The organism is Cupriavidus taiwanensis LMG 19424 (genome assembly GCF_000069785.1).
Lineage (GTDB): Bacteria > Pseudomonadota > Gammaproteobacteria > Burkholderiales > Burkholderiaceae > Cupriavidus > Cupriavidus taiwanensis.
In genome coordinates this window covers 1,465,838-1,523,034 of the sequence record NC_010528.1, presented here as the reverse complement: position 1 = coordinate 1,523,034, position 57,197 = coordinate 1,465,838, and the positions used below count along the sequence as shown (strand labels likewise).

The 57,197-nt window shown below is 67.5% G+C and carries 48 protein-coding genes and 1 tRNA gene (2 of these 49 running past the window's edge); 25 read left to right on the top strand and 24 right to left on the bottom strand.

Going from position 1 to position 57,197, the window contains the following annotated elements:
• A protein-coding gene (locus tag RALTA_RS07020; RefSeq protein ID WP_232348017.1) for an amino acid permease crosses the window boundary here: on the top strand, positions 1–88 show its end. It extends 1,337 nt beyond the left edge of the window; the window shows 88 of its 1,425 coding nt (coding positions 1,338–1,425); its start codon lies off the left edge, out of view; it ends in the stop codon at positions 86–88.
• 115 nt (positions 89–203) lie between these two features.
• On the opposite strand, the gene RALTA_RS07015 is transcribed toward RALTA_RS07020, so the two are convergent.
• The 6 genes from RALTA_RS07015 to RALTA_RS06990 form a co-directional block, all read right to left on the bottom strand.
• Complete coding sequence (locus RALTA_RS07015) at positions 204–917, bottom strand: ABC transporter ATP-binding protein (RefSeq protein ID WP_012352737.1); 714 nt, start codon at positions 915–917, stop codon at positions 204–206.
• Positions 917–1,693, bottom strand: coding sequence for an ABC transporter ATP-binding protein (locus RALTA_RS07010; RefSeq protein WP_012352736.1), 777 nt, complete (start codon positions 1,691–1,693; stop codon positions 917–919). Before RALTA_RS07010 ends, RALTA_RS07015 begins: the two co-directional genes overlap by 1 nt.
• Positions 1,690–3,003: a branched-chain amino acid ABC transporter permease gene (locus RALTA_RS07005; RefSeq protein WP_012352735.1), complete on the bottom strand. Its 1,314-nt coding sequence runs from the start codon at positions 3,001–3,003 to the stop codon at positions 1,690–1,692. Before RALTA_RS07005 ends, RALTA_RS07010 begins: the two co-directional genes overlap by 4 nt.
• 4 nt (positions 3,004–3,007) lie before the next feature.
• Complete coding sequence (locus RALTA_RS07000) at positions 3,008–3,955, bottom strand: branched-chain amino acid ABC transporter permease (protein WP_012352734.1); 948 nt, start codon at positions 3,953–3,955, stop codon at positions 3,008–3,010.
• Between the two features lie 208 nt (positions 3,956–4,163).
• Positions 4,164–5,414: a branched-chain amino acid ABC transporter substrate-binding protein gene (locus tag RALTA_RS06995; protein ID WP_012352733.1), complete on the bottom strand. Its 1,251-nt coding sequence runs from the start codon at positions 5,412–5,414 to the stop codon at positions 4,164–4,166.
• A 148-nt stretch (positions 5,415–5,562) separates the two neighbouring features.
• Positions 5,563–7,188, bottom strand: a complete 1,626-nt coding sequence (locus RALTA_RS06990) for a 3-(methylthio)propionyl-CoA ligase (protein ID WP_012352732.1) — start codon at positions 7,186–7,188, stop codon at positions 5,563–5,565.
• A 426-nt stretch (positions 7,189–7,614) separates the two neighbouring features.
• On the opposite strand from RALTA_RS06990, the gene RALTA_RS06985 reads away from it, so the two are divergent.
• Genes RALTA_RS06985 through RALTA_RS06960 form a run of 6 tightly spaced genes read left to right on the top strand, consistent with a single transcriptional unit; the run spans position 7,615 to position 11,813 of the window.
• On the top strand, positions 7,615–9,204 hold the full coding sequence (locus RALTA_RS06985; protein WP_012352731.1) for a protein adenylyltransferase SelO: 1,590 nt from the start codon (positions 7,615–7,617) through the stop codon (positions 9,202–9,204).
• 51 nt (positions 9,205–9,255) lie between these two features.
• Positions 9,256–9,711, top strand: a complete 456-nt coding sequence (msrB, locus tag RALTA_RS06980; protein ID WP_012352730.1) for a peptide-methionine (R)-S-oxide reductase MsrB — start codon at positions 9,256–9,258, stop codon at positions 9,709–9,711.
• A gap of 45 nt (positions 9,712–9,756) precedes the next feature.
• Complete coding sequence (locus RALTA_RS06975; RefSeq protein WP_012352729.1) at positions 9,757–10,296, top strand: septation protein A; 540 nt, start codon at positions 9,757–9,759, stop codon at positions 10,294–10,296.
• A gap of 49 nt (positions 10,297–10,345) precedes the next feature.
• Positions 10,346–10,672: a BolA family protein gene (locus RALTA_RS06970; RefSeq protein ID WP_012352728.1), complete on the top strand. Its 327-nt coding sequence runs from the start codon at positions 10,346–10,348 to the stop codon at positions 10,670–10,672.
• Positions 10,673–10,676: 4 nt separating this feature from the next.
• Entirely contained in the window at positions 10,677–11,471 is a 795-nt protein-coding gene (locus RALTA_RS06965) for a peptidylprolyl isomerase (RefSeq protein WP_012352727.1), read from the top strand.
• A 42-nt stretch (positions 11,472–11,513) separates the two neighbouring features.
• A complete protein-coding gene (locus RALTA_RS06960) occupies positions 11,514–11,813 on the top strand; it encodes a hypothetical protein (protein ID WP_012352726.1) in 300 nt (99 codons plus the stop codon).
• Between the two features lie 150 nt (positions 11,814–11,963).
• Here the strand turns inward: RALTA_RS06960 and purL are convergent, their stop codons facing one another.
• Entirely contained in the window at positions 11,964–16,010 is a 4,047-nt protein-coding gene (gene purL, locus RALTA_RS06955) for a phosphoribosylformylglycinamidine synthase (RefSeq protein WP_012352725.1), read from the bottom strand.
• A gap of 208 nt (positions 16,011–16,218) precedes the next feature.
• Entirely contained in the window at positions 16,219–16,809 is a 591-nt protein-coding gene (locus RALTA_RS06950; RefSeq protein ID WP_012352724.1) for a winged helix DNA-binding protein, read from the bottom strand.
• Positions 16,810–17,304: 495 nt separating this feature from the next.
• Here RALTA_RS06950 and RALTA_RS06945 point away from each other — a divergent pair, with 495 nt between their 5' ends.
• From RALTA_RS06945 to pgi, 10 genes are all read left to right on the top strand, one after another.
• Positions 17,305–17,586: a hypothetical protein gene (locus RALTA_RS06945; protein WP_012352722.1), complete on the top strand. Its 282-nt coding sequence runs from the start codon at positions 17,305–17,307 to the stop codon at positions 17,584–17,586.
• A 180-nt stretch (positions 17,587–17,766) separates the two neighbouring features.
• Complete coding sequence (locus RALTA_RS06940; RefSeq protein WP_012352721.1) at positions 17,767–17,982, top strand: DUF2188 domain-containing protein; 216 nt, start codon at positions 17,767–17,769, stop codon at positions 17,980–17,982.
• A gap of 185 nt (positions 17,983–18,167) precedes the next feature.
• Positions 18,168–19,283 (top strand): sensor histidine kinase, encoded by a 1,116-nt coding sequence (locus tag RALTA_RS06935; protein WP_012352720.1) that lies wholly within the window; start codon positions 18,168–18,170, stop codon positions 19,281–19,283.
• A 135-nt stretch (positions 19,284–19,418) separates the two neighbouring features.
• Entirely contained in the window at positions 19,419–20,795 is a 1,377-nt protein-coding gene (locus RALTA_RS06930; RefSeq protein WP_012352719.1) for an amidase, read from the top strand.
• 123 nt (positions 20,796–20,918) lie between these two features.
• On the top strand, positions 20,919–21,884 hold the full coding sequence (locus RALTA_RS06925) for a TRAP transporter substrate-binding protein (protein ID WP_012352718.1): 966 nt from the start codon (positions 20,919–20,921) through the stop codon (positions 21,882–21,884).
• A 95-nt stretch (positions 21,885–21,979) separates the two neighbouring features.
• Positions 21,980–22,531: a TRAP transporter small permease subunit gene (locus RALTA_RS06920; protein ID WP_012352717.1), complete on the top strand. Its 552-nt coding sequence runs from the start codon at positions 21,980–21,982 to the stop codon at positions 22,529–22,531.
• Positions 22,531–23,841 carry a TRAP transporter large permease gene (locus RALTA_RS06915; RefSeq protein ID WP_012352716.1) on the top strand — a complete coding sequence of 437 codons (1,311 nt, stop codon included), beginning with the start codon at positions 22,531–22,533 and terminating at the stop codon, positions 23,839–23,841. Before RALTA_RS06920 ends, RALTA_RS06915 begins: the two co-directional genes overlap by 1 nt.
• Positions 23,842–23,877: 36 nt before the next feature.
• Entirely contained in the window at positions 23,878–25,179 is a 1,302-nt protein-coding gene (locus RALTA_RS06910) for a D-amino acid dehydrogenase (RefSeq protein ID WP_012352715.1), read from the top strand.
• Between the two features lie 7 nt (positions 25,180–25,186).
• Positions 25,187–26,776, top strand: coding sequence for a bifunctional ADP-dependent NAD(P)H-hydrate dehydratase/NAD(P)H-hydrate epimerase (locus RALTA_RS06905; RefSeq protein ID WP_012352714.1), 1,590 nt, complete (start codon positions 25,187–25,189; stop codon positions 26,774–26,776).
• Between the two features lie 228 nt (positions 26,777–27,004).
• Positions 27,005–28,648: a glucose-6-phosphate isomerase gene (pgi, locus tag RALTA_RS06900; protein WP_012352713.1), complete on the top strand. Its 1,644-nt coding sequence runs from the start codon at positions 27,005–27,007 to the stop codon at positions 28,646–28,648.
• A gap of 8 nt (positions 28,649–28,656) precedes the next feature.
• Here the strand turns inward: pgi and RALTA_RS06895 are convergent, their stop codons facing one another.
• The gene (locus RALTA_RS06895; protein WP_012352712.1) at positions 28,657–29,355 is read right to left on the bottom strand and encodes an ABC transporter ATP-binding protein; all 699 of its coding nucleotides are present in this window, start codon (positions 29,353–29,355) and stop codon (positions 28,657–28,659) included.
• Between RALTA_RS06895 and RALTA_RS06890 the strand changes: the two genes are divergently transcribed.
• Positions 29,354–30,028 carry an arylesterase gene (locus RALTA_RS06890; protein WP_012352711.1) on the top strand — a complete coding sequence of 225 codons (675 nt, stop codon included), beginning with the start codon at positions 29,354–29,356 and terminating at the stop codon, positions 30,026–30,028. The two genes, RALTA_RS06895 and RALTA_RS06890, sit on opposite strands and share 2 nt — an antisense overlap.
• Before the next feature lie 649 nt (positions 30,029–30,677).
• On the opposite strand, the gene RALTA_RS06885 is transcribed toward RALTA_RS06890, so the two are convergent.
• Positions 30,678–32,612: a SurA N-terminal domain-containing protein gene (locus RALTA_RS06885; protein ID WP_012352710.1), complete on the bottom strand. Its 1,935-nt coding sequence runs from the start codon at positions 32,610–32,612 to the stop codon at positions 30,678–30,680.
• A 139-nt stretch (positions 32,613–32,751) separates the two neighbouring features.
• Positions 32,752–32,828: transfer RNA gene (locus RALTA_RS06880), tRNA-Asp, on the bottom strand.
• A gap of 390 nt (positions 32,829–33,218) precedes the next feature.
• Here RALTA_RS06880 and RALTA_RS06875 point away from each other — a divergent pair.
• The 6 genes from RALTA_RS06875 (at position 33,219) to RALTA_RS06850 (ending at position 39,164) form a co-directional block, all read left to right on the top strand.
• Positions 33,219–34,304 (top strand): LacI family DNA-binding transcriptional regulator, encoded by a 1,086-nt coding sequence (locus RALTA_RS06875; protein WP_012352709.1) that lies wholly within the window; start codon positions 33,219–33,221, stop codon positions 34,302–34,304.
• Between the two features lie 83 nt (positions 34,305–34,387).
• Entirely contained in the window at positions 34,388–35,410 is a 1,023-nt protein-coding gene (locus tag RALTA_RS06870) for an ABC transporter substrate-binding protein (RefSeq protein WP_012352708.1), read from the top strand.
• Between the two features lie 56 nt (positions 35,411–35,466).
• Positions 35,467–36,300 carry an ABC transporter permease gene (locus RALTA_RS06865; RefSeq protein WP_012352707.1) on the top strand — a complete coding sequence of 278 codons (834 nt, stop codon included), beginning with the start codon at positions 35,467–35,469 and terminating at the stop codon, positions 36,298–36,300.
• Positions 36,301–36,308: 8 nt separating this feature from the next.
• A complete protein-coding gene (locus RALTA_RS06860; RefSeq protein WP_012352706.1) occupies positions 36,309–37,229 on the top strand; it encodes an ABC transporter permease in 921 nt (306 codons plus the stop codon).
• Positions 37,222–38,298 carry an ABC transporter ATP-binding protein gene (locus RALTA_RS06855; RefSeq protein ID WP_012352705.1) on the top strand — a complete coding sequence of 359 codons (1,077 nt, stop codon included), beginning with the start codon at positions 37,222–37,224 and terminating at the stop codon, positions 38,296–38,298. The genes RALTA_RS06860 and RALTA_RS06855 overlap by 8 nt, the downstream gene beginning before the upstream one ends.
• Positions 38,295–39,164: a phosphodiesterase gene (locus RALTA_RS06850; RefSeq protein WP_012352704.1), complete on the top strand. Its 870-nt coding sequence runs from the start codon at positions 38,295–38,297 to the stop codon at positions 39,162–39,164. Before RALTA_RS06855 ends, RALTA_RS06850 begins: the two co-directional genes overlap by 4 nt.
• A gap of 68 nt (positions 39,165–39,232) precedes the next feature.
• Here RALTA_RS06850 and RALTA_RS06845 read toward each other — a convergent pair whose 3' ends face one another.
• The 13 genes from RALTA_RS06845 to RALTA_RS06785 form a co-directional block, all read right to left on the bottom strand.
• On the bottom strand, positions 39,233–40,732 hold the full coding sequence (locus RALTA_RS06845; RefSeq protein ID WP_012352703.1) for an aldehyde dehydrogenase: 1,500 nt from the start codon (positions 40,730–40,732) through the stop codon (positions 39,233–39,235).
• Positions 40,729–41,631 (bottom strand): DMT family transporter, encoded by a 903-nt coding sequence (locus RALTA_RS06840; protein ID WP_012352702.1) that lies wholly within the window; start codon positions 41,629–41,631, stop codon positions 40,729–40,731. Before RALTA_RS06840 ends, RALTA_RS06845 begins: the two co-directional genes overlap by 4 nt.
• The gene (locus RALTA_RS06835; RefSeq protein ID WP_041232125.1) at positions 41,628–42,875 is read right to left on the bottom strand and encodes a Zn-dependent hydrolase; all 1,248 of its coding nucleotides are present in this window, start codon (positions 42,873–42,875) and stop codon (positions 41,628–41,630) included. The genes RALTA_RS06840 and RALTA_RS06835 overlap by 4 nt, the downstream gene beginning before the upstream one ends.
• Positions 42,876–42,913: 38 nt before the next feature.
• A complete protein-coding gene (locus RALTA_RS06830; RefSeq protein WP_012352700.1) occupies positions 42,914–43,987 on the bottom strand; it encodes a histone deacetylase family protein in 1,074 nt (357 codons plus the stop codon).
• Positions 43,988–44,019: 32 nt separating this feature from the next.
• Positions 44,020–45,732: a thiamine pyrophosphate-binding protein gene (locus tag RALTA_RS06825; protein WP_012352699.1), complete on the bottom strand. Its 1,713-nt coding sequence runs from the start codon at positions 45,730–45,732 to the stop codon at positions 44,020–44,022.
• Complete coding sequence (locus tag RALTA_RS06820; protein ID WP_012352698.1) at positions 45,729–46,061, bottom strand: cupin domain-containing protein; 333 nt, start codon at positions 46,059–46,061, stop codon at positions 45,729–45,731. The genes RALTA_RS06825 and RALTA_RS06820 overlap by 4 nt, the downstream gene beginning before the upstream one ends.
• Positions 46,058–47,515 carry an NADP-dependent succinate-semialdehyde dehydrogenase gene (gene gabD / locus RALTA_RS06815; RefSeq protein ID WP_012352697.1) on the bottom strand — a complete coding sequence of 486 codons (1,458 nt, stop codon included), beginning with the start codon at positions 47,513–47,515 and terminating at the stop codon, positions 46,058–46,060. Before gabD ends, RALTA_RS06820 begins: the two co-directional genes overlap by 4 nt.
• 35 nt (positions 47,516–47,550) lie before the next feature.
• Entirely contained in the window at positions 47,551–48,813 is a 1,263-nt protein-coding gene (gabT, locus tag RALTA_RS06810) for a 4-aminobutyrate--2-oxoglutarate transaminase (protein WP_012352696.1), read from the bottom strand.
• A gap of 51 nt (positions 48,814–48,864) precedes the next feature.
• On the bottom strand, positions 48,865–50,502 hold the full coding sequence (locus RALTA_RS06805; RefSeq protein ID WP_041232124.1) for an ABC transporter ATP-binding protein: 1,638 nt from the start codon (positions 50,500–50,502) through the stop codon (positions 48,865–48,867).
• 31 nt (positions 50,503–50,533) lie between these two features.
• Entirely contained in the window at positions 50,534–51,373 is an 840-nt protein-coding gene (locus tag RALTA_RS06800; protein ID WP_012352694.1) for an ABC transporter permease, read from the bottom strand.
• Positions 51,370–52,374, bottom strand: coding sequence for an ABC transporter permease (locus RALTA_RS06795; RefSeq protein WP_025585970.1), 1,005 nt, complete (start codon positions 52,372–52,374; stop codon positions 51,370–51,372). The genes RALTA_RS06800 and RALTA_RS06795 overlap by 4 nt, the downstream gene beginning before the upstream one ends.
• A gap of 158 nt (positions 52,375–52,532) precedes the next feature.
• Positions 52,533–54,137, bottom strand: coding sequence for an ABC transporter substrate-binding protein (locus RALTA_RS06790; RefSeq protein ID WP_012352692.1), 1,605 nt, complete (start codon positions 54,135–54,137; stop codon positions 52,533–52,535).
• Positions 54,138–54,209: 72 nt separating this feature from the next.
• Entirely contained in the window at positions 54,210–55,565 is a 1,356-nt protein-coding gene (locus RALTA_RS06785; RefSeq protein ID WP_012352691.1) for an ArgE/DapE family deacylase, read from the bottom strand.
• A gap of 172 nt (positions 55,566–55,737) precedes the next feature.
• Here RALTA_RS06785 and pdxR point away from each other — a divergent pair, with 172 nt between their 5' ends.
• On the top strand, positions 55,738–57,197 hold the 5' portion of the coding sequence (pdxR, locus tag RALTA_RS06780) for a MocR-like pyridoxine biosynthesis transcription factor PdxR (RefSeq protein ID WP_193352063.1). Its footprint extends 136 nt past the window's final position; the window shows 1,460 of its 1,596 coding nt (coding positions 1–1,460); it begins with the start codon at positions 55,738–55,740; the stop codon falls past the right edge of the window.

Here is a 57,197-nt window from a genome sequence, read left to right as displayed (position 1 = left end):
GGTGACCGGGGCACGGCTGATTGCGTATGAGGATATGCCGTTCGAGTTTGCGGAGCGGAAGGCGGAGGACGAGCGAGAGGCCGCGTAAGAAGTTGGGGCCGGGTACAGCGAAGCATGGCACTTCGTTGAGGCTCCGGCCCCCTCCCGCCCCTCTCCCGCGAGCGGGAGAGGGAAGAAAACAGGCGGGAATCGCAGGGCTGGAGCTATACCTCCAGCCACTCCTTCCTGATCTGCCCGTTCGCCTTCAGTTCGCCCGGCGTGCCTTCGAACACGATATGCCCGTGGCCCATGACATAGACCCGCTGCGAGATATCCAGCGCAATCGCCAGCTTCTGCTCGATCAGCAGCACCGAGACGCCGCGTTCCTTCAACGTCTTCAGGTAATCCCCCACCAGCGCCACGATCATCGGCGCCAGCCCTTCGGTGGGCTCGTCGATCAGCACCAGGTCAGGATCCCCCATCAGCGTCCGGCACAGCGTCAGCATCTGCTGTTCGCCGCCGGACAGCACGCCCGCTGAGGTGTTCTCGCGCTCCTTCAGGCGCGGGAACATGTTGAACATGTCCTCCACGCTCCAGCGCGGCCTGGCCTGTCGCGGATTGCGCTTCTCACCAAGCAGCAGGTTCTGGCGCACTGTCAGCGTAGGGAAAATATCCCGATTCTCCGGCACGTAGCCAATGCCGAGATGCGCAATCTCGAAGGTCCGCCGCCCGAGGATCTCTTCGCCCCGGAACTTCACCGATCCTTCCGCCTTGACCATGCCGAGGATGGCCTTGGCCATGGTCGAGCGCCCCACCCCGTTGCGCCCCAGCAGCGCCACGATCTCGCCCTCGTCGATATGCGCATCGACGCCGTGCAGGATATGGCTTTTGCCGTAATAGGCGTGCAGGCCCGTGACGTCCAGCATGCGCTTGCCCATCAGTGCGCTCCTTCGGTGGTGGCTTCGTCGAGCGTGGTGCCCAGGTAGGCTTCCTTGACCTTGCGGTTGTTGCGGATCGCCTGCGGCGTATCGGTGGCGATGACTTCGCCGTAGACCAGCACCGAAATGCGGTCGGCCAGCCCGAATACCACGCTCATGTCGTGCTCGACCATCACCAGCGTCTTGCCCACCGTGACCTTGCGGATCAGTTCGACGGCGTGGTCCGATTCGGAGCGGCTCATGCCCGCGGTGGGCTCGTCCAGCAGGATGACCTCGGCGCCGCCGGCGATCGTGATGCCGATTTCCAGGGCACGCTGCTCGGCATAGGTCAGCAGGCCCGCCTGGGTATCGCGGCGGTGCTGCATGCCGATCAGCTCCAGCACGTCATCGGCGCGCTCGCGCACATCGCGCAGGCCGGTGAGCCGGTGCCAGAACGAATACTTGTAGCCGAGCGACCACAGCACCGCGCAGCGCAGGTTCTCGAACACCGACAGCCGGTGGAAGATGTTGGTGATCTGGAAGCTGCGCGACAGCCCCATGCGGTTGATGACGAACGGCTGCAGCCCGCCTATCTCTGCGCCGTTCAGGCGCACCGTGCCGCTGCTCGGCGCGAAGCGGCCCGAGATCAGGTTGAAGGTGGTCGACTTGCCGGCCCCGTTGGGGCCGATCAGCGCGTGGCGCTCGCCCTTGGGGATGCTCAGGTTCACGCCGCGGATGATCTCCGTCTGGCCGAACTTCTTGCGTACATCGGTCAGTTCCAGTGCCGCCGCGCTCATGCCCTGCCTCCTGCGATTTCTGCCTGCACCTTGTCCCATTGCGCGCGCGACGCGCGTACCGCCAGCCGCCACGCTGCCAGCCCCACCGCCCACAGCGCCGCGGCCGCCAGCCATGGCATCCAGGTCGCGGCATCGACGCCGATGCCGAACAGCTTCATGGCCGTGCCATTGGCGCTGTCGACCTGCACCTTGTAGACCAGCTCGATCGTGACGATCATGGCCAGCAGCAGCACCACGCCGGCGCCGCCTGCGCGCGCGTAGTACGGCAGCATGCGGCCGAGCTTGCGCTTGCCCAGCAGCGGCAATTGCATCAGCAGCAGGCTGGCCAGGCCGCCCGGCACGAACATCACCATCAGCACGAAGAACAGGCCCAGGTAGAGCAGCCAGGCCTTGGTCAGGTCCGACAGCGCCACCGCGAACAGCACGAACACCACCGCGCCGATGATCGGTCCGAAGAACACGCCGGCGCCGCCGATAAACACCGCCAGCAGCACGCCGCCCGAACGCACCGCGCTGACGTTTTCGGCCGAGACGATCTCGAAGTTGATCGCCGCCAGCGCACCGGAAATGCCGGCGAAGAATGCCGACAGGATCAGCACCAGGTAGCGCACGCGCTGGGTGTTGTAGCCGATGAACTCGACCCGCTCCGGGTTGTCGCGCACCGCGTTGGCAATGCGGCCCAGCGGCGTCTGCGTCCAGGCGTACATGGCCACCATCGACAGCAGGCACCACGCCGCGATCAGGTAGTAGACCTGGCGCCCGGGCCCGAAGGTGATGCCCAGGAACGGGTCGCCGACCACGCGGTTGGTGGAGATGCCGCCCTCGCCGCCGAAGAACTCCGGGAACATCAGCGAACTGGCGAAGACCATCTCGCCGATGCCCATGGTGATCATGGCAAAGGTGGTGCCGGCCTTCTTGGTGGTGACGTAGCCGAAGATCACGCCGAAGAACGCGCCGGCCAGCCCGCCCACCAGCGGCAGCATCGACACCGGCAGCCACACCTTGCCGGCACCGACCATGTTCAGCACGTGCACGGCGATAAACGCACCCAGCCCGGAATACACCGCATGGCCGAACGACAGCATGCCGGTCTGCCCCAGCAGCATGTTGTACGACAGCGCGAAGATGATCATGATGCCCATCTGCGACATCAGCGTGATGGCGAAGCCCCCGGTAAAGATCAGTGGCAGCACCAGCATGACCAGCACGGTCAGGCTCCAGATGATCCAGCGCGCCAGGTTCAGCGGGCGGTAGCGCAGGGTGCGGCCGGTTGCCACCGGCTCGCGGGGTTGTTGCATCGCTTGCTCCATGGTGTCAGCTCTCCCGGGTTCCCATCAGTCCACGCGGGCGGAAGATCAGCATCACCACCAGCAGCAGGTACGGCAGCACCGGCGCCACCTGGGCCACCGTCAGCTTCCACAGCGAATAGAACGGCGTGGTCTGGCTGACCGCCAGCCCCAGGCTGGTCATCAGCCCCGCCAGCGAGGCGTCGATGGTGACCGCGAAGGTCTGCAGCACGCCGATCAGGATCGACGCGATGAACGCGCCCACCAAAGACCCCATGCCGCCCACCACCGCCACCACGAACACGATCGACCCCACCGCCGCGGCCATCGACGGCTCGGTGACGAAGGCATTGCCGCCGATCACCCCGGCCAGCCCCGCCAGCGCGGCGCCGCCGCCGAACACCATCATGAATACGCGCGGCACGTTGTGCCCCAGCGCCTCGACCATTTCCGGATGCGTCAGCGCGGCCTGGATCACCAGACCGATGCGGGTGCGCGTCAGCACCAGGTAGATCGCCACCAGCATGCCCAGCGACACCAGCATCATGAAGGCGCGGTACTTGGGGAACGACGAGGTGAACACCGTGAACAGCGGCCCGTCGAGTTCGGCCGGAATCCGGTACGGCACCGCCGCCAGGCCCCACACCAGCTTGACGCCCTCCTCGATCAGGTAGGCCAGCCCGAAGGTGAACAGCAGCTCGGCCACATGGCCGTACTTGTGCACCGTGCGCAGGCCGAAGCGCTCCACCAGCGCGCCCGCGCCCGCTACCAGCAGCGGCGCGAAGATCAGCGCCGGCCAGAAGCCGATCTTGCTGGCGATGGTGTAGGCAAAGTAGGCGCCCAGCATGTAGAAGCTGGCATGGGCAAAGTTGAGCACGCCCATCATGCTGAAGATCAGCGTGAGGCCCGACGACAGCATGAACAGCAGCAGCCCGTAGCTGATGCCGTTCAGCAGTGAGATGACGAAGAATTCCACAGCGTGTCCTTCAAGCTGGTGCCGCCATGCGGGGGCATGCCGGCAACCGTCCGGGTCGATCGAGGGTGAGCGCCTCCGCCGGGGGCGGACATCGCCCCCGGACACTCCCCGTTATGGTCTGGAAACAGACCGGAATGTCGGCCGGAAAGACCGGAAGTATGCAGGCCGCGCGGCCACTTTGTCAGCGTGGCCGCGCACCGTCGCCAGGTCAGCCCGGCCGCTTCATCTGGCACGAGGTCGGCTGGGCCGACACGTACTGGTCCATCAGCGCGTTCGTCTTCCAGCCGTAGCCCGTGTTTTCCTGGTCGTACTTGACTTCCTTGCCGTCGACCTTGGTCCAGGTGGCGACCACCAGCGGCTGCTGCGCCTGGTGGTCGGTGTTGCGCATCTCGACCGTGCCGTTCATGCTGTCGACCTTGATGCCTTCCAGCGCCTTGGCCACCTTGACCGGGTCGGTCGAGTTGGCGTCCTTCATCGCCTTGCTGAGCATGGCGATGCCGGTGTACGAGGCCATCACGTAGAAGTCGTCGTTGTACTTCTTCTTGTAGCCCTCGATGATGTCGGCGCCGCGGAAGCCCTTGTTGTTGGGGTTGTAGTAGCCCACGTACTTGACGTGCTCGGCGCCGGCCGCGCCCATGGCGGTCGGCACGCCGGTGGTGCCGGCGTAGTAGGTGTAGTAGTTGGTAGTGAGCCCGGCGTCCTTGCCCGCCTTGATCAGCAGCGCCAGGTCGCTGCCCCAGTTGCCGGTAATCACCGTGTCGGCGCCGGAGGCCTTGATCTTGGCGGCGTACGGCGCAAAGTCCTTCACCTGCGCCAGCGGGTGCAGGTCTTCGCCGACGATCTGGATGTCCGGGCGCTTGCGCTTCAGGTAGTCCTTGGCCGCGCGCGCCACCTGGTGGCCGAACGAGTAGTTCTGGTTGATCAGGTAAACCTTCTTGACGTTCGGATCCTTGGCCAGGAAGGTGGTCAGTGCCTCCATCTTCATGTCCGAGTTCGCGTCCAGGCGGAAATGCCAGTAGTTGCACTTGGCATTGGTCATGTCCGGATCCACCGCGGCGTAGTTCAGGTAGACGATCTCCTTGCCCGGGTTGCGCTCATTGTGCTTGGCCACCGCATCCTGCAGCGCCAGGCCGACCGACGAGCCGTTGCCCTGCACGATGTAGCGGATGCCCTGGTCGGCCACCTGCTTCAGGATGGTCAGGCTTTCCTGCGGCGACAGCTTGTTGTCGAAGCCCACCACCTCGAACTTGTGCGGGCCGGCCCAGCCCTTCTGGTTGGCGACATCGGCCACGTACTGCCAGCTCTTGAGCTGGTTCTGGCCAACCGGGGCCATCAGCCCGGAGAGCGGATCGATAAAGGCAATCTTCACCGTATCCGCGAGTGCGGACCCCGAAACCAGCGCAGAACCCAGTGCGGCAAACATGGCCACACCGGCCACCAGCGGACGCATTTTGGTCATACCTGTCTCCTTCACTCTTGTCGTGGCTTGTCGTTCGATGTCGTCGATGCGGCCGGCCGCGTGGCGCCCTCCATTCGCGCCGCGCGGCCGGCCCCGGCAGCGCCGTGCCGCAAGCGGGGCCGGCGTACCGGATGCCGGCGTGCCGGCCTCAGGCGGTCGGCAGCTTGTAGTCCTTGAACTGCTCGCGCAGCCGCAGCTTCTGCATCTTGCCCGTGGCCGTCAGCGGAATCTCGGTAACAAAGGCCACGTCGTCCGGAATCCACCACTTGGCGACCTTGCCTTCGAAGAACTGCAGCAGTTCCTCGCGGCTGACTTCGGCGCCAGGCTTTTTCACCACCACCAGCAGCGGGCGCTCGTCCCACTTGGGGTGGTAGGCGGAGATGCAGGCCGCCATGTGCACCGCGGGATGCGCGGCGGCGACGTTCTCGATATCGATCGACGAAATCCATTCGCCGCCCGACTTGATCACGTCCTTGCTGCGGTCGGTGATCTGCATGAAGCCGTCGGCATCGATGGTGGCGACATCGCCCGTCGGGAACCAGCCGTCGACCAGCGGGCTGGCATCATTGCGGAAATAGCGGTCGATGATCCACGGCCCGCGCACCAGCAAGTCGCCGAAGGCCTTGCCATCCCACGGCAGTTCCTTGCCCTCGCCGTCGACGATCTTCATGTCGACGCCGTAGATCACGCGGCCCTGCTTTTCCTGGATCTTGTGGCGCTCGGCATCGGGCAGGTCGTGGTGCTTGGCCAGCAGCTTGCTCGCCGTGCCCAGCGGCGACATCTCGGTCATGCCCCAGGCGTGGATCACCTCCACGTCCAGCGCCTCGAGCGCGCGGATCATCGCCGGCGGCGCTGCCGAACCGCCGATCACGGTGCGGCGGAAGGTGGAGAACTTCAGCTGGTTCGCCTGCATGTGCTGCAGCAGGCCAAGCCACACCGTCGGCACGCCGGCGGAGAACGTCACCTTCTCCTGCTCGAACAGTTCATAGAGCGAGGCGCCGTCCAGCTTGGGCCCGGGCAGCACCAGCTTCGCGCCGACCAGCGGCACCGAATACGGCAGGCCCCAGGCATTGACGTGGAACATCGGCACCACCGGCAGGATCACGTCGCTGGCAGAGCAGCCCAGCGCATCCGGCATCGCCGAGGCGTAGGAGTGCAGCACCGTGGAGCGGTGCGAATACAGCGCGCCCTTCGGATTGCCGGTGGTACCCGAGGTGTAGCAGAGGCTCGACGCAAGGTTTTCGTCGAACTGCGGCCATTCGTAATTGCCGTCCTGCGCGTCAAGCAGTTCTTCGTAGCACAGCAGCGGCACCTTGGACTCGGCCGGCATGTGCGCCCGGTCGGTCATCGCCACCCAGCCGCGCACGTTGGGGCAATGCGGGGCCACGCCCTCGACCAGCGGCAGGAAGGTCAGGTCGAAGAAGACATAGCCGTCTTCCGCGTGGTTGACGATATAGGCAATCTGTTCGGGAAACAGGCGCGGGTTGACGGTATGGCAGACGGCGCCCATGCCGGACACGCCGTAGTAGATCTCGAGGTGGCGGTAGCCGTTCCAGGCCAGCGTGCCGACACGCTCGCCCTGTTTCACGCCCAGCGCGCCGAGCGCCTGCGCCAGCTTGCGGGCACGCAGTTCGCAATCGCGGTACGTATAGCGATGCAGGTCGCCCTCCGTGCGCCGCGAGACGATCTCGGTGCTGCCGTAATAACGCGCGGCGTGTTTGATGATGGAGGAAATGAGCAGCGGTGCGCTCATCATTTGACCCATCAATGCCATGAACCTGCCTCCTGAATGCTGTTCTGTTCCACCGAAAAACGAACAACCGTACTATTTTTGGACGGTCGTTCGCATGTATGGCATCGGCAAGGAGCCGATCCGGTCGTGCACTGCCGTACTGTCGTCGCGTTGCTGTCGTCGGGGCCGCAATTCTGCGGAAGTCCATGCACCGGATTCATGGGCTCAGTGAAGGCGGGAAATAACCTTGCGGTGCATGGCGGCATGTCCGGCTGGGCGCGGTCTCGTGCCGTTGAGGACGTACAATACTGCGTGGCATGTTGCACCTCAACATGTCGTTTTCCCTAGCCACCATCGCATTTTCGTGCCTTCTGCATGCCGCGCCGCACCGCCTGACACGCGTGCCGCGGCACCGCGCCGAGCGCACCGAAAGCGCACAGCCACCTGGCGCCCGAGCGCCCCTACGCGATGCCAGATACGCCCCCGCTGCACGCCACCCAACCCGGCCCTCGCGCCGCCGCTCCCGCCACGGCCATGCCGGCGACGCTGCCCGCGCCCTTCCCTACGGCGCCCGGCTTTGCCGACCTGGGCCCGCAGTTCTTCACGCGCCTGCTTCCCACCCCGCTGCCGTCGCCTTACCTGGTGAGCGTGGCGCCCGCTGCCGCGGCGCTGCTCGGCTGGGACGCGAGCATCGGCGGCCGGCAAGATTTCGTCGAGACCTTCATCGGCAACCAGGTGCCGGACTGGGCCGACCCGCTGGCGACGGTCTATTCCGGACACCAGTTCGGGGTCTGGGCCGGCCAGCTCGGCGACGGCCGCGCTATCCGCCTGGCGCAGGCGCAGACAGATACCGGCCCGTGGGAAATCCAGCTCAAGGGCGCCGGCCTGACGCCCTATTCGCGCATGGCGGACGGGCGCGCGGTGCTGCGCTCGTCGATCCGCGAGTATCTTTGCTCGGAGGCGATGGCGGCGCTGGGTGTGCCCACCACGCGCGCGCTGTCGATCATGGGTTCCGACGCGCCGGTGCGGCGCGAGACCATCGAGACCGCCGCGGTCGTGACCCGGCTGTCGCCCACGTTCATACGCTTCGGGCACTTCGAGCATTTCGCCGCGCACGACGACGTAGCCGCGCTGCGCAAGCTGGCCGACTTCGTCATCGACAACTTCATGCCCGCCTGCCGCGACGACAGCCAGCCTTACCAGGCGCTGCTGCGCGAGGTGTCGCTGCGCACCGCCGACCTGATCGCGCACTGGCAGGCGGTGGGCTTCTGCCACGGCGTGATGAACACCGACAATATGTCGATCCTGGGCCTGACCATCGATTACGGCCCGTTCGGTTTCCTCGACGCGTTCGACGCCAACCACATCTGCAACCACTCCGACACGCAGGGCCGCTACGCCTACAGCCAGCAGCCGCAGGTGGCGTTCTGGAACCTGCATTGCCTGGCGCAGGCGCTGCTGCCGCTGTGGCTGCCGCCCGCGCAGGCCGACCAGGAAAGCGCGCGCGATGCCGCGGTCGAAGCCGCGCGCGCCGCGCTGGACCCGTTCCGCGACCGCTACGCCGCGGCGTTTTTCCGCCACTACCGCGCCAAGCTGGGCCTGCGCCCGCCCGTCGGCGGCGACGACAAGGCCGACGAGCCGCTGCTGACCAGCCTGTTCCAGCTGCTGCATAGCCAGCGCGTCGACTACACCCTGTTCTGGCGCAGGCTGTGCCGCATTTCGTCGACCGACGCCTCGCGCGATGGTCCCGTGCGCGACCTGTTCCTCGACCGGGCCGCCTTCGATGCCTGGGTGGCCGACTACCGCGTGCGCCTGCGCACCGAGCAATCGCACGATGCCGCCCGCGAACTGGAAATGCTGGCGGTCAACCCCAAATACGTGCTGCGCAATCACCTGGCCGAGACCGCCATCCGCCAGGCCCGCGGCAAGGACTTCAGCGAGGTCGAGCGGCTGCTGGCGGTGCTGTCGCGCCCGTTCGACGAACAGCCCGAGGCCGAGCACTACGCCGCGCTGCCGCCGGACTGGGCCGCGGGGCTGGAGGTCAGCTGCTCGTCTTGACGACTGTGCCTGACCGGCCATCTACTCCAAGGGAACACCGCGAGGACAACCATGACCACCACCAAGACCGACGCCGAGTGGCGTGCACAACTCTCTGACATCGAATACCGCGTGACCCGCGAAGCCGCCACCGAGCGCCCGTTCACCGGCCGCTACTGGGACCACTGGGACCAGGGCATCTACCACTGCGTGGGCTGCGGCACGCCGCTGTTCGAATCGGCCACCAAGTTCGACGCCGGCTGCGGCTGGCCCAGCTACTTCCGCCCGATCAACGGCGAGGTCATTGCCGAGCATGTCGACCATAGCCACGGCATGACGCGCATCGAAGTCCGCTGCAAGGAATGCGGCAGCCACCTGGGCCACGTGTTCGAGGATGGCCCGGCGCCGACGGGGCTGCGCTATTGCATCAACTCGGCTGCGCTAAAATTCGACGATCGCGACCCGGATCAGCGTGCGGCGGATGATGCCCACGCTGGCGGCGCACCCAAACGCGACCCGCAGCCCTGATGCCTGAATGGTCCGGCCCGGACGCCGGACACAACCTGGACCCGCATGAAATTCCTGTTCGACCTGTTCCCGGTCATCCTTTTCTTTGCCGCCTTCAAGCTGGCCGACATCTACACCGCCACCGCCGTGGCCATTGGCGCCACGGTGCTGCAGATCGGCTGGGTCTGGTTCCGCCACCGCAAGGTCGAGCCGATGCAGTGGGTCAGCCTGCTGATCATCGCGGTCTTCGGCGGCGCCACGCTGGTGCTGCACAACGAGACCTTCATCAAGTGGAAGCCGACCGTGCTGTACTGGCTGTTCGCGGCCGCGCTGCTGGGTTCGGTGCTGGTGTGGCGCAAGAACCTGATCCGCGCCATGATGGAAAAGCAGGTGTCCCTGCCGGATCCGGTGTGGGCGCGCCTGAATCTGGCCTGGGCCGGCTTCTTCGCCGCCATGGGCGTGCTCAACCTGTACGTGGCCTACCAGTTCTCGACCGAGGCCTGGGTCAACTTCAAGCTGTTCGGCAGCATGGGGCTGATGCTGGTCTTCATCGTCGCGCAAAGCGTCTGGCTGTCGCGCCACATGCCCGAAAACACCCAGGACTGACGGCGGCGCCCCGCCCCGTTCCGCCCCCACGAACCGAAGGAAACCATTGATGGCAGCCGATCCCGCCACGATCGAGGCAATGCTGCGCACAGCGCTCGCCCCCAGCCACCTGGCCGTGCGCGACGACAGCGCGCTGCACGCCGGACACGCCGGCGCCGCGTCCGGCGGCGGACATTACGACGTGACAATCGTCAGCGAGCGCTTTGCGGGTCACAACCGGGTTGCCCGACACCGCATGGTGTATGATGCGCTGCGCGGTCTGTTCCCCACGCAGATCCACGCCCTCGCCGTGACTGCGTTCACCGACCAAGAGTACCAATCCCGCGCACAATCCCTCGCATCCTCACGCGATTCTTCCAGCAACTCTCAGACCTGATTCCATGAAGACCACCGTCCTCTCGTTCAGCCTGGCGGCTGTGCTTGCTGCCGGCAGCCTGCCGGCCATCGCCCAGAATGCCGCCGTCGTGAATGGCAAGGCCATTCCGTCGGCAAAGCTGGACAAGTTGATCGCCGGCACCGGCCAGCCCGACAGCCCGGAGCTGCGCACGCGCGCGCGCAACATGCTGATCGACCGCGAACTGCTCGTGCAGGAAGCCAACAAGCGCGGCCTGACCCAGCGCGACGACGTGCAGGAGCAACTGGAACAGGCGCGCCTGAACGTGCTGGCCGGTGCGGTGTTCGAAGACTACGTCAAGACCCACGGCGCCAGCGACGCCGAGCTGCGCAAGCAGTACGACAAGATCAAGTCGCAGTTCGGCAACGGCAAGGAATACCATGCCCGCCATATCCTGGTGGAAAAGGAAGCCGACGCCAAGGCCATCATCGCCAAGATCAAGGGCGGCGCCAAGTTCGAGGACCAGGCCAAGGCCGCGTCGAAGGACCCGGGCTCGGCCGCCAACGGCGGCGACCTGGACTGGGCCAACAGCAGCAGCTACGTGCCCGAGTTCTCCGCGGCCATGACCGGCCTGAAGAAGGGCCAGATGACCGACACCCCGGTCAAGACCCAGTTTGGCTGGCACATTATCGAGCTGGTCGACGTGCGCGACGCCAAGATCCCGTCGTTCGAAGAAGTGAAGCCGCAGCTGACGCAGATGCTGATGGGCGACCAGAACTGGCAACGCGAGCAGTTCCAGGCCATGATGAAGTCCCTGAAGGACAAGGCCAGGATCCAGTAAGCCGCGGGCCGGTCGCCCCCGCCGGCCCTGCAGCCATTCAGGATGCAGCGCGTGCACACGACCGGCCGCTACTGGCAGCTCTGGCATCTCTCGTCCCGGGGCCTGTGCTATTGCGCACTGGCCTGGGCGACCCTGGACGGCGCCGCCCCCGGCTGGCGCCGGCTCCATCCCCACCTCCCCTTGCGGGATCGGTATTCCCCGGAAAAGACCTTGCATGCCGTCGTGGCCTATCAACTGGCCAGCGGCGCGCTGGCGCCCGCGCGCCATGATGAGGGCGCGCGGATGCTGACGTATGCGTATGTGGCGTGGAGTTCGAGGCCGCGGGGAGTGGCTGCGGCCTGACGCCGGCCTTGGGGCGCAGGCGGGTGCGTATCGGGATGGTGGGTTCGGGGGCGGCGCCGGGCTTCGTTGATGCGCCGGCCCTCACCCCCGCCCCTCCCCGCAATCAGGAGAGGCTAAACCGCCAGAAGTCGGTTCCCCTGGCGCGGAGCCTTACCCCACCCACTTCCTCGCATTGCGGAACATCCGCATCCACGGGCTGCCGCCGTCGGCGACCTGCTTCCATGCGTCCGGCGCCCAGCTCATGGTCGCGGCGCGGAAGACGCGCTCGGGGTGCGGCATCAGCACAGTGAAGCGGCCGTCGACGGTGGTCACCGAGGTGATGCCGTCCGGCGAGCCGTTCGGGTTGAGCGGATAGGTCTGCGTGACCGCGCCGTAGTTGTCGACAAAGCGCAGCGCCACATGGGCCTGGTCGATATTGCCCTGCTGCGAGAAGTCGGCAAACCCTTCGCCGTGCGCGACCACGATGGGGATGCGGCTGCCTTCCATGCCGGCGAAAAAGATCGACGGCGACGACTGCACTTCCACGGTCACGTAGCGCGCTTCGTACTGCTCTGACTGGTTGCGCGTGAACTTCGGCCACGCGCCGGCGCCCGGGATGATCGGGGCCAGGTTGCTCATCATCTGGCAGCCGTTGCACACGCCCAGCGCGAAGGTGTCCTGGCGATTGAAGAAGGCCGCGAACTGTTCGGCCATCTGCGCATTGAACAGGATGGTCTTGGCCCAGCCCTCGCCCGCGCCCAGCACGTCGCCGTAGCTGAAGCCGCCGCAGGCGACGAAGCCCTTGAAGTCAGCCAGGTTGGCGCGCCCGGCGATCAGGTCGCTCATGTGCACGTCGTGCGTGTCGAAGCCGGCGCGGTCCATGCTGTACGCCATCTCGATCTGCGAGTTGACGCCCTGCTCGCGCAGGATCGCCACGCGCGGACGCGCGCCAGTGGCGATGAACGGTGCAGCGATGTCTTCGGCCGGATCGAAGGTCAGCACCGGGCTGATGCCGGGGTCGGCGGCGTCGAGCAGGCGGTCGTATTCGCTGTCGGCGCAGGCGGGGTTGTCGCGCAGGCGCGCGATGCGCCAGCTGACTTCGCTCCAGTTGCGCTGCAGGTCGGTACGCGAGGCGCCGAACACCTTCTTGGCGTCGCGATAGATTTCGACCTGGTCGGTGGTGTTGGGCTTGCCCACCACATGGCTGCATGCGGACAGCCCCGCTTCGCGCAGCACCGCGAACACGGCGTCGCGGTCCTCCATGCGCACCTGCACCACCGCGCCCAGCTCTTCCGCGAACAGCGCGCGCAGGGTCTGGTCGTTGCGGCGCTCGGCGATCTGCTGGGCCCAGTTCTTGGCGTCGCCGTAGTCCTGCTCCTGCTGCGGATCGAGCGCCAGCATGTCGACGTTCAGCGACACGCCGCAGTGGCCGGCAAACGCCATTTCGGCCAGCGTCGCCATGAAGCCGCCGTCGGAACGGTCGTGGTAGGCCAGCAGCTTGCCCTCGCGGTTCAGGCGCTGGATCACGTTGAAGAAGTTCTTCAGGTCTTCTGCATTGTCGACGTCCGGCGCGCTGTCGCCCACCTGCTGCGTCACCTGCGCCAGGATGCTGCCGGCCATGCGGTTCTTGCCGCGGCCCAGGTCGACGGCGATCAGCACGCTGTCGCCGGCGTCGGTGCGCAGTTGCGGCGTCAGCGTGCGGTTGACGTCGTCCACCGCGGCAAAGGCCGAGATGATCAGCGATACCGGCGCGACCACTTCCTTGTCGACACCGTTGTCCTGCCACTTGGTGCGCATCGACAGCGAATCCTTGCCCACCGGGATGCTGATGCCCAGCGCCGGGCACAGCTCCATGCCGACGGCATGCACGGTGTCGTACAGCTTCGCATCTTCACCTTCGACGCCGCAAGCAGCCATCCAGTTGGCAGACAGCTTGACCTTGCCCAGGTCCTTGACCGGCGCGGCCGCCAGGTTGGTCAGCGCCTCGCCGATTGCCATGCGGCCGGAGGCCGGGGCATCGATCACGGCCAGCGGCGTGCGCTCGCCCATGGTCATCGCCTCGCCCGCGGTGCCCTTGTAGTCCAGCGTGGTCACGGCCACGTCGGCCACCGGCACCTGCCATGGGCCAACCATCTGGTCGCGCGCGTTCATGCCGCCCACGGTGCGGTCGCCGATGCTGATCAGGAACGATTTGTTGGCCACGGTCGGGTGGCGCAGCACGTCGCGCACGGCCTGCTCCAGGCTGATGCCGGTCACGTCGACGGCCGGCAGCGGCTGCTCGACGCGCTTGACGTCGCGGTGCATGCGCGGCGGCTTGCCCAGCAGCACGTCCATCGGCATGTTGACCGCGTAGTGTTCCTTGAGCGCGGCGTCGACGCTGGCGTCGACCAGCTGCAGCTGCTTCTCTTCGGTGGCGATGCCGACCACGGCGAACGGCGAACGCTCGCGCTCGCACATGGCCTGGAACTGCGGGAAGCTGTCCGGCGCGATCGCCAGCACATAGCGCTCCTGCGACTCGTTGCACCAGATTTCCGCCGGCGACAGGCCCGACTCTTCCAGGTGCACCTGGCGCAGGTCGAAGCGCGCGCCGCGGCCGGCGCCGTCGACCAGTTCCGGGAAGGCGTTGGAGATGCCGCCCGCGCCGACGTCGTGGATCGACAGGATCGGGTTGGCATCGCCGAGCTGCCAGCAGGCGTTGATCACTTCCTGCGCGCGGCGCTCCATCTCGGGGTTGCCGCGCTGGACCGAATCGAAGTCCAGGTCGGCGGTGTTGGTGCCGGTCGCCATCGAGCTCGCGGCGCCGCCGCCCATGCCGATGCGCATGCCCGGGCCGCCCAGCTGGATCAGCAGCGTGCCGGCCGGCAGCGGGTTCTTGTGCGTGTGCGAGGCATCGATATTGCCGATGCCGCCGGCGATCATGATCGGCTTGTGGTAGCCGCGCACGGTACCGCCGACGTTCTGCTCGTAGACGCGGAAGTAGCCGCCCAGGTTGGCGCGGCCGAATTCGTTGTTGAACGCGGCGCCGCCCAGCGGGCCGTCGATCATGATCTGCAGCGGCGAAGCGATGCGATCCGGCTTGCCGGTCACGCCGGGCTTGTCGTCGGGGTTGCGGTGCGCCACCGGCTGGGCCGCGTCGCGGTCGTTTTCCCAGGACTCCACCGCATCGGGCAGCATCAGGTTGGACACCGTGAAGCCCGTCAGGCCGGCCTTGGGCTTGGCGCCGCGGCCGGTCGCGCCTTCGTCGCGGATTTCACCGCCGGCGCCGGTGGAGGCGCCCGGGAACGGCGAGATCGCGGTCGGGTGGTTGTGCGTCTCCACCTTCATCAGCGTGTGCGTCAGCGCCTCGTGGCGGCCGTACTTGTGGTCGGTGCCGCGCGGGAACCAGCGCTCGGCCACGTCGCCTTCCATCACCGCCGAGTTGTCCGAGTAGGCCACGATCGAGCCCTGCGGATTGAGCTGGTGCGTGTTGCGGATCATCGCGAACAGCGACTTGTCCTGCTGCACGCCGTCGATGGTCCAGGTGGCGTTGAAGATCTTGTGGCGGCAGTGCTCGCTGTTGGCCTGCGCGAACATCATCAGCTCGACGTCGGTCGGGTTGCGCTCCAGCTTTGCATAGGCGTCGACCAGGTAGTCGATCTCGTCCTCGGACAGCGCCAGGCCCATCTCGACGTTGGCGGCGGCCAGCGCGCTGCGCCCGGCCGAGATGTCGATAAAGCGCAGCGGCTTGGCCGGCAGCTCCTGGAACAGGCCGGCGGCATCGTCACGCGACGCGACCACGGTCTCGGTCATGCGGTCGAACAGGTGCGCGGCGACGGCGGCGCGGGTGTCCGCGTCCAGCGACTTGCGGCCGCGCAGCAGGCCCTTCTTGCAGATCACGGTGATCTCGATGCCGCGCTCGATGCGGTGGATATGCGTCAGGCCGCAGTTATGGGCGATGTCGGTGGCCTTGCTGGCCCACGGCGAAATCGTGCCGAAACGCGGGATCACCACGAAGCGGTCGCCCTCGGGCTGCTCGGCGAACGGTGCGCCATAGGTCAGCAGCGCCGCCACGCGCGACTGGTCGTCGGCCGACAGCGGCGTCTGCGCGTCAACAAAATGCAGGAACTGGCCATGCACGGACTCGATATCGGCATCGATCTGCCGCAGAGCGGTGAGCAGGCGTTGCTGACGGAAGGCGGAAAGCGCCAAAGCGCCGGGGAAGCACGAGAAATGCGCCATGATCGTAGCGGTCAGGGAGGCGTGGAGGTAAAGCCTGTAGGGGCCTAGGGGCTGCTGCATGCTCGGCACCGCTGCATGGGGTGCCGGCTGGCGGGAAACCGCTATTGTACCTTGCCGGCACCCGCTTTTTGCACTGCGACATCACGGGCCCGCTGTGTCAGCCCCGATCGTGATAACGCTTATGCATCACTTTCAGGCGCTGCGAGGGTCAGAGTGACGTTGCCGACCGCGCCGCCTGCTCATACAGCCCGGTCAGCACGCGCATCAGCCGGGCCAGTTCGCCGATTTCGGCATTCTCCTCACTGCCCGCGGTGAAATTGCTGGTCAGGCATTGCTCGCGGATCTCGCGGTAGCGCGAACACGCCTCGGCACCAGCCTCGGTGGTCGAGTACGTCGCCTCCTTGCCCACCCGCTCTCCGCTGACCAGTCCCAGCCCCTGCAGCTTCTTCAGCGCATAGGTAACCAGGTGTGTGTCTTCCACGTTGAGCACGAAACAGATATCGGCCAGTCGCTTGGGCCGGCCGCGGTGGTTGACGTGGTGCAGGACCAGCACGTCCAGGAAGGTCAGGTCGCGTACGCCGGCGGCGCCCATGCAGCGCACCACCCAGCGGCTGTAGGCGTTGTAGGCCGTGTTCAGGCCGAACTCGAATTCCGACAACTCGGGGCTGCGCACCGACACCAGGTGCGACGACGACACGATATTCGCGCCGGCGGCACGCGACAGGGTGGTTGCGGGCCTGCCGGCGGCGGCTTCGGCGGCCCCGGCAGCGTGCGCGCTTTCGGCGGACTTGGGTGACATGGAGAAGATTCCTTTCAATGGCGGCCGGTGTTTGCGGCATCCGGGGGGCGATTATTGCAGGGTCCCAGCCGGGGGCAGCCGCCTGTGGCATGACAGTTTATCGGTGAATTACCACGAATAAAACGACATTTCGGCCGGCCAGCCCGCCTGCGATACCCGACAGCCTGATGGCGTTCCAGAACGCTTCTCAGACCGGCCGAAGACGCTATACTGTATATCCATACAGTATCCATCCGAGCCCCCGATGTCGCCCGAACCTGCAAACTGCCCCCTCTGCGGCGCTGCTGCCGAGCGCACGCGCGCCGCGCCCCGCGGCTATCTCTACCTCTGCCCCGCTTGCGGCCCCTATCACATCAGCCGTAGTGCCCTGGCTTGCCGCCAGGACATTCCCGCGTCCGCCCGGAGCGATGTCCGGCTGCTGCGCGCCTATGGCCACCAGCCGCAGATCGAGGTCTGCCGCGACGGCGTGCGTATCGTGCCAGGGCGGAGGTAAGCATGGGCAACAGCAAACGGGCCGCCGGCTGCCATCTGCCGGCTGCAGCGCCCGAATACCTGGCGCCGGGGGCGAACGGCATCCTCGCGCAGGTGCAGGGGCACCATGTCGCCGCCGCGCTGCAGGCGCTGCCGCGCGCCACGGCGGAGGCGCCCAACCACCATGAGGTCCTGGTCGAGGCCGGCCATCTCGGCACGGTCCGGCTCTTTATCGTGAAGAAGCTCGCGCGCCATAACCGGCACAGCCACTATTATTGGTCTGCCTACCGCGCGGAACCCGCCTGAGGCAGGCTCGATGCGGAAGCATCAAGACGTGATGCATTGCTGCCACGCTACCTCCTGAGTGGGGATATGCTATGGCGAGCGCGGCGCGGGAATATCGCACTGCCGGATGCGTTCACCCATTCGGCTTCGACCGCCCGCTACACGTAGCGGGCGCTTTTTTGCCCGGATCCGGGAGGCAATATGCAAGCGCGAATCATTCGCGTTACACCGCTCGACGCCGGCTGGGCGCTGGACACCGAGAGCATGCCGCAACCGCAACGGTTCCCGACGCTCGAGGACGCGATCTCGGCGGGGTGGGCACAGGCCATGCGGGAGAACGGCGAACTGCATATCCATCGCCACGACGGTGGCCTGCGCCTGCGCGCGACCGTCGGTCCCGAGGAATCGCACGGCTGACAGCGCGGCCTGTCGCCTGCCCTGCGCAGCCTCCCGATGACCGCTACAGCACTTGCTGTCACGGGCGCTGTCATCGCGCCTCTGCGCGTCCATGACCCTGGCGCTCAGGGGCCGGGCCCACAATCGCGTAAGATATTTCTGGACGAGGGGCATAGACGGGTTCGCACAATCCTGCCGGAGTACACATGCGACTTGCTGAATTCATCTTGCGCGACATGAGCCGCATCCTGACGGAATGGGAGGCGTTTGCCGCCACCATCATGCCGGCCGCAAGACACATGGATGCACCGGCCCTGCGCGATCACGCGCAGCAGATCCTGCATGCCGTCGTCAAGGATTTGTCGACGCCGCAAACGCGCCACGTCCAGCGCGAGAAGTCGATGGGGCGGTTGCCCCACCCGCCCGGCGCTCCGGCAACCGCGGCCCAGACCCACGCGCTGCTGCGGGCACGCCATGGCTTCAACATCAACCAGATGGTCAGCGAATACCGGGCCCTGCGTGCCAGCGTGCTGCGGCTGTGGATCGATGACGGCCAACCGGGGCCATCGGATTTCGACGACATGATCCGCTTCAACGAGGCCATCGACCAGGCCGTCACGGAATCCGTCGGGTATTTCGATGCGCAGGTCGAGCAGGCGCGCAACCTGCTGCTCGGCATGCTGGGGCACGACATGCGCAGCCCGCTGCAAACCATCCAGACCACCGCCCAGTTCCTGGCCGCGCTGAACGCCGGGGATAAGGTGTCGGAAGCCGCGACCCGGCTGATCCGCAGCGGCGCCCGCATGAATGCGCTGCTGGACGACCTGTGCGATTTCAACCGGACCAAGCTTGGCCTGGGCATCAACATCGCGCCCGCCGCGATCGACCTGGCACAGGTGTTTGGCGATGCCGTGGACCAGCTGCGCGCCGCCCACCCCGGCCACCGCATCGAATTCACCGCCCATGGCAACCTGAAGGGCGCCTGGGACGGCGCGCGGCTGCAGCAGCTGCTTTCCAACCTGGTGACCAATGCGGTCACGTACGGCGCGGCGGACACGCCGGTCCGGGTTGTCGTGAGCGGCGACGATGCGGAGGTCCGTGCCGCGGTCTGGAACAGCGGCCCGCCGATCGATCCGCAAACGATGAGCCAGATCTTCGACCCGCTCAAGCGAGGCGACGATCCGGACGACAAGAACGCCCCCGGCCTGGGGCTCGGGCTGTATATCGCGAGCGAAATCGCCAAGGCCCACCACGGCTTGATCGAAGCCCGCTCCGATGCCGCCGGCACCGTGTTCGAGGTAAGGCTGCCGCGCCAGCCCTAGCCGGCGGCGCTACCAGCGGCCTGCGGGCCGTCACATTGAGGCCATCCCTACCTGTCGCCTTGCAGGGCTTCTTGCTACCCTTGAGGTTCCCGGGCCGCCCCGCCGCGCGCGCCTCCGCCTCCCATTTGCAGACCCATGCCCCTGATGCTTCCCGACCTCGATACCCTCAACGCCCGCCTGCGCGAGGGCACCACCAGCCGCGCCCAGATCGTGGAGCAGGCCGCGGCCCGCGCGGCCACGCCGGCGGCCGAGGCCGTATTCCTGCACAGCACCTTCGACGCCGCCGCCCAGGTGGCACGCGCCGCGGATGCCGCCAGCCGTGCCGGCAAGGCGCTGCATCCGCTGGCGGGCCTGCCGGTTTCGGTCAAGGACCTGTATGACGTGGCCGGCGAGATCACCCGTGCCGCCTCGGTGGTGCGCGCCGATGCCGCGCCGGCCGCCGCCGACGCGCCCGTGGTGGCGCGGTTGCGCGCGGCCGGGGCAGCGCTGATCGGCCGCACCAACATGACCGAGTTCGCGTTCTCGGGCGTAGGCATCAATCCCCATTACGGCACGCCCGCCAATCCGGCCGGCGGCGAAGGGCCCGGTCGCATCCCGGGCGGGTCGTCGTCCGGCGCCGCGGTATCGGTGGCGCTGGGGCTGGCGGTGGCCGCGCTGGGCAGCGACACCGGCGGCTCGATCCGCATCCCGGCCGCGCTGTGCGGCATTACCGGGTTCAAGCCCACCGCGCGGCGCGTGCCGCTGGCCGGCGCCTTCCCGCTGTCGTACACGCTGGACACCGCCTGCGCCATGGCGCGCACGGTCAGCGACTGCATCGCGGTGGACAGCGTGATCGCCGACAGCGCGGTGCTGCCGCGCGTGACCGACGCCGCCGCGACGCGGCTGGCGATCCCCCGCCAGCTGCTGCTGGACGATCTCGACCCCGTGGTGGCGCGCGCCTTCGACCGCGCCCTGGGCCGGCTGTCGGCCGCCGGCGTGCGGCTGGAGCATGTTGACCTGCCCGAACTCGGCGAACTTGCCGCGCTGAACGCGCACGGCGGCTTCAGCGCGGCCGAGGCCTATGCCATCCACCGCCACACGCTGGCTGCCCGCCGCGACCGCTACGACCCGCGCGTGGCGTCGCGCATCGACCGCGGCGCTGGCATCAGCGCCGCCGACTATATCGACCTGGGCCGCGCGCGGCTGGACTGGATCGCCCGCATGGAAGCGCGGCTGGACGGTTTCGACGCGGTGGTCTGCCCGACCGTGCCGATGGTGGCGCCCGAGATCGCGCCGCTGCGCACCGATGACGCGCACTTCTTCCGCGTCAATGCCCTGCTGTTGCGCAATACCTCCGCCTTCAATTTCTTCGACGGCTGTTCGGTATCGATGCCCTGCCACGCGCCGGACGAGCTGCCGGTGGGCCTGATGCTGTCGCACGGGCCGATGCGCGACGCCAGCCTGCTCGGCACGGCCCTTGCATTGGAACGGATCGTGCAGCCCATCGTGCAGCCCTCGGCGCGCGACGACTGAGCCCGCCGCCGCGCCGTTGATCTTGCGCCGCGCGCGTCCGGGAGCCGGGCCTGCGCGTGGCACCAGGTAGTACGCAACCCGCTGTACAACCGCGCCCCCGCGCGCACACCAGGAGAGATCGAGATGCGAGTCAAGGCAATGATCGCGGCCACGCTGATGCTGGCCGCCGTGGCGGCACAGGCGGAGACCAAGTGGGACCTGCCCACCGGCTATCCCGTCGCCAACCTGCACACCGAGAACCTGCAGCAGATGGCCAGCGACGTCGACAAGGCCACCGGCGGCAAGCTCAAGATCGTGCTGCATCCGAACGGGTCGCTGCTCAAGGCCAACGAAATCAAGCGCGGCGTGCAGACCGGCCAGGTGCAGATGGGCGAGATCCTGATGTCGCTGCTGGCCAACGAGAACCCGGTGTTCGGTGTCGACGCGGTGCCGTTCCTGGCCACCAGCTATGCCGATGCCTACCGGCTGTGGCAGGCCTCGCGCCCGGTCACGGAGAAGGTGCTGGACAAGCAGGGGCTGAAGCTGCTGTACGCGGTGGCCTGGCCGCCCCAGGGCATCTATGCCAACAAGCCGATCAACTCGGCCGCCGACATGAAGGGCCTGAAGTGGCGCGCCTACAATCCCGCCACCTCGCGCATCGCCGAGCTGGTCGGCGCGCAGCCGGTCACGATCCAGGCCGCCGACCTGGCGCAGGCGCTGGCCACCGGCACCGTCAACTCCTTCATGTCGTCGGGGGCGACCGGCGTCGACACCAAGGTGTGGGAGAGCGTGAAGTACTTCTATGCCGTCGATGCCTGGCTGCCCAAGAACATGCTGGTGGTCAGCAAGAAGGCCTTCGCGGCGCTGGACAAGCCCACCCAGGACGCGCTGCTCAAGGCCGTCGCCGACGCCGAGAAGCGCGGCTGGCAGGTGTCCGAGCAAAAGACCCGTGAATACCTCGCCACGCTGGCCAAGAACGGCATGACGGTGCAGCCACCGTCGCCGCAGCTCAAGGCCGACATGCAGAAGCTCGGCCAGACCATGGTCGACGACTGGGCCAAGAGCGCGGGCCCTGACGGCAAGGCCATCCTCGACGCTTACCGCAAGTAGGCCCGCGGACCCGCGCCCACCGATCTCCAGCGCCCTGCATCGCCGCCGCGCCGGCTGTCATGCGGGGCGCCCCTTCCCATCTTGCGCCGCCCATCATGCCAACTGCCCCCTCCTCCAAGCGCTGGCTCGACCGCCTGCTGGACCTGTTCGCCACGCTCGGCGCGCTATGCATCCTCGCCGTCTGCGTGATCATGATCCTGATGTCGCTGTCGCGCGAAACCTCGGTGATCTTCAAGGGCGGCGACGATATCGTTGCCTGGCTGTGCGCCGCCTCCGCCTTCCTGGTGCTCGGGCAGACCTTCCAGCATGGCGGCATCGTGCGCGTGGAGATGCTGCTGTCGGCGCTCGGCCCGCGCCGGCGCTGGCTGCTGGAACTGGTCTCGCTGACCGTGTGCCTGGTGTTTGCCGCCTACGCGGCGTGGGCGCTGGGCACCTTTGCGTGGCAGAGCTGGGAGATCGGCGATGTCTCGCAGGGCCAGATCGTGATTCCGTTGTGGATACCGCAGAGCTTCGCGGTGCTGGGCTGTACCGGCTTCCTGCTGGCGGTCGCGGATGAATGGCTGCGCGTGGTGCGCCGGCAGAAGCCGCGCTACCAGCTGGCCCAGGAAGCCAAGCTTGCCGCCGGCGATTTCGGGGAGACGGTCTGATGAGCACTGTCGTGGTTGCACTGATCCTGCTGCTGGTACTGATCGTCTTCCTCGCGCTGGGCGCGTGGATTCCCGTGGCCATCGCGGTCACGTCGTGGGTCGGGCTGGTGATATTCTCCGACCGCGAGGCGATGGTCAGCCTGGCCAATGCCTGGTGGTCATCGAGCGCCTCGTACACGCTGGCATCGCTGCCGCTGTTCGTGTGGATGGGCGAGATCCTGTTCCGCACCCGGCTGTCGGAGCAGATGTTCAGCGGGCTGTCGCCATGGCTGAGCTGGCTCCCCGGGCGGCTGATGCACGTCAACATCCTGGGCTGCGGCATCTTCGGCTCGGTGTCGGGCTCGTCGGCGGCCACCTGCGCCACCATCGCCAAGTCGGCCCTGCCCGAACTGACGCGGCGCGGCTACGACGAGCGCGTGACGCTGGGCTCGCTGTCGTGCGCCGGCACGCTCGGCATCCTGATCCCGCCGTCGATCACGATGGTCGTGTACGCGGTCTCGGCGGACGTGTCGATCATCCGCGTATTCCTGGCGGGCTTTATCCCGGGGTTGCTGCTGATGCTGCTGTTCTCCGGCTATATCGTGGTGTGGGCGCTGGCCAACCCCGACAAGACCCCGGCGTCGGAGCGCTTCGACTGGCACGCCCGGCTGGCCTCGGTCCGGCAGTTGCTGCCGTGCATCGCGCTGATCGCCTTCATCACCTGGATCATGGTGACCGGCTATGCCACCGCGACCGAGGCCGCCGCCTATGGCGTGGTCGCGTCGCTGGCACTGGCCTGGGCCGGGGGCTCGCTGACGCGCGCGGCATTCTGGGACAGCCTGATGTCGGCCACGCGCCTGACCGCGATGATCATGTTCGTGCTGGGCGCAACCTCGTTCCTGTCGGTGACCATGAGCTTTACCGGCATCCCGCGCGCGCTGGCCGAGTGGGTGGCCGCGCTGCAGCTGTCGCCGTGGGCGCTGATCGCGGTGCTGACGGTGATCTACATCGTGCTGGGCACGGCGCTGGACGGCATCTCGATGATCGCCCTCACCACTGCCACGGTGCTGCCGATGGTGCAGGCGGCCGGCTTCGACCTGGTCTGGTTCGGCATCTTCATCGTGCTGCTGGTGGAGATTGCCGAAGTGACGCCGCCGGTCGGCTTCAACCTGTTCGTTTTGCAGAGCATGACGGGCAAGGACAGCAATTACATCGCGCGGGTCTCGCTGCCGTTCTTCATGATGATGGTGGTGGCGATCGCCATCGTCACGATCTGGCCCGCCGTGGTGACCTGGCTCCCCGACATGGTCATGCAGCAGGAGGTCAGGTAGCCACGGCAACGGACTCGCGTGGAGGGTTCCAGACCGATGCATGTGATCGTCATCGGCGCCGGCGCGATCGGCGTCAGTTCCGCGTGGTACCTGCGGCAGGCCGGCTTCGACGTGACCGTGCTCGAGCGCCGCGGCGCGCCGGCGCAGGAAGCCAGCTTCGGCAATGCCGGCGTGATCGCGCCCGGCTACGTCACGCCCTGGGCCGCGCCGGGCATGCCGGCCAAGATCCTGCGCACGCTCTTCGCGCGCGAGGCGCCGGTGCTGTTCCGCCCCGCCGCCGACCCGGCCATGTGGCGCTGGATCGCGCGCTGGCTGCGCGAATGCCGGCTCGAGCGCTACCGCGCCAACAAGCTGCGCATGCAGCGGCTGGCGTTCTACAGCCGCGCCTGCCTGCACCGGCTGCGCAGCGAGCTGGACATCGACTACGAGCAGTCGCAGGGATACCTGCAGCTGTTCCGCACCGCGCGCGACCTGGATCTGGCCAGCCCCGCCATCGCCCTGCTGCGCGAGAACCACGTGCCGCACCGGCTGGTCAGCGCCGGCGAATGCCGCCAGATCGAACCGGGCCTGGCCGCGGACACGCCGCTGGCCGGCGGACTGCATCTGCCCGAGGATGAATCCGGCAACTGCCCGATGTTCGTGCGCGCGCTGCACCGGCATGCGCAGGCCGCGGGCGTGTCGTTCCGCTTCGACACCAGGGTGACGCGCATCCGGCCGGGCCACGCCGGCAAGCTGGAGCTGGAACTGTCCCAGCCCGGCGGCCAGGGTGCGGCCGAGGTGCTGAGCGCCGAGCGCGTGCTGCTTGCCGCCGGCGCCGACAGTGCCGCACTGCTGCGCCCGCTGGGCTTGCGCGTGCCGCTGTATCCGGTCAAGGGCTATTCGGTGACGGTAATGATCCGCGACGAGCTGCAGGCCCCGCTGGGGGCGCTGATGGACGAATCGTACAAGGTCGCCATGACGCGCATGGGCAACCGGCTGCGCGTGGCCGGCACGGCGGAGCTGGGCTCGCGCCGGCTCGACCTGCGCCCCGCCGCGCTGAACACGCTGGTCAAGGTGGCGCGCGACTGGTTTCCGGCGGCAGGCAACTACCACGAGGCCACGCAATGGGCCGGCGCGCGGCCGATGCTGCCCGACGGCCCGCCGCTGATCGGACCCACCGCCGTGCCCGGACTGTTCCTGAACCTCGGCCATGGTTCGACGGGCTGGGCGATGAGCTGCGGATCAGGCAAGATTGCGGCTGACCAGATCGCCGCCAGCGCTGGCGCCAGCCACGGCGGCCCCGACATCGACATGGAAGGCCTGCTGCCGGATCGCTACGGGCTGGGGCCGTCCGGATAAGCCCGACATGACACCCTCTGCCGCCACCGTCCTCACACCCGCCGCCCATGGTGAAGGCTGGCTTGCCCTGGATGCCGCCGCACCGCGCCCGGTGCCGCTCTACGACGTGGCCGCCATCCGCCGCATCGAGCGCGCCGCGCTGGCGCAGCTGCCGGCCTTCACGCTGATGTCGCGCGCGGGCGCCGCGGCGGCGCGCTGGCTCGCCTGCCATGCGCCCGGCGGACCGCTGTTGTTCCTGGCGGGTCCTGGCAACAACGGCGGCGATGCGCTGGTCGCCGCCACGCTGCTGCACCGTGCCGGCCGCGCGGTGCAGGTGTGGCTGGCGGCCGATCCGCAGCGCCTGCCCGCCGATGCCGCGACCGCATGGCAGCAGGCGCAGGCCGCGGCCGTGCCGCTGCGCGCGATGGCGCAGAGGGATGCCTCGCATGACGCGCCCTGGCCCGCCGACACCACCGCGATCGTCGACGGCCTGCTGGGCATCGGCCTGAACCGCCCCGCCGACGGCCCCATGGCGTGGTGGATCGCGCAACTCAATCGCAGCGGGCTGCCCGTGTTTGCGCTGGACATTCCCAGCGGGCTGTCCGCCGACACCGGCGCGGGCGCGCCGGCAGTGCGGGCGCAGCGCACGCTGACCTTCATTGCCGCCAAGCCCGGCCTGCTCACGCTCGACGGGCGCGACTGCGCCGGCGCGGTCGACATCGCGCCGATCGGCCTGGACGATCTCCAGCACGAAACGCCGCAAGGCCTGGTGAATGGCCCGGCGCTCTTCGGTGCCGCGCTGCCCCGGCGCCGGCACGCCAGCAACAAGGGGACGCACGGCTCGCTCGCCGTCATCGGCGGCAACGTGGGCATGACCGGCGCGCCGCTGCTTGGTGCCCGGGCCGCGCAATGGCTCGGCGCGGGCAAGGTGCATATCGGCTTCCTGGCGCAGCCGGCACCGCTGCTCGATCCGCTGCATCCGGAACTGATGCTGCATGCGGTCGACACGCTGGCGCACACGTCGATGTCGGCGCTGGTGATCGGCCCGGGCCTGGGCACCGATGCCAACGCCCGCCAGCAGTTCGCACGGCTGCTGCAGGCCACGACGCTGCCGCTGGTGCTGGATGCCGATGCGCTGAACCTGCTGGCGTCAGACCCGGCACTGGCCGGCACCCTGGCCACGCGCGGCGCGGCCACCGTGATGACGCCGCACCCGCTCGAAGCCGCGCGGCTGATGGGCGTGCCGGTGGCCGAGATCCAGCGCGACCGGCCCGCCGCCGCGGCGGCGCTGGCCGCGCAATGGCGGGCCGTGGTGGTGCTGAAGGGCTCGGGCAGCGTGATTGCCGCTCCCGACGGCAGCCCCTGGACGTTGAACCCGACCGGCAACGCGGCGCTGGCCAGCGCCGGCACCGGCGACGTGCTGGCCGGCATGCTGGGCGCGCTGCTGGCGCAAGGCATGGCGCCGCTGGCCGCGGCGCAGGCGGCGGTGTGGATCCACGGCCGTGCCGCCGATGTGCTGGTCGCACAGGGCACAGGCCCGGCAGGCGTCACGGCAAGCGAGCTGTATGCGCCGGCGCGCGCCATATTCAACCAGTTGCTGAGCGCGGCGAACGCGTGAAGCGCGCGTTCGCGCGCATACCGGCGGCGCGGGCCGCACCTGCCGTCAGACAACGACCGATACCCGTGCGGTGCCGCGGCTGTTATGTTGCAAGTGGTAACGATATGGCGCCGCCGCGAGGCCCGATGCCGCGATGGCGGCGATATACTTACCGCTCCGTCTTGCAAGCCGGCAACGTCACGCGGCTCGCGCCCCCGCAACCCCGCTAGTCCTGCACGCTAGTCCTGCATGCCCACTGACCTTCACGCCTGGAATGCCCTGCTGCGGCACCATGACACCCTTCGCGACGCCCAGATGCGCGACTGGTTCGATCGCGAAGGCGCACAGCGCGTCGCACAATGCTCGCTGGAAGCCGCTGGCCTCTATCTGGATTACTCGAAGAACCGCATCACGCCGCAAACCATGAGCCTGCTGATGCAGCTGGCGGCAGAGGCCGGCGTCACGCGGCGCCGCGATGCGATGTTCGCGGGCGAGCATATCAACACCACCGAAGACCGCGCGGTCCTGCACGTGGCGCTGCGCGCGCCCGCCGGCGCCGCCTTCAAGGTCGATGGCGAAGCGGTCGTGCCGGCCATCCATCAGGTGCTGGCACGCATGCGCGACTTCTCCGCACGGGTGCGCAGCGGCGCCTGGAAGGGCGCGACCGGCGAGCGCATCACCGATGTCATCAATATCGGCATCGGCGGCTCCGACCTGGGACCGCGCATGGTGTGCCGCGCACTGTCGCACCTGGCCGATGCCGACGGCCATGCCGCGCCGCGCATGCACTTCGTCTCCAACGTCGACGGCACCGACCTGGCCGAGACCCTGGTGCGGCTGGACCCGCAGCGGACCCTGGTGATCGTCTGCTCCAAGACCTTCACCACGCTCGAGACCATGGCCAACGCGCGCAGCGCGCGCGCCTGGTTTGTCGCCAGCGGCGTGGCCGAGCAGGACCTGGCCAAGCATTTCGTCGCGGTCTCGACCAATACCGAGGCGGTGCGCGAATTCGGCATCGACCCGGCCAATATGTTCGAGTTCTGGGACTGGATCGGCGGGCGTTTTTCGCTGTGGTCGTCGGTCGGCCTGTCGATCACGCTGGCGGTCGGCTTCGATGCCTTTTCCGACCTGCTCGCCGGCGGGCACGCGATGGACGAGCATTTCCGCACCGCGCCGCTGGAGCGCAACATGCCGGTGATCCTCGGCATGCTGGGGGTCTGGTACCGCAATTTCTGGAACCTGCCGACCAGCTGCATGGCGCCCTACTCGACCTCGCTGGAGCTGTTTCCCGCCTTCCTGCAGCAGCTGGAGATGGAAAGCAACGGCAAGTCCGTGCAGCTCGATGGGCAGCGCATCCGCACGCATACCTCGCCGGTGGTGTGGGGCACGGCCGGCACCAACGGCCAGCACGCCTACTTCCAGCAGATCCACCAGGGCTCGCAGGTGGTGCCGGTGGATTTTGTCGCGCCGCTGGTGCCGCCGCGCCGCCTGCCCGGCCATCACGCCAAGCTGCTGGCCAATTGCTTCGCGCAGGCCGAGGCGCTGATGCGCGGGCGCAGCGCCGACGAGCTGCGCGCCAGCGGCCTGAAGGACGAGGTGCGCATTGCGCATATGGTGTTCGACGGCAACCGCCCCAGCAACACGCTGCTGATGGAGGACCTGACGCCCAATGTGCTGGGCGCACTGATTGCGTTGTACGAGCACCGCACCTTCGTGCAGGGCGTGGTGTGGCGGATCAACTCGTTCGACCAGTGGGGCGTTGAGCTCGGCAAGATCCTGGCGCGCCCGATCGAGGCCGAACTGACCGGCACGGCCACCGGCCAGCACGATGCCTCCACCGCCGCGCTGATCGCGCGTGCCCGCGCGGTGCTGAAGGCGGGCGCGGCCAGCTAGCCGTCAGATCAGACCTCGGCGCCGATCCATTCGTCGCTGGCCACGCGACCGGCGTCGATGGTCAGCACGCGCCCGCAGCGCGACGCCACCGAGCGGTCGTGGGTGACCAGCACCAGCGTGGAGCCGGCGTCGCGGTTCAGTTCGAACATCAGCGCAATCACCGCTTCGCCGGTGGCGGTATCGAGGCTGCCGGTCGGTTCATCGGCAAACAGGATGTCGGGGCGCGCCACGAAGGCCCGCGCCAGTGCCACGCGCTGCTGCTCGCCACCCGACAGCGTGCGCGGGTAGTGGCCCAGGCGCGCGCCCAGGCCCACGCGCTGCAGCATGTCGACGGCGCGCTCGCGCACTTGCGCTGTTTCGCCACGCAGCTCCAGCGGCAGCATCACATTCTCCAGCGCGGTCAGGTGGCCCACCAGCTGGAACGACTGGAACACAAAGCCGACATGCCGGCCGCGCACCGCGGCACGCTGGTCCTCGTCCAGCGCGTACAGGTCCTGGCCGTGCAGCCGCACCGTGCCGGCGCTGGGCAGGTCCAGGCCGGCCAGCAGCCCCAGCAGCGTCGACTTGCCGGATCCGGACGCGCCCACGATGGCGAGCGTTTCGCCCGGCGTGACGGAAAAGGTCACGTCGTGCAAAATCGTCAGCGAACCAGTCGTGTCGGCTACGGTCTTTCCAAGGGATTCGACTGCAAGAATGGAAGAAGACATGGATATAGGGATCCGAGGGAAAAGGCGCAGGCTGCTGCTGGCAGCCGGCATGGCGCTGGCGATTCCGGTCGCGGCCCAGGCCCAGGCAAAGCCCGCGGCCCAGGCCACCGCCCCGGCGTTGCTGGTGCTGGGCGACAGCTTGTCGGCCGAATACGGCATCGCGCGCGGCGCGGGCTGGGTCACGCTGCTGCAGGACCGGCTGCGGCAGGAGCGGTTCGATTATAGCGTCGTCAATGCCAGCATCAGCGGCGAGACCACCATCGGCGGCAAGACCCGCCTGCCCGACCTGCTGTCGCGGCACCGTCCGGCCATCGTGGTGATCGAACTGGGCGCCAACGATGCGCTGCGCGGCTTGCCGCTGCACACCACCGAGGCCAACCTGCGCAACATTGTCACCACGGCGCAGAAGGCCGGCGCGAGCGTATTGCTGATCGGCATGCGCATCCCGCCTAACTATGGCCAGGACTACACCGAGAAGTTCGTGTCGCTGTATCCCAGGCTGGCGGGGGAATACAAGGTGCGGCTGGTGCCGTTCTTCCTCGACCAGGTGATTGCGCGGCAGGATTGGTTCCAGCCGGACCGTATTCACCCGACTGCCGCGGCACAGCCGGCGTTGCTGGATACGGTGTGGCCGCAGCTCAAGCCGCTGCTCAAGCGCGGCGTTGGGAAGTGACTATAAATGGGTTATTCGGGGCAGTGGCTCGTTGAACCTTTGGGGTGATGCGGATTGTTTGTTGGTCGTGCTTGGTGGGTGCGGCTTTGTGCTTGGCGGGCGCTGCTGTTTCGCCGGCGTAGCCGGCGACCTCCTTTCTGTCCGAGCGACAGAAAGGAGGCAAAGAGCGCGTCGCCTGGGCGGCTGGCCAAGGCGGTGTTGGTGGTTCTGGCGGTGGTGACTTGCGGTCGTGATGGTGGTGGTTCGACCCTGCTGACGCTACCGGGAGGTGCCTGGCGTTCGGGGGCGGATGGACGAACCCGACTTTAGGTCGGTGGCAGCCTGCCTATCACGTTATTGGTGGGACGCCTTCGGCTGCGCTGCGCGCGCTCCCTATCTCAGGCCTTGCGCACTGGCACGGAGTGCGTCGCTGCGCTCGCACGCGTTGTCGCGGGCGAGCCCAAAGGATTTTCGCCTCCAGCTGGTTTTCTCCCCTCTCCCGCTTGCGGGAGAGGGGCGGGGGAGAGGGCCGGCGCATCGACGAAGTCAAGCAACAATCCCGCGCACTCATCATCCCTTGCAATGCGGCGATTAACCACAAAAAAACCCCTGCCACATTGGCAGGGGTTCTTGTTTCCGGCGTGCCCGGCGTGGCGCGGGGCGGCGCGGATTACTCGGCGCCTTGCCCTTGCGTCGCGCCTGCGGGGGCCAGCATCTTGACCTTGGCGCGGGCCTTCAGGCTTTCATAGAAGGCCTGCAGGTCGCTCTGGCCGGCCAGCTGCGCCAGTTGCTGTGCCGCGGCCTGGCGCTGGGCCGGATTGGCCTGTGCCGGCTGGCTGACCTTGGTGATGCGATAGACCGCGTAGCCCTGCGCACCCAGGTCCACACCCACCAGCGCCGGCAGCTTGGCGGCATCGGCGCGCATTACGGCTTCCACTGCCTGCGGCGTCATGCCGTCGGCCTTGGTGCGCGATACCGTCTGCACCGGGCCAAAGCCCTCGGCGCTGTCGGCCTGCTTCAGCGCGGCCAGGCGGGCCTCGCCATCCTTGCGCGCCAGCGCCGCGGCCTGCTGCGCGATATAGCCTTCGCGCACCTGGGCTTCGACTTCCTCGAACTTGCGCACGGTCGCCGGGCGGTACGCGACGATGCGGGCGGCCACCAGCGTGTTCGGCGCAACCTGCACGGCTTCGGTGTTGCGCTTGTTCTTGATGGCGTCGTCGCTGAACAGCGCCTTGAGAAGCTTCTCGTTGTTCAGCGGGCTCTGCGCGCCCAGCGCCGGATTCGGCTGGCGCGTGACCTTGTCGGCGGTCTGGATGGTCAGCTTGAACTTGTCGGCGGCGGGCTTGAGGCTGTCGGCCTGCTCGTAGACGGTATTGCCGAAGGCATCGGCCTGCTCGGCAAACTTCTTGTCGGCGAACTGCTTGCGCAGTTCGGCTTCCAGCTCGGTGCGCACGGCCTCCAGCGGCCGCGTTTCCGCGGGCTTGGTGCCGGTCAGCTTGATGATGTGGTAGCCGAAGTCGGTTTCGACCACGTCGCTGATCTGGCCTTCCTTGAGCGCGTACATGGCGTCCTCGAACGGCTTGACCAGCGCGCCGCGGCCCATGAAGCCAAGGTCGCCGCCCTTCTCGGCCGAGCCCGGGTCTTGCGAGTTCTTGCGCGCCACGTCGGCGAAGGTGTCCGGATGCTTGCGCACCTCTTCCAGCAGCTTGGTGGCCTTGTCCTTGGCGGCCTGGCGCTGCGCGGCCGGCGCATCCTTCGGCGCGCTGATCAGGATATGGCTGGCGCGGCGCTGCTCGTCGACGCGGAAGCGCGCGATATTGCTTTCGTAGTACGACTTCAGCTCTTCCGGCGTCACCGCCTGCGACGCCGCCAGGGCCTCGCCCGACAGCACCAGGTATTCCACCTTGGCCTGCTCCGGCACCGAGAAGTCCTGCTGGTGGCTGTCATAGTAAGCCTTCAGCGCGGCGGCATCGGGCTGGACCTTGGCGGTGTAGCCGGCCGGCTTGAACAGCAGCGCCTGCACGTCGCGCTGCTGGTCGCGCGCCGCCATCAGTCGCTCGATCAGCGACTTCGGCACGAACGCCGTCGCGGCAACCGATGCGCCCAGCTGCTGCATGGCCAGCTCGAAGCGCATGCGCGCATCGAACTGTTCGGGCGTCATGCCCTGCGACTGCAGCAGCTGCAGGTAGGCCTTATCGTCGATCTTGCCGTCCTTGCCCCGCGGCAGCTGCGCGATCGCCGGCAGGCTGCTGATTTCTTCGAGCAGCTTGGCATCCGACACCGTCAGGTGTTCGCTGGCCACCGCATTGGCCATCACGCGTTGCTGGATCAGCTGCTCGAGCACGGCCTTGCGTGCCTCGGGACCCTCGAACTGGCGCGGATCATAGTTGGCGCCCAGGATCTGGCGCGCGCGCTCGCTCTGGTCGCGCACGACGTTGTCGACCTCCTGCACGCTGATGGCCCGGCCGTCGACCTTGGCGGCATCGTGCGAGCTGTCCATGAAGCGCGAATAGCTTTCCACGCCGAAGAACACGAACGACGGGAAAACAAGCACCAGCAGCAGCAAGAGCATCAGGCGCCGGTTGTTGCGTACGAAATCAAGCATGCGGATTCGGGTAGTGGATTGGCACGAAAGACAAACTCCACGATTCTATCAGGAGCCGGCGGGCAAGCGCCCTTTGTGCAGGGTGGCGAACATGAGCCACAAATGAAAAACGCCCGCGATTGCGGGCGCTTCTTGGTACTGGCGGAGTGGACGGGACTCGAACCCGCGACCCCCGGCGTGACAGGCCGGTATTCTAACCGACTGAACTACCACTCCTGTGTCGGTGCCTGCTGCAGCCTGCTTTCGTACCTGCGCCGCAGCAAAGAGGCCGAACTATAGCGCATGTTCCCGTACCAGCGCAAGACGGGGACACGTTTAAATTTGGTCTCGAAGCGGGCCTCCATCACCTTAGCTGCAGCCAATCACGCGAAGGATCCGTGGCTGGTCCCTCGTGACTAGTGTCATCCCGCTGTCACTTGCGCCCCGCACAATCGCCCTCGTTCGGCCTTCCGCGCCACTCGCATGGCCCCGCCGGCGGTTTTGCGGCGCACCGCACCAACGGTTGTCCTTGACACCCGTTTTTTTGCGGCTTGAATGAAAACGTTTTCATTTTCTTCCGCACAAACTTCAGGCACCAACTCCTGCACTGATCCCGATTCCTGCCTAATGCCCCGCAATGCCACCGCCCTCGCCGCTCCGCCCGCGCCATCCAATGGCGCGACTCTGGTGAATGTCGCCAGGGCCGCGGGCGTGTCGCTGGCGACCGCCTCGCGCGTGTTCAGCAATCCGGAGATGGTCCGCCAGGATACCGCCGGGCGCGTATTGCAGGCGGCGGGCGAGCTTGGCTTCCGCCCCAACCTGCTGGGTGCCAAGCTCCGGGCCCAGCGCTCGCGCATCGTGGGGGTCATGCTGCCGACGCTCGAGAATGCCGTGTTTGCCGAATGCTGGCGCGGCATCGAGGAGGCGGCGCTGGCCCAAGGCTATTCGCTGATGCTGGTGACCAGCCGCTACGACCCGGCCCGCGAACGCGAGCGGATTGAATATCTGCTGCGTCACCGCGTCGACGGCATGGTGCTGACGGTGGCCGATGCCGCCCGCAGCGCGGTGCTGGAACAGCTGGATGCCGAAGGCGTGCCCTATGTCCTGGCGTACAACCAGGCAGCGCGCCGGGGCAAACGCTATTCGGTATCGGTGGACAACCGCGTCAGCGCGCGCGCCGGCGTCGAGACGCTGATCGCTGCCGGGCATCGGCGCATCTCGGTGGTGTCGGGCGCCTTCGTCGCGTCGGACCGCGCCAGGCAGCGCCACATGGGTTACCAGGACGCGATGCGCGCGCATGGCCTGCAGCCCTTGCCGCCGCTGTCCCTGCCAGCGCATACGCCGACGCACACGCCGGCGGAGGTCGAGCGCATCCGGCAATTCGTCACAGCGCCATCCGCGCCCACCGCGCTGTTTTGCACCAACGACATGCTGGCGATCGGCGTGATTTCGATCCTGAAGCGCCTGGGGCTGTCCGTGCCCGGCGATGTATCCGTGCTCGGCTACGACGGCATCGAACTCGGCCAGTTGCTGGAACCGCCGCTGTCCACCGTGGCGCAGCCCAACAACGAGATCGGTGCCCGTGCGCTGGGCTGCCTGCTGGCACGGCTCGCGCCCGCCAGCGCCGGGGCCGCGCCTGCCCCCCGCTTGCCCCGCGCGACGCTGCTGCCGCACGCGCTGCGCGAAGGCGCTACCGTGGGGCCGCCGGCTTAGCGGCACAGCAACCGAAGCAGCGCCGATATCGCCTCGTCCTACGCCGTTTTCCCACACCGTCATATCTAGAAAAGGAGTGCATCATGCAATCGACTTCGTCCTGGCTGCGCCGCTTGCGCTGGCTGCTGCCCACGGTTGGCGCGGTCGTATTCAGCCACGCCGCGGCCGCGCAAACGGCAATCTGCTACAACTGCCCGCCGGAATGGGCGGACTGGGCAGCGCAGATCCGCGCGATCAAGGAAAAGACCGGCGTCACGGTGCCGCACGACAACAAGAACTCGGGCCAGTCGCTGGCCCAGATCGTGGCGGAAAGGGCCAATCCGGTGGCCGACGTGGTGTATTACGGCGTGACGTTCGGCATCCAGGCCCAGAAGGAAGGCGTGACGGCACCCTATAAGCCTGCCAACTGGAATGACATCCCCGACGGCCTGAAGGACCCGCAGGGCCACTGGTTTGCCATCCATTCGGGCACGCTGGGCCTGATGGTCAATGTCGACGCGTTGCGCGGCAAACCGGTGCCGCAGTCATGGGCCGACCTGCAGAAGCCCGAATACAAGGGCATGGTCGGCTATCTCGACCCGGCCAGCGCCTTTGTCGGCTATGTGGGCGCGGTGGCGATCAACCAGGCGCTGGGCGGCTCGCTGGATAACTTCGGCCCGGCCCTCAAGTTCTTCAAGGACCTGCAGAAGAACCAGCCCATCGTGCCGAAGCAGACCGCGTACGCGCGCGTGCTGTCCGGTGAAATCCCGATCCTGCTGGACTACGACTTCAACGCCTATCGCGCGCGCTACAAGGATCGCGCCAACGTTGCCTTCGTCATTCCCCGGGAGGGCTCGCTGGTGGTGCCCTACGTCATGAGCATGGTCAACAAGGCGCCGCACCCTGCGGAAGCCCGCAAGGTGCTGGACTTCGTGCTGTCCGATGCCGGCCAGGCGCTGTGGGCCAATGCCTATCTGCGCCCGGTACGGGCCAAGGCCGTGTCAAGGGAAGTGGAATCCCGCTTCCTGCCGGCCTCGGACTATGCGCGCGCGAAGACCATCGACTACGGCAAGATGGCCGAAGTGCAAAAGGCCTTCAGCGACCAGTACCTGAAGGAAGTGCGCTGACGCCGCGCCGGGGCGCGCTGCGGCCCCGGCCAGTCCCCCTCAAGATGGAGAAACCCATGCGCCGTCGCACCACTGCGCCAACCGCCCGCACGCTGATCGTCTTCGCGCTGCCGGCGCTGATCGTATTCCTGGCGTTCTTCTGCTTGCCGATGGCCAAATTGCTGGCGGTCAGCGTGGCGGGGGAAAGCGGCGCGGGAGTCTACTGGACCGTGCTGTCGAGCCCGCGCTACCTGCACAGCCTGCTGTCCACGGTGCTGTTGTCGGCCTCGGTGACGCTGGTCACGCTGGCGATCGCCGGCGTGGCGGGGACCTTCCTGCAGCGGCATCCGGTGCCGGGCAAGCCGGTGCTGGTGGCCATGCTGACCTTTCCGCTGGCCTTTCCCGGCGTGGTGATCGGGTTCATGGTCATCATGCTGGGCGGCCGCAACGGCCTGCTCGCATCGGTGGGCGACCTGCTCGCCGGCGAGCGCTGGACTTTTGCCTATGGCATGGCCGGGTTGTTCGTCGGCTACCTGTACTTCTCGATTCCACGCGTGATCCTGACCGTGATGGCGGCGGTCGAAAAACTCGACGCCTCGCTGGAGGAAGCGGCCCGCTCACTGGGCGCCGGCCGGTGGCGCGTGGTGCGCGACGTGATGCTGCCGGCGCTGATGCCCGCGCTGATCTCCAGCGGCGCGATCTGCTTCGCCACCAGCATGGGCGCGTTCGGCACCGCCTTCACCCTTGCCACGCAACTCGATGTGCTGCCGCTCACCATCTACAACGAGTTCACCAACTACGCCAACTTCGGCATGGCCGCCGCACTATCCATCCTGCTCGGGGTCGTGACCTGGGCGCTGCTGGCGGTGGCGCGTCATCTTTCCGGCAACGCGGTTGCCGCCACCGCGTAGGAGCAAGCATGAAGACCAACCGTCGCGGCTCCGCCTACTGGACCCAACTCGCACTGACGCTCGCCGTTTGTGCGTTCATGACCGTCCCCGTGGGGCTGTCGGTGCTGGCCGGCCTCACCAACAATATCTTCGTCGGGCTGCAGAGCGGCCTGACCACGCGGTGGGTCGAGGAAGTGTGGGCCCTGTACCGCAATACCATCTTCCTGTCGCTATGGATCGCGCTGGCGTGCCTCGCCTGTACGCTGGTGCTCGGCGTTCCAGCCGCCTATTACATGGCGCTGCGCCGCAGCCGCGTGACCCGGCTGATCGAGGAATTGCTGATGTTGCCGGTGGCGATCCCTGGACTTGCGACGGCACTCGGCCTGATCCTGCTGTATGGGGGCCTGCCATGGCTGCGCACCAGTTGGGTCTTCATCCTGATCGGGCATGTACTGTTCACCTTGCCCTTCATGGTGCGCTCGGTGCTGGCCATCATGTCCGCCATCGATATCCGCACGCTCGAGGACGCCGCCGCCAGTCTCGGCGCGACACGCATGCAGCGCTTTTTCACCGTGGTGCTACCCAATTGCCGGCAAGGGATTCTCGCCGGCGCGCTGATGGTCGTGACGCTGTCGGTCGGAGAGTTCAATCTGACATGGATGCTCCATACGCCCACCACGCAGACGCTTCCGGTCGGACTCGCCGACAGCTATGCCTCGATGCGCCTGGAGATAGGCTCTGCCTACACCATCGTGTTTTTCCTGATGATCATTCCGCTGCTGGTGATCATGCAAATGGTGTCCGCGCTGGGTGCGCGGGCCCAGCGACATCCGATACAGGACACGCCCATGCCGTTCGCCGGCACGATCACCACTTCGCTGAACTCGCCATCCGCACCGGACAGCACCCCGCAGTCCCAGCCACAGACAGAGGCCCCCCGCCATGCATGAGCCCACCCCCATCGCCCTGCGCCAATGCGGCAAGACGTTCCCCGACGGCACGCGCGCGCTCGAACCACTGGATCTGGACATCGGTGCCGGCGAAACTGTCGTGCTGCTCGGTCCGTCCGGTTGCGGCAAGACCACCACGCTGCGGATGATCGCGGGGCTGGAATTTCCCGATACGGGCGGAGAGGTGCTGTTCGGCGGCGCAGCGGTCACGCATCTGCCGATCGAGCAGCGCGGCGTCGGCATGGTGTTCCAGAACTATGCCCTGTTCCCCAATATGACCGTGGCCGAGAATATCGGCTATGGCCTGCGCGTGCGCAAGGTCGACGCACAGACCCGCCGGAGTCGGGTCGACGACATGCTCGCCATGATGCAGCTGGGCGCCTTCGCCAACCGGCGCGTCGACCAGCTGTCCGGGGGCCAGCGCCAGCGGGTGGCGCTGGCGCGCGCCATCGCCGTGCAGCCGCGTGTGCTGCTGCTGGACGAACCGCTGACGGCGCTCGATGCCAAGCTGCGTGATGCGTTGCGCGCCGACATCAACCAGCTGCTGCGCAGCCTGCGCATCACCACTGTGTATGTCACGCACGATCAGGCCGAGGCGATGGCGCTTGGCGACCGGATCATCGTGATGGACAAGGGGCACATCGCGCAAAGCGGCACGCCGCAGGACATCTACCGGCATCCGGCCAATGTCTTCGTCGCCGACTTCATCGGCACGATGAATCGCTTGCCGGCGGCTGCGGATCACCAGCTGTGGCGCGTGCCGGGTGGCGCATTGCCGCGTGAGCCGCGGCACATCGAGGTGGCGCAGGTGGAGCTGATGTTCCGGCCCGAGGACGTAGCGCTGGCCGACGCACCGAATGCGCCCGACGTCCATGTGGCCGGCAGTGTCGTCACGGCCCTGTTCCTTGGCCATGCGACCCGGCTGCTGGTCGATGTAGGCGCACCTGCCCCCATCGTGCTCGATACCGCGCGACGCGACCGCTGGGTAGCCGGCGACCGCGTTGGCCTGCGCATCGATACCGGCCACCTGTTGACGGTGCCCGCTGCGCCCGAACGGAGCGCGGCATGATCCAATGCGCCCCCCAGGCCGCTCCCTACCTGGTCGCCCACATCACGGACCTGCATATCAAGGCGGGTGGCAGGCTTTCCTACCGGCGCGTGGATACCGCAGGCGCCCTGCGCCAGTGCATCGACACGCTGCTGGCGTTGCCTCAGCGCCCCGACGTTGCGGTGGTGACCGGCGACCTGGTCGACTTCGGCATCGAGGATGAATATCGCTTTCTGCGAGGGATTCTTGAGTCCTTGCCGATGCCGGTGCGGCTGATGCCGGGCAATCACGACAGCCGCGGCGCACTGCGCCGCGTATTCGCAGATCACGCCGATCACGCCTATCTGTTCGCCGCGGGCGATGCCGACGCTCCGGTCCATTACCGCATCGACGCGGGGCCTTTGACGCTGATCGCCTTCGACTGCACCGTCCCCGGCCATAGCGGCGGGCGCGTGGACCCGGATGCGCTGCCATGGCTGGAAGCCGCGCTGGCCGCCGCCCCGCAGCGTCCCACCCTGCTGATGCTGCATCACCCGCCTTTCCACACCGGCATCGGCCATATGGACCGGCAGGGGCTGGAGAACGCCGCGCTGCTCGAAGTCGTGGTGCGGCGCCATCCACAGGTGGAGCGGGTGCTGTGCGGCCATCTGCATCGGCATATCACCCGGCGCTTCGGCGGCACCATCGCCATGACCGCGCCCGGCCCGGCGCACCAGGTCGCGCTGGACCTCGACCCCCAGGCGGCTTCGCGCTTCCGGATGGAGCCGCCGGGCATCCTGCTGCACTGGTGGCATCCCGTGCACGGACTGGTCACCCATGCCGTTGCAATCGGAGACCACGGACCTGCGTATCCGTTCTTCGATGCACAGGGGAAGCTGATCGACTGAGGCACCGTTCGGCAGCCGGCGCCATTTCCGGATTCACCATCCATTTCCGACCCGGTGATTGCCGGGCCTTACTCCAGCCTGATCCACGTAGTCTTCAGATCGCTGTATTTGTCCAACGCATGCAACGACTTGTCACGTCCGGAACCCGATTGCTTGACCCCGCCAAACGGCACCGTGATATCCCCATCCATATAGCAGTTGACCCACACCAGCCCCGCCCGCAGCCGCCGCGAGGCGCGGTGCGCACGCGACAGGTTGGCGGTCCACAGCCCTGAACCGAGCCCATAAGGCGAATCGTTGGCCATGCGCACGACTTCGTCCTCCGTGTCGAACATGGTCACGGCCAGCACCGGGCCGAAGATTTCTTCGCGCACGATGCTGAGCGACTGACTCGGGCATTCGAAGATGGTGGGCTGCAGGAAGTAGCCGCCGGTGTCCTTGCGGACACGTTCGCCGCCCAGGCGCAGCCGCGCGCCTTCGCGTTGTCCGCCGTCCACGTAGGACATCACGCGATCGAGCTGGCGCGCGTCGACGATGGCGCCCATGGCGGAGGACGGGTCAAGTGGATCGCCGGGCTGCATTGCCCCGGCATACGCCTCCAGCTTCTCCATGAACGGCTCATAGATGGCGCGCTGGACATAAAGGCGCGAGCCGGCGATGCAGATTTCGCCCTGGTTGTTGAAGATGCCGATGGCGGCGGCCTGCGCGGCGCGCTCGAGGTCGGGGCAGTCGTGGAACACAATGTGCGGCGACTTGCCGCCGCATTCGAGCCAGACACGCTTGAGGTTGGACTGGCCGGAATACTCCATGAAGCGCTTGCCGGTGGCCGTGGAGCCGGTAAAGGCGATGCAATCCACGTCCGGATGCAGGCCGAGCGCCTGTCCGGCTTGTGCGCCCAATCCGGGCACCACGTTGAAGACCCCGGGCGGAATGCCGGCCTCCGCTGCCAGCTCGGCGAGCCGGAGCGCCGTCAGCGGCGATTGCTCGGCAGGCTTGAGGATGACGCTGTTACCCGCAGCCAGCGCAGGCGCGACCTTCCAGCTTCCCATCAGCAACGGATAGTTCCACGGCACCACCGCCGCCACCACGCCGAGCGGCTCGCGCGTGATGGTGGCGAGCACATTGCCGCCGGTAGGCGCGATCTCACCGTAAATCTTGTCGATGGCCTCGGCGTACCACGCGAAGGTGCGCGCCGCCTCTGGAATGTCGTAGGCCAGCGTATCGCCGATGGGCTTGCCCATGTCCAGCGTTTCCAGCAGGGCCAGTTCCTCGTGGTGCGCTTCGATCAGCGCAGCCAGGCGCAGCAGCACGGCCTTGCGCTCGCGCGGTGCCAGCCCGGACCAGACGCCTTGCTCGAAGGCCTGGCGCGCCGCCGCGACGGCGCGGTCGACGTCCGCAGCGCCGCATGCGGCCACCTTGGCCAGCACCGCACCGGTGGCGGGGTTGATCGTGTCGAAGGTAGCGCCGTCGGCGGCATCGGTCCATGCGCCGCCGATGTAGGCGCGGCTTTGCGGGCGCAGTGCGGCCGCCCGGGCCTGCCAGTAAGACAGGTCGCGTGTTTCGCTCATGGGGTTCCTCGTTTGGTTGACAGGGCCGCGGACGACGGCAGCGTCTGCGTCAGGCCCGCGACCACGATCAGGGCGATGCCGGCCAGCGCCAGCGCGTCGGGCCAGCGGCCGAACCATAGCGCGCTGTAGACCAGCGCCAGCAGCAGGTGGAAATAGTTCAGCGGCGCCAGCCGCGATGCCGGCGCGCGCTGCAGCGACAGGATCAGGAGCACCTGCGCCGCCGCGCTCATCAGGCCCATGGCCAGGATCGCCAGCCAGTCGGCCAGGTCGGGCCACACCGGCGGCGGGAAGAACGGCGCCGGCACGCCGGTGGCGACCATGCAGATCAGTGCGGCAAAGCCGTATTGCACGCGCGCATCGACCTGCCCCGCCATGCGCCGGGTCAGCAGTTGCAGCATGGCGTAGGCCAGCGTGGCGGCCAGCATCAGCACGGTGCCAAGCCACGACACCGCGCCACCGGGGCGTACGATGAGCAGCATCCCGCAGAAGCCTGCGCCTACCGCCAGCCACTGGCGCGGGCCGACCTTCTCGCCCAGCATCCACGGCGACAGGCCCACCACCATCAGCGGCGCCATGAAGTAGATGGCGGTGGCCTCCGCCAGCGGCATCCACAGCAGCGCGGTCATGAAGCAGGTGCCGACCACCGCCAGCATCAGACCGCGCAGTACCAGCAGGCCGCGGTGCGGGGTGCGCCAGAAGCGCAGTTGCCCAGATCCGGCAAGCATGGCCACGGCCACCGCCAGCGTGGCACCGTAGCGCACGGCATTGAGAAACGGCGCGGGATAGCGGCCAACCAGGTGCTTGGCGGTGGCGTCCACGGTAGCGAACAGCGTCACCACGCACAGGAACAGCAGCCCGCCACGCCACCAGTCGGGCCCACCCCGCGCCGCGGCGGTCATGCGCCCGCCTGCGCGACCATCGCGCCGAGCAGCACGTTGGCGCCGGCTTCCAGGTGCTCGGGCCGGGCATCTTCCACTTCATTGTGGCTGATGCCGTCCTTGCAGGGCACGAAGATCATCGCGGTCGGGGTCACGCTCGCCATGTAGACGGCATCGTGGCCCGCGCCGGTGACGATATTCTGCTGGCTGTAGCCGCGCGCGACGGCTTCGCGGCGCACATGGTCGACCAGTTCCGGCGCGAACGGAGTCGGCGGGAAGTACTGCACATCGTCGATCCTCACGTCGAACGTGGCACCGGTGGTCTGGCCCTGCGCCAGCGCTTCGCATGCGGCGCGGAAACGGGCGTCCATCTCGGCCAGCTTGCCGGCGTCTTCGTGGCGCAGGTCGACCGTGAATTTGACCGCGCCGGGAATCACGTTGCGCGAGCCGGGATGGAGATTGACCACGCCGACGGTGCCGCGGCCGTGCGGCGCGAAGTCATGCGCGATGCGCACTACTTCCTGCATCACGTGGGTAGCGCCATAGAGCGCGTCGCGGCGCAGCGGCATCGGCGTGGGGCCGGCATGGGCTTCCATGCCGGTCACGGTGACGTCGCACCAGCGCAGCCCCAGCGATCCGGTGACCACGCCGATCACGTTGTCCGCCGCTTCCAGCACCGGGCCCTGCTCGATATGCGCTTCGAAATATGCGCCCACCGGCCGCCCGCCCACTTCGTCGGTGCCGGCATAACCAATCGCCCGCAGTTCATCCGCCACGCGCTTGCCTTCGGTATCGGTGGCGTCCAGCGCGGTCTGCAGCGGGAAGATCCCCGCGAACACGCCCGAGCCCATCATCACCGGCACGAAGCGCGTGCCTTCCTCGTTGGTCCAGATGGCAAGTTCAAGCGGCGCTTCAGTGGTGACGCCATGGTCGTTGAGCGTGCGCATGACTTCCAGCCCGGCCAGCACGCCGAAACAGCCATCGAACTTGCCACCAGTCGGCTGCGTATCGATATGGCTGCCGGTCATCACCGGCGGCAGCGCATTGTTGCGCCCGGCGCGGCGGCCAAAGATATTGCCGACGCGGTCCACCGTCACGGTCAGGCCCGCGTCGCGCATCCAGCCGCACACCAGGTCGCGGCCCTGGCCGTCGAGCGCGGTCAGCGCCAGACGCGCGTTGCCGCCCTTCGGCGTGGCGCCAATTCGCGCCAGCTCCATCAGCGATTGCCACAGCCGCTGGCCGTTGATGGCGATCTTGCTAGTCATTGCAGTTCTCCCAGTATTGGTGATTGCGCCATTCAGGCTCATGCGGTCGCAGGCGCGAAACCTGCCAGGAATGCATCCAGCCCGCGGCCGATCGCCTCGACCTCGTAGCCGCCCTCCTGCACCACCACCGTCGGCAGCCCCAGCGCATGGATGCGCTCGCCGATGCCGCGGTAGCCATCCATGCTGACCTTCAGGACGCTGATGGGATCGTTCTCGTAGGTATCGAAGCCCAGCGCCAGCACCACCGCCTGCGGACGATAGTCGCGCAGCGCGTCCAGCGCGCCGTCCAGCGCCGACAGGAACTCAACGTCGCCGCTGCCGTGCGCCAGCGGGAAGTTGAGGTTGTAGCCATAGCCCGCGCCATAGCCGCGCTCGTTCGCATAGCCGGTGTAGAACGGGTAGTAGTCGGCCGGATCGGCATGCAGCGAGATCGTCATCACATCGGAGCGGTGATAGAAGATCTGCTGGGTGCCGTCACCGTGGTGCGCGTCGACGTCGAGCACCGCCACCTTGCCGAAGCGGGCCAGCAGCGTCTGCGCCGCAATGGCCGAGTTGTTGACATAGCAGAAGCCGGCGGCGCGGTCACTGTGGGCGTGGTGGCCGGAGGGACGGCACAGCGCGTAGGCCATGCCGGCACCGTCCTGCCGCTCGCACACATGGCGTGCCGCCGCCACCGCGCTGTGCGCGCCGCGCAGGATCGCGCGCCAGCTGTCCGGACCCAGCGGGCAGCTGAGGTCGCCCAGGTAGTAGCCGGCCTGTGCGATCACCGAATCGGTGGGGCACACGGCACGGCGCGGCTCGCCGACCTTGCCATTGTGATACGGCGAGAGATTGGGCAGGACTTCGTTGCCGGGCTCGAAGCCGGGGCGCGCCAGTTCCTGCCAGCGCGCGTAGGCGCTGGCGAGGAAGTCGAGATAGGCCGGACTGTGCACCGCCTCCAGCGGCGCGCGCCCGCAATCGGGCGGCGCCGCCAGTTCGATGCCGCGCGCGGACAGCGCGCGCTGCAGTGCCGCTGCGCGGGCCGGCACATCGGTCGGCGCGCACAACCGGCCCGCGCGCATGAACTGGCGGGGCTCGTGCAGCAACTGATCATCCGAGAAGAAGGCACGCATGGTGTCGAGTGGTTGTGAAAGGAAGCGCCGGCTCAGCCTGCCGCCTGGCGCGCCAGCGCCGCCGCGCGGATGCCTGACAGGGTCATGCCGGGCGCGATGCCGTCGGGGTCATAGCGCAGCTCCAGAAGCGCCGGCATGCTGTGCGTGCTGGCAAAGTCGAGCGCGCGGTCCAGCGCCGGGCCGAATTCGGCGTCGCTGGCCACCACTTCGCCGTAGCCGCGGTAGGCGCGCGCCAGCTCGGCGAACTCGGGGTTCTCGAAGCCCAGCGCGATGGTCCGGCCGGGGAATTCGCGTTCCTGGTGGGCGCGGATCGTGCCCCAGATGCCGTTGTTGAACACCAGCACCACGATGCCAAGGCGGTACTGCATGGCCACGCCCAGCTCCTGCAGGTTCATCTGGAAGCAGCCGTCGCCCGCATAGCAGACCACGGTGCGTTCCGGGTGCTCCAGCTTGGCAGAGATGGCCGCCGGCAGGCCGTAGCCCATCGAGCCCACGGTGGGCGCCAGGCTGGTGCCCACGCCCTTGTAGCGGTAATAGGTGTGCGGAAAGACCGCGTAGTTGCCGGCGCCTACGGTGATGCAGGCGTCCTCGGGCAGGCGCTCGCGCACAACGCACGCAGCCTGGTTCAGGTTCAGCGGACCTGGCGCGGGCAGCGCCTTCTGGCTGTCGAGGTAGTCGCGCCGCGCGCGCTCCACCAATGCCGCGCGGTTGTGTTCGCGCGCCGGGCGCAGGCCGTCCACCGCAGCCGCGAACGAGACGACGTCAGCCACGACAGGCACCTCCGCGCGGAACACGCGGCCCAGCTCTTCCGGATCGGGATACACATGCACCAGCCGCTGGCGCGGCAGCGGGCTTTCCACCACGGTATAGCCCTCGGTGGTGGCCTCGCCCATGCGGGTGCCGACGGCGATCAGCAGGTCCGACTCGCGGATGCGCGCGCGCAATGCCTCGCCCATGCCCCAGCCGACATGGCCGGCATAGTTGGGGTGGTGGTTGTCGAAGCACTCCAGCCGGCGCCACGCCAGCCCCACCGGCAGGCCGAAGCGTTCGGCAAAGCCTTCCATCTGCCGCATCGCCTCCGGCGTCCAGCCGGAGCCGCCGATCATCAGGAAGGGGCGCTCGGCCTGTTCCAGCATCGCGGCCAATGACGCCAGCGCGTGCGGCGCCGGCGCGGCGTGGCTGCGCACGTAGCGCGGCATGTCGGCCACGGTGGCCTTGCCCCACAGCGTGTCTTCGGGCAGCGCCAGCACTACCGGTCCGGGCCGGCCGCTGGTGGCCACCGCGAAGGCGCGCGCGATGAACTCGGGAATGCGGTCGGTGCGGTCGATCTGCGCGACCCACTTGGCCATCTGGCCGAACATGCGGCGGTAGTCGATCTCCTGGAAGGCTTCGCGCTCGTAGAAATCGTTGCCCACCTGCCCCACGAACAGGATCATCGGCGTGGAGTCCTGGAACGCGGTATGCACGGCGATGCTGGCATTGGTTGCGCCGGGGCCGCGCGTGACGAAGCACACGCCGGGTGCGCCGGTCAGCTTGCCGTGGGCCTCGGCCATGTAGCCGGCGCCGCTTTCCTGGCGGCAGACGATCGGCGTGATCGCGTCCTGGTGGTCGTACAGCGCATCGATGCAGGGCAGGTAGCTTTCGCCCGGCACCAGGAACACGCGCCGCACGCCCTGGATGCGCAACTGCTCGACAAGGATCTGCCCGCCATTGCGCTCGCGCAGCTTGGTGTTGTCTTGGCTCATTGGCAACTTCCTCCGCCCGCGGCGCCGGCCGCCGGCTTGATCTCGATCTCCACGAACACGCATTCGCCTTCGTGGGCATTGATGACGTTGTGCTCGACGCCGGCTGGGCGGTAATAGGCCTGGCCGGCAACGAGCTGGCTGGTGGCCTCGCCAGCCGGCGTCTGCAGGCGCAGCGCCCCGGTGGTCATCGGCACCACCACATAGTCGTAGCCATGACGATGCTGCCCGGTCTCGGCGCCGGGAGCGAAACGCCATTCGGTCACGACCACGCGCTCGTTGTCGACCTGCACGGTGCCGACGGCCTTGGGCCGGTCTTGCGGCGCGCTCACCGGTCCACCCCGCCCATGCACAGGTACTTGACCTCCAGGTATTCGTCGAGGCCGTATTTCGAGCCTTCGCGGCCCAGGCCCGACTGCTTGACGCCGCCGAACGGCGCCACCTCGTTGGAAATCAGGCCGGTGTTGATGCCAACCATGCCGTACTCAAGCGCCTCGGCCACGCGCCAGACGCGCCCGATATCGCGGCTGAAGAAATAGGAGGCCAGGCCGAACTCGGTATCGTTGGCCATCGCGATCGCTTCCTCGTCGCTGGAAAAGCGGAACAGCGGCGCCAGCGGGCCGAAGGTTTCTTCCCGGGCCACGCGCATGGCGGGGGTCACATCGGCCAGCACGGTCGGCTCGAAGAACGTGCCGCCCAGCGCATGGCGCTTGCCGCCGGCCAGCAGGCGCGCGCCCTTGCCGAGCGCGTCGGCGATATGCGACTCCACCTTGGCCACCGCGTCCTCGTTGATCAGCGGGCCCTGCAGCACGCCCGGCTCGACGCCGTGCCCGACCTTCAGCCTGGCAACCGCGGCCACCAGCTTTTCGGCGAACGCGTCATAGACCTTGTCGTGGACATAGAGCCGGTTGGCGCAGACGCAGGTCTGGCCGGCATTACGGTACTTGGAGGCAATGGCACCCTCCACCGCCGCATCGAGGTCGGCATCGTCGAACACGATAAAGGGCGCGTTGCCGCCAAGCTCCAGCGAGAGCTTCTTGATGGTGTCGGCCGACTGCCGCATCAGGATGCGGCCCACCTCGGTCGAGCCGGTAAAGCTGAGCTTGCGCACCACCGGGTTGGCGGTAAGCTCGCCGCCGATGGCGATGGCGTCGCCCGTGATCACACTGAACAGCCCCGCCGGCAGCCCGGCGCGCTCGGCCAGCACCGCCAGCGCCAGCGCCGACAGCGGCGTGTCCTCGGCCGGCTTGAGCACCATGGCGCAGCCGGCGGCCAGCGCCGGGCCAGCCTTGCGCGTAATCATCGCAAGCGGGAAGTTCCACGGCGTGATCGCCGCGCACACACCGACCGGCTCCTTGACCACGACCAGCCGCTTGTCGTTGGCGGGCGTGGCCAGCACGTCGCCGCTGACGCGCTTGGCTTCCTCTGCGAACCATTCGAGGAAAGAAGCGGCATAGATGACTTCGCCCTTCGCTTCCGCCAGCGGCTTGCCTTGCTCGGTGGTCATCAGCAGCGCGAGGTCGTCGGCATTGGCCAGCATCAGTTCGTACCAGGCGCGCAGCACCGCGGCACGCTCGCGCGCGGTCTTGCGGCGCCAGCCGGCCTGCGCGGCCTGCGCGGCGTCGATGGCGCGGCGCGTTTCGGCCGCGCCCATGCTGGGCACGGTGCCGATCAAGGCGCCGCTGGCGGGATCGGTGACGGTGAAGGTGGCGCCGCTGTCGGCATCCTGCCAGTTGCCGGCGATATAGGCCTGCGCGCGCAGCAGGCCGGAGTCCTTGAGTTGCATGGGTAGTCTCTCAGGTATCGATGGATATGGACAGCTCAGCGCGTCAGTGCCTCGGCCAGGATGTCCAGGCCTTCGTTCATCACCGCGTCCTGGATCGTCAGCGGGAACAGGAAGCGGATAACGTTGCCGTACACGCCGCACGACAGCAGCAGCAGGCCCTTCTCCAGCGCGCGGTTCTGCACCGTGCGCGTAAAGTCCGGATCGGGGCTGCCATCGGCCTGGCGGAATTCCACCGCCACCATGGCGCCGACACCGCGCACTTCGGCGATCTGCGGCACGCGCGGGCGCAGGCTTTCCAGGCGCGTCATCAACCGCTGGCCCAGCTCGGCGCCGCGGTCGATCAGCTTCTCGCTTTCGAGCACGTCCAGTACAGCGAGCGCAGAAGCCACCGCAAGCGGGTTGCCGGCATACGTGCCGCCCAGCCCGCCGGGCGCCGGCGCGTCCATCACCTCGGCGCGGCCGCACACTGCCGACAGCGGCATGCCGCCGGCCAGGCTCTTGGCCATGGTGGTCAGGTCCGGCGCCACGTCGTAGTGCTCCATCGCGAACAACTTGCCGGTGCGGCCAAAGCCGGTCTGCACTTCATCGGCGATCAGCAGGATGCCGTGCTCGTCGCAGACCGCGCGCAGCGCGCGCACGAAATCGGTCGGCGCAACATTGAAGCCGCCCTCGCCCTGCACGGGTTCGAAGATGATGGCCGCCACGCGCTTAGGATCGATGTCCGCCTTGAACAGGTGCTGCAGCGCCTTGAGCGAGTCGTCGGTGCTGACACCGTGCAGCGCGCACGGATACGGCGCGTGGTAGACCTCGCCCGGGAACGGCCCGAAGCCGATCTTGTACGGCGCGACCTTGCCGGTCAGCGCCATGCCCATCATGGTACGGCCGTGGAAGCCGCCGGAAAATGCGATCACGCCGGGCCGGCCGGTGGCGGCGCGGGCGATCTTGATGGCGTTTTCTACCGCCTCGGCACCGGTGGTGAAGAATGCGGTCTTCTTGGCGGAGCGGCCCGGCGCACGGCGATTGATCTTCTCGGCCAGTTCGATATAGCTGGCGTAGGGAACGATCTGATAGGCAGTATGCGTGAAGCGACCGAGCTGCTTTTCAACGGCCTCGACCAGGCGAGGATGACGGTGGCCCGTGTTAAGCACGGCGATGCCTGCGGCGAAGTCGATGTAGCGCTTGCCCTCGACATCCCAGATCTCCGAATTCAGCGCGCGCTCGGCGTAGAAATTGCACATCACGCCCACGCCGCGCGGGGTGGCGGCGTCCTTGCGGCGAACCAGTTCGGCGTTCTTCATCACTTCTCTCCAGTTATTCTTGCGGTTGCGACGTGGTTGGTGCCGCGCCGCTCAGGCGGCGGCGCGGATCAGTGTGGGGTCCCATTCCTTGCCGGGGATCGCGCCGATCAGGCGCTGGGTATAGCCGTGCTGCGGGGCGTCGAAGATCTGCCCCGGCGGGCCGGACTCGACCACGCGGCCCTTGTGCATCACGATCACGTGGTGGCAGATCTGCGCGGCCACGCGCAGGTCATGGGTAATGAAGATCAGGCCGATGTTCAGGCGCTTCTGCAGGTCCGCCAGCAGCTCCAGCACCTGCGCCTGCACCGAGACATCGAGCGCGGAGACCGACTCGTCGGCCACCAGCAGCTTGGGCTCGAGCGCCAGTGCCCGCGCGATGCCGATGCGCTGGCGCTGACCGCCGGAGAACTGGTTGGGATAGCGGTCGAACGCGGACGCCTCCAGCCCCACCAGCTGCAGCAGCTCGCGCGCGCGCGCCTGCGCGGCCGCCAGCGGCACGCCGTTGGCGACCGGGCCATCGGTGATGATGCGACCGACGGTATGACGCGGATTGAGCGAGGCAAACGGATCCTGGAAGATCATCTGCACGTCGCGGCGCAGCGGGCGGAACTGGCGCTCGGACAGCCGGGCGATGTCCTGGCCATCGAACATCAGCGCGCCGCCATCGATATCCGTCAGGCGCAGCAGGCATTTGCCGATGGTCGACTTGCCCGAGCCGGATTCGCCGACGATGCCCAGCGTCTCGCCGCGGCGCACGGTGAAGCTGACGCCATCGACTGCATGCACCACGCGCTTTTTGGTGAAGAGACCGCCGCCGGTCACGTAGGTTTTGCGCAGGTCGCGCACTTCCAGCACGGTCTCGGCCTCATTGCGCCCGCGCTCGCCGGCACGGCCATGCGGCACCGCGCCGATCAGGCGCTTGGTATAGGCATGCTGCGGGCGGTTCAACACCTGGTCGGCGCTGCCCATCTCCACCAGCACGCCCTTCTCCATCACCGCCACGCGATCCGCGATCTCGGCCACCACGCCAAAGTCGTGGGTCACGAACATCACGCCCATGCCCTTCTCCGCCTGGATGCGGCGGATCAGGTCCAGGATCTGCGCCTGCGTGGTGACGTCGAGCGCGGTGGTCGGCTCGTCGGCAATCAGCAGTGCCGGTTCGAGCGCCAGCGCCATGGCGATCACCACACGCTGGCGCTGTCCGCCCGACAGGCGGAACGGATAGGCATGCATCAGCGTGGCGGGCTCGGGCAGGCCGACGAACTCCAGCAGTTCGAGCACGCGGCGCGCACGCGCCTCGCCCGGACAGGCGTTGTGCACGCGCATGACCTCGGCGATCTGGTCGCCCACGGTCATCACCGGGTTCAGCGCGGACAGCGGCTCCTGGAACACCATGGCCATGTCCTTGCCGCGCATGCCGAGCAGCGTGGCTTCGTCCTGCGCCAGCAGGTCGCGGCCCTTGAACAGGATCTGGCCCTGCTCTGGCTTCAGATAGGCAGGCAGCAGGCCCATGATGGCGTTGGCGCTCATCGACTTGCCGGAGCCCGACTCTCCGACAATGCAGAGGATCTCGCCGGCATGCAGGTCATAGGAGATGTCGCGCACCGCGTAGGGCCGGTCGCCGCCCGCGGGCAGCGCGATCGAAAGATCGCGGATCGACAGCAGGGGCGCTTGGTCGCTGGTCTTCATCACTTTGTCCTTTGCTAGTCCAGACGGGCGCTCACTCGCCGCGGCGGCGCAGTTGCGGGTTCATGGCGTCGTTCAGGCCCTCGCCGATCAGGTTGATCGACAACACCGTCAGCAGGATCGCCACGCCGGGCCACATGCTCATCCACCACGCTTCGCGGATCATGGTGCGGGCCGCGCCGATCATGAAGCCCCAGCTCATCATGTTGCGGTCGCCCAAGCCCAGGAAGGCCAGCGCCGACTCGGTCAGGATCGCGGTGGCAACCATGAACGAGGCCGACACGATGATCGGCGACATCGCATTGGGCAGGATCTGCGTGGCAATGATGCGCACCGGCTTCTGCCCGATCACCACCGCGGCCTGCACGAACTCGCGCTGCTTGAGCGACAGGAACTCGCCCCGCACCAGGCGCGCCACGGGCGGCCACGACACCACCGAGATGGCGGCGACGATGGAATAGATCGACGGATTGAAGATCGCCACGATCACCACCGCCATCGCCAGTTGGGGAATGGTCTGGAAGAACTCGGTGATTCGCATCAGCGCATCGTCGACACGGCCGCCGCAATAGCCCGCGACCGCGCCCACGGCGATGCCGACGGCAAGCGCCACCGCAGTGGAGATCACGCCGACCAGCAGCGAGACCCGCGCGCCGTACAGCATGCCGGCTGTGATGTCGCGGCCGAGCATGTCGGTACCGAACGGAAGCGCCGGGTCGGTGAACGGCTGCACCAGCGGCTCGGCCACCATCAGCCACGGCGACTCTTCGTAGAACACGGGCGCGAGCAGTGCCAGCGCCAGCACTGACAGCAGCACCAGCAGGCCGATCACCGCGCCATAGTTTCGGCAATAACGTTGCAGGAAGGCTTTCATGCGGTGGCTCCCTTGCCGCCCGCGGCGATGCGCGGGTCGATAAAGCGGTAGATCACGTCGGTCACCAGGTTGAAGAACACCACCAGCGCCGAGGTCACGAAGAAGATGCCGAGCAGCAACTGGTAGTCGCGCTGCAGCAGCGCATCGAACATCAGCCGGCCGATGCCCGGCCACGAGAACACGGTTTCGGTCAGCACCGCGCCGCCGGCCATCTGGCCCAGCTGGATGCCGGCGAAGGTGATCACCGGCAGCAGCGCGTTGCGCAGCACATGCACGCGGATCACGCGGCCGGCCGGGACGCCCTTGGCGCGCGCGGTCTTCACATAGTCCATGCCCATCACCTCCAGCATGGAAGCGCGCGTCAGGCGCACGTACACGGCCATGAAGAAGCAGCCCAGCGACACCGTCGGCAGGATCATGTGCAGCGCCACGTCGTTGACGCGGGCCAGGCCGGTATAGCCGGCGCCGATGGTCTCCATGCCAAAGGCGGGCAGCCAGCCGAGCACGACCGAGAACAGGATGATCGCCATCAGCGACAGCCAGAACAGCGGCGTCGCATACAGCAGCAGCGCGCCCGACATCACCGCGCTGTCGATCCAGCGGCGGCGGTTTTCGTAGCGGGTGCGCGCCGCGATCACGCCGAGCAGCACGCCCAGCACGATGGAAAAGAGAAACGCCCCGCTCATCAGCAGGAAGGTCGCGGGCAGCCGGTCGAGGATCAGGTCGAGGACCGGCAGGTGGTTGCGGTAGGAGTAGCCCAGGTCAAGCTGCGCCACGCCCTTCAGATAGATGCCGAGCTGGGTCAGCACCGGCTTGTCGAGCCCGAACTGCTCGCGCAGCTGGTTGACGAAGGCGGCGTCGCCGGCACCGGCTTCGCCCGCCATCACGGTGGCCGGGTCGCCCGGCGCCATCCGGATCAGGAAGAAGTTGATGACGACCACGCCAAGGACGACCACGACGGCCTTTCCGAGACGGGCGCCAAGAAAGGATAGAAAGTTCACGGCTTGCTCCACGCTGGCGGCCGGGCTGGCCACCACGGCACTGGGATGCGGCTGGCCCTCGCCGTTCCCCATGCGGGGTGCGGCGATGACAGCGGATTTCAGGCTTCAGGGCTGGCTGCCCGCGCCGGCTCGGGCGCGGGCAGTGGCTCCGGTCTCGCTCAGTTCTTCTCGATCGAGACGTTGTCGAAGGACTCGTTCAGGCCGATGGCGGTGGTCACGAGGTTCTTGACGTGCTTGCGGTAAAGCGTGGGGAACTCCACCTCGAACAGGTTGGCGTTGGCCACGTCGGTCACCAGGATCTTCTGCAGCTCGCTGTACAGCTTCTGGCGCTCCGCGGTGTCCATGGTCGATCCGGCCTTGGCCCACAGCTCATCCGCCTTCGGGTTGCTGTAGCCCTGCACGTTGGCGAACGGCGTGCCCTTGACGATGTTGCGCGTCACGTAGAGCCGCTCAACGCCCAGCGCGGGGTCGCCGTACTGGTAGGTGTAGGTGGTGGTCAGGTCGAATTCCCAGTTGCTGACGCGCGCCGACCAGGTGCCGGCGTCGGCCGATTCGATGCTGACCTTGAAGCCGAGCTGCTCGAGCATCTGCTTGACGTACTCGTCCAGGCGGTCCCAGTTGGCGCCGTACGAGGTCGACAGGATCTTGACCGGGTACTTGCCCACGTCCACGCCCGACGCCTTGACCAGCTCGCGCGCCTTCTTCAGGTTGAAGTCGTACTCGGGCATATTCTTGTCGAAGAACAGCGTGGTCGACGAGAACGGGCTGACCGCCGGCTTGCCCATGCCGAAGAAGATGTTGTTGACGATCATCTTGCGGTTGAGCACGTGCATCACCGCCTGGCGCACCTTCACGTTGTCGAACGGCGGCTTGCGCTCGTTGAGCAGCATGCTCGCCATCGGCGAGAACATTTCCCAGCCCTTGGTGGTGTACTCCACGTTGGGCAGCGCGCGCAGGCGCTTGACGTCGACGTTGTCGACATCGCCGCCGCGCAGCACCTGCACGTCGCCCTTCTCGAAGGCCACCGCACGCGAGGCGGAATCCGGAATCACGTAGAACACCAACTCATCCAGGTAGGGCTTGCCCGCCTTCCAGTAGTTGGGGTTCTTCGCCAGCTTGATATAGGCGCCCTTCTTCCACTCCTTGAACATGAAGGGGCCGGTGCCGACCGGCTTCTGGTTGGCCGGGTTGTTGCGGTAGTCGGTGCCGTCGTAGATGTGCTTGGGCATCATCGGCATGGTGCCGGTCTCGAACATCGAGATAAACGGCGGGAACGGCTCCTTGAGCTTGATCTCGACGGTGCTGTCATTGACCGCGCGGATCGACGCCATGTACTTATTGATGACCGCGCGCGTGCGCACGTGCACGTCGCGCAGCATCTTGTCGATCGAGAACACCACGTCGGCCGAGGTGAAGGGCTTGCCGTCATGCCACTTCACGCCCTTCTGCAGCTCGAAGGTGTAGGTCAGGCCGTCCGGCGAGATGGTCCACGACTTGGCCAGTTCCGGCTGCGGCTTCAGGTCGGGGCTGTAGGTCAGCAGGCCCTGGTAGATCTTGCCGGCAACATACTGGGTCGGCGCCTGCGAGTTCATCGCGCTCACCAGGATCGGCGGCTCGGGCTGGACGATACCGGACAGCGTGCCGCCCTTGGTCTGGGCCATGGCATGGCCGGTGGGCAGCGCCAGCGGCAGCAGCGAGAGGCCGGCGGCGGCAAAGGCCATCGACAGCACGCTCTTGGTCAGTCGCATCGTGAATCGGTTCATCGGGCAGTTCCTCAGTTGGCTCGTTTTTGGGCTTCGGGATGGCAGCGCCGGTTGTGCTTGCGCGCGGCTTCTTCAGGCCGCGTCGCCGGCCGGTTCCACGCCGCACCAGTCCAGCAGGAACTGGGCCAGCGTCGTGGTCACTCGCACCATGCTTTCCAGCGACACCGATTCGTCGATGCCGTGGATATTGCGGGCCTCGGGCCCGTAGCAGGTCACCGGCGTTTCCAGGCCGATGCGGAAATGCCGGGCATCGGTGGTTGCCGTGGTCGCCTCGCGGCGGATCGGCGTGCCATTGACCTTGCGGTGCGCTTCGCCCAGCGCCTGCATGCTGGGCACATCAAGATCGAATTCGCAGCCGGGGGCGTGGAAGCCTTCATAGCGGATGCGCAGTTCGAGATTGCTGGCCAGGCGTTCCACCGTGGCGCGGATGCGCGCTGCCACCGTGGCCTTGGCCGCGTCGATATCCATATTGGGGAAGAAGCCGATGCGCACGCCCAGCGTGCAGGTGCACGGCACCGACGAGTTCCACTCGCCGCCCTGGATCTGGCCGAGATTGAAGTTGATCGGGTGGGCGTGGTCGCGATACGCCGCCGGCCGGTGCTCCGGGCGGTTCCATTCGGCTTCGAGCTGGCGCAGGTCTTCCATCACCGCGATGCCGGCCTCGACGGGGCTGACGCCGCTGGTCATGTAGGCCGCGTGGGCCGGCTTGCCGGTCAGGTCGATGAACATCCAGAACACGCCGACCTGCGCGCTCATCAGGCTCTCGCCCAGTGGCTCGGGAATGATCACGGTGTCGAAGCAAGCCAGCTTGCCGGCACCGACCGCGCTGCGCAGCGCCGCCACCGTGGCCAGCGCGCCGTTGCCGGTGTTCTCTTCTTCCAGCACCGCATTGAAGCCAACCGCCCCGGCCGGCTGCAGTCCCAGGCTGGCAAGCGCCTTGAACGCGGCCAGCGCGCACACGATGCCGCCCTTCATGTCGCCGGCGCCGCGGCCGTAGAGCCAGCCGTCCTTCACCACCGGCGCGAACGGCGACTGGCTCCACATCGATTCCGGACCGGTCGGCACCACGTCGAGGTGGCCGTTGAACAGCACCGAGCGGCCGCCCTTGCGGCTGGGCCGGTGCGTCGCCAGCAGGTTGTAGCGGCCGCCGTCCGGGCAGCACGCCGGCGAATACATCGGCAGGTGGCGGATGTCTTCGGTGCGCAGCGCGATGCGTTCGGAAGCCAGGCCGAGTTCGGCCAGCGCGCCTTCGATGAAGTCCGCCGCGGGCTGCTCCTCGCCCGACGGGCTCTTGGCCGCCACGAAGCCGGACAGCGTCTCGACCATATAAGGCAGGAGTTCGCGCACGGCTTGCGAGAGTTCAGCGGTGGTGGGTACCGCCACCGGGTCGGAGGACGAGCTGGCCGTGAGGGAATCGGGACCTGACATGAAAGCTCCTGGCAAACGTGGGCGAATGAAGGGGACGCATGAAGGGGACGCAATGCCAACGCAGCGGGCGCCACTGACAAAAACTTCGCGATGACGCCGACCACGGATGGAAAATTAAACGATCGTTGGTACCATAGGTAGGTCCATATTCACGATATTGGCTGGAGCCACTTTGAAGGAAACGATTCTGTCCGAGTTGTTGCTGCAGCGGCTGGAGCGTCCGGCGGGGACGCAGGCGGAGCGCAACGGGACGCATATGAACCGCCAGCTGTATGAGCTGATTCGGCAGGAAATCCTTGCTGGCTCTATCTCCGCGGGCAGCAAGCTGCCTGCGTCGCGGCTGCTGGCGACCGAGATAGGGGTTTCCCGCAATACCGTTCTGTACGCGTATGAGCAGTTGCTGGCGGAGGGATACGTCACCGCTTCGACCGGGCGTGGCACCTTTGTCTCGCAGACTTTTCCCGACCATAGTGCGTTGCACAAGGCCGGTGCGCGGATTGGCACCACGTCTGTGCCCGCAGTGCAGCAAAACTCAAACCGCTTCGATCTGTCGCGACGCGGCATGCATCTCGTGTCCAACGCCGGCGCGTCGGACCGGCAATGGGGCGCCTTCATGGCGGGCGTGCCCGATGTCTCGCTGTTTCCGCATGCGACCTGGGCGCGGCTGCTGAACAAGCACTGGCGCAATCCGCGCCCGGAATTGCTGACCTACGCCCACCACGGCGGCTATATGCCGCTGCGGCGCGTGCTGGCCGAGCACCTGCGGCTGGCGCGCGCGGTGCGCTGCGAGCCCGAGCAGATCATCCTGACCACCGGCATCCACCAGGCCATCGACCTGATCGCGCGCCTGCTGGCCGATCCGGGGGACAAGGCGTGGATGGAAGACCCGGGCTACTGGGGCACGCGCAGCCTGCTGACCAATGCGGGGGTCGACGTGATTCCGGTGCCGGTGGATGAGGAAGGCATCGCGCCCGACGCGGCGCGGCTGCAGGACCCGCCGCGCTTTATCTTTGCGACGCCCTCGCACCAGTACCCGCTCGGCACGGTGATGAGCCTGACGCGCCGGCGCATGCTGCTGGAATACGCGCGGCAGCGCGGCGCGTGGATCGTCGAGGACGACTACGACAGCGAGTTCCGCTTCGAAGGTCGGCCGCTGGCTTCGCTGCAGGGCCTGGACGAGCACGACCGGGTGATCTACATGGGCACCTTCTCCAAGACGCTTTTTCCCGGGCTGCGCATGGGCTTCATGGTGCTGCCCAAGCCGCTGGCACCGCATTTCGCCACAGGCCTGTCGGAACTGTTCCGCGAGGGGCAGCTGATGCAGCAGGCGGTGCTCGCGGACTTTATCGAGGAGGGCCACTATGCCACGCACCTGCGCCGCATGCGCCAGCGCTATGCGCAGCGCCAGGGCCTGCTGCGCGAGGCCATCGCCAAGCGCTTCGGCCAGGACTGGCCAACCTCCACGCACGAGGCCGGGCTGCACCTGGTGATGCACCTGCCGCCGGGCGCCGACGATCTCGGCATCAGCATGGCGGCGCGTACGCAGGGCCTGTCGGCGCGGCCGCTATCGCGCTACTACAGTGACGAACAGCGGGCGCGGCAGGGACTGCTGCTGGGCTACGCCTGCGTGCC

What these genes read in the sequence shown, in the direction of transcription:
- RALTA_RS07015 (WP_012352737.1), bottom strand. Translation starts at nt 917, where the DNA reads ATGGGCAAGCGCATGCTGGACGTCACGGGCCTGCACGCCTATTACGGC.
- RALTA_RS07010 (WP_012352736.1), bottom strand. Translation starts at nt 1,693, where the DNA reads ATGAGCGCGGCGGCACTGGAACTGACCGATGTACGCAAGAAGTTCGGC.
- RALTA_RS07005 (WP_012352735.1), bottom strand. Translation starts at nt 3,003, where the DNA reads ATGGAGCAAGCGATGCAACAACCCCGCGAGCCGGTGGCAACCGGCCGC.
- RALTA_RS06995 (WP_012352733.1), bottom strand. Translation starts at nt 5,414, where the DNA reads ATGACCAAAATGCGTCCGCTGGTGGCCGGTGTGGCCATGTTTGCCGCA.
- RALTA_RS06990 (WP_012352732.1), bottom strand. Translation starts at nt 7,188, where the DNA reads ATGGCATTGATGGGTCAAATGATGAGCGCACCGCTGCTCATTTCCTCC.
- RALTA_RS06985 (WP_012352731.1), top strand. Translation starts at nt 7,615, where the DNA reads ATGCCAGATACGCCCCCGCTGCACGCCACCCAACCCGGCCCTCGCGCC.
- msrB (WP_012352730.1), top strand. Translation starts at nt 9,256, where the DNA reads ATGACCACCACCAAGACCGACGCCGAGTGGCGTGCACAACTCTCTGAC.
- RALTA_RS06975 (WP_012352729.1), top strand. Translation starts at nt 9,757, where the DNA reads ATGAAATTCCTGTTCGACCTGTTCCCGGTCATCCTTTTCTTTGCCGCC.
- RALTA_RS06970 (WP_012352728.1), top strand. Translation starts at nt 10,346, where the DNA reads ATGGCAGCCGATCCCGCCACGATCGAGGCAATGCTGCGCACAGCGCTC.
- RALTA_RS06965 (WP_012352727.1), top strand. Translation starts at nt 10,677, where the DNA reads ATGAAGACCACCGTCCTCTCGTTCAGCCTGGCGGCTGTGCTTGCTGCC.
- RALTA_RS06960 (WP_012352726.1), top strand. Translation starts at nt 11,514, where the DNA reads ATGCAGCGCGTGCACACGACCGGCCGCTACTGGCAGCTCTGGCATCTC.
- purL (WP_012352725.1), bottom strand. Translation starts at nt 16,010, where the DNA reads ATGGCGCATTTCTCGTGCTTCCCCGGCGCTTTGGCGCTTTCCGCCTTC.
- RALTA_RS06950 (WP_012352724.1), bottom strand. Translation starts at nt 16,809, where the DNA reads ATGTCACCCAAGTCCGCCGAAAGCGCGCACGCTGCCGGGGCCGCCGAA.
- RALTA_RS06945 (WP_012352722.1), top strand. Translation starts at nt 17,305, where the DNA reads ATGGGCAACAGCAAACGGGCCGCCGGCTGCCATCTGCCGGCTGCAGCG.
- RALTA_RS06940 (WP_012352721.1), top strand. Translation starts at nt 17,767, where the DNA reads ATGCAAGCGCGAATCATTCGCGTTACACCGCTCGACGCCGGCTGGGCG.
- RALTA_RS06935 (WP_012352720.1), top strand. Translation starts at nt 18,168, where the DNA reads ATGCGACTTGCTGAATTCATCTTGCGCGACATGAGCCGCATCCTGACG.
- RALTA_RS06930 (WP_012352719.1), top strand. Translation starts at nt 19,419, where the DNA reads ATGCCCCTGATGCTTCCCGACCTCGATACCCTCAACGCCCGCCTGCGC.
- RALTA_RS06925 (WP_012352718.1), top strand. Translation starts at nt 20,919, where the DNA reads ATGCGAGTCAAGGCAATGATCGCGGCCACGCTGATGCTGGCCGCCGTG.
- RALTA_RS06920 (WP_012352717.1), top strand. Translation starts at nt 21,980, where the DNA reads ATGCCAACTGCCCCCTCCTCCAAGCGCTGGCTCGACCGCCTGCTGGAC.
- RALTA_RS06915 (WP_012352716.1), top strand. Translation starts at nt 22,531, where the DNA reads ATGAGCACTGTCGTGGTTGCACTGATCCTGCTGCTGGTACTGATCGTC.
- RALTA_RS06910 (WP_012352715.1), top strand. Translation starts at nt 23,878, where the DNA reads ATGCATGTGATCGTCATCGGCGCCGGCGCGATCGGCGTCAGTTCCGCG.
- RALTA_RS06905 (WP_012352714.1), top strand. Translation starts at nt 25,187, where the DNA reads ATGACACCCTCTGCCGCCACCGTCCTCACACCCGCCGCCCATGGTGAA.
- pgi (WP_012352713.1), top strand. Translation starts at nt 27,005, where the DNA reads ATGCCCACTGACCTTCACGCCTGGAATGCCCTGCTGCGGCACCATGAC.
- RALTA_RS06890 (WP_012352711.1), top strand. Translation starts at nt 29,354, where the DNA reads ATGGATATAGGGATCCGAGGGAAAAGGCGCAGGCTGCTGCTGGCAGCC.
- RALTA_RS06895 (WP_012352712.1), bottom strand. Translation starts at nt 29,355, where the DNA reads ATGTCTTCTTCCATTCTTGCAGTCGAATCCCTTGGAAAGACCGTAGCC.
- RALTA_RS06885 (WP_012352710.1), bottom strand. Translation starts at nt 32,612, where the DNA reads ATGCTTGATTTCGTACGCAACAACCGGCGCCTGATGCTCTTGCTGCTG.
- RALTA_RS06875 (WP_012352709.1), top strand. Translation starts at nt 33,219, where the DNA reads ATGCCCCGCAATGCCACCGCCCTCGCCGCTCCGCCCGCGCCATCCAAT.
- RALTA_RS06870 (WP_012352708.1), top strand. Translation starts at nt 34,388, where the DNA reads ATGCAATCGACTTCGTCCTGGCTGCGCCGCTTGCGCTGGCTGCTGCCC.
- RALTA_RS06865 (WP_012352707.1), top strand. Translation starts at nt 35,467, where the DNA reads ATGCGCCGTCGCACCACTGCGCCAACCGCCCGCACGCTGATCGTCTTC.
- RALTA_RS06860 (WP_012352706.1), top strand. Translation starts at nt 36,309, where the DNA reads ATGAAGACCAACCGTCGCGGCTCCGCCTACTGGACCCAACTCGCACTG.
- RALTA_RS06855 (WP_012352705.1), top strand. Translation starts at nt 37,222, where the DNA reads ATGCATGAGCCCACCCCCATCGCCCTGCGCCAATGCGGCAAGACGTTC.
- RALTA_RS06850 (WP_012352704.1), top strand. Translation starts at nt 38,295, where the DNA reads ATGATCCAATGCGCCCCCCAGGCCGCTCCCTACCTGGTCGCCCACATC.
- RALTA_RS06845 (WP_012352703.1), bottom strand. Translation starts at nt 40,732, where the DNA reads ATGAGCGAAACACGCGACCTGTCTTACTGGCAGGCCCGGGCGGCCGCA.
- RALTA_RS06840 (WP_012352702.1), bottom strand. Translation starts at nt 41,631, where the DNA reads ATGACCGCCGCGGCGCGGGGTGGGCCCGACTGGTGGCGTGGCGGGCTG.
- RALTA_RS06835 (WP_041232125.1), bottom strand. Translation starts at nt 42,875, where the DNA reads ATGACTAGCAAGATCGCCATCAACGGCCAGCGGCTGTGGCAATCGCTG.
- RALTA_RS06830 (WP_012352700.1), bottom strand. Translation starts at nt 43,987, where the DNA reads ATGCGTGCCTTCTTCTCGGATGATCAGTTGCTGCACGAGCCCCGCCAG.
- RALTA_RS06825 (WP_012352699.1), bottom strand. Translation starts at nt 45,732, where the DNA reads ATGAGCCAAGACAACACCAAGCTGCGCGAGCGCAATGGCGGGCAGATC.
- gabD (WP_012352697.1), bottom strand. Translation starts at nt 47,515, where the DNA reads ATGCAACTCAAGGACTCCGGCCTGCTGCGCGCGCAGGCCTATATCGCC.
- gabT (WP_012352696.1), bottom strand. Translation starts at nt 48,813, where the DNA reads ATGAAGAACGCCGAACTGGTTCGCCGCAAGGACGCCGCCACCCCGCGC.
- RALTA_RS06805 (WP_041232124.1), bottom strand. Translation starts at nt 50,502, where the DNA reads ATGAAGACCAGCGACCAAGCGCCCCTGCTGTCGATCCGCGATCTTTCG.
- RALTA_RS06800 (WP_012352694.1), bottom strand. Translation starts at nt 51,373, where the DNA reads ATGAAAGCCTTCCTGCAACGTTATTGCCGAAACTATGGCGCGGTGATC.
- RALTA_RS06790 (WP_012352692.1), bottom strand. Translation starts at nt 54,137, where the DNA reads ATGAACCGATTCACGATGCGACTGACCAAGAGCGTGCTGTCGATGGCC.
- RALTA_RS06785 (WP_012352691.1), bottom strand. Translation starts at nt 55,565, where the DNA reads ATGTCAGGTCCCGATTCCCTCACGGCCAGCTCGTCCTCCGACCCGGTG.